Origin of the sequence: Motiliproteus sp. MSK22-1, from assembly GCF_001968815.1 — a bacterium.
In the GTDB taxonomy this organism is placed as follows: Bacteria; Pseudomonadota; Gammaproteobacteria; order Pseudomonadales; family Balneatricaceae; genus Motiliproteus.
Genome location: NZ_MIEQ01000096.1, coordinates 517,798 through 559,270 on the forward strand (window position 1 = coordinate 517,798; position 41,473 = coordinate 559,270).

At 46.3% G+C, this 41,473-nt stretch carries 36 protein-coding genes and 1 tRNA gene (1 of these 37 cut by a window edge); 19 read left to right on the forward strand and 18 right to left on the reverse strand.

The features are described from left to right. Positions 1-271 carry the 3' portion of a response regulator gene (locus BGP75_RS25950; protein WP_076721786.1) on the forward strand. The gene continues 257 nt to the left of window position 1, outside the view, so only the last 271 of its 528 coding nucleotides appear in the window; the start codon falls outside the window, past its left edge; the stop codon is at positions 269-271. Positions 272-410: 139 nt separating this feature from the next. On the opposite strand, the gene BGP75_RS25955 is transcribed toward BGP75_RS25950, so the two are convergent. Further along, the gene (locus BGP75_RS25955; RefSeq protein ID WP_076721787.1) at positions 411-2,126 is read right to left on the reverse strand and encodes a proline--tRNA ligase; all 1,716 of its coding nucleotides are present in this window, start codon (positions 2,124-2,126) and stop codon (positions 411-413) included. A 392-nt stretch (positions 2,127-2,518) separates the two neighbouring features. Then, entirely contained in the window at positions 2,519-3,019 is a 501-nt protein-coding gene (locus BGP75_RS25960; RefSeq protein WP_076721788.1) for a DUF523 domain-containing protein, read from the reverse strand. A 136-nt stretch (positions 3,020-3,155) separates the two neighbouring features. On the opposite strand from BGP75_RS25960, the gene BGP75_RS25965 reads away from it, so the two are divergent. Beyond that, a complete protein-coding gene (locus BGP75_RS25965) occupies positions 3,156-4,169 on the forward strand; it encodes a ChaN family lipoprotein (protein ID WP_076721789.1) in 1,014 nt (337 codons plus the stop codon). An 88-nt stretch (positions 4,170-4,257) separates the two neighbouring features. On the opposite strand, the gene ansA is transcribed toward BGP75_RS25965, so the two are convergent. Further along, positions 4,258-5,274, reverse strand: a complete 1,017-nt coding sequence (gene ansA, locus BGP75_RS25970; RefSeq protein ID WP_076721869.1) for an asparaginase — start codon at positions 5,272-5,274, stop codon at positions 4,258-4,260. Positions 5,275-5,582: 308 nt separating this feature from the next. Between ansA and BGP75_RS25975 the strand changes: the two genes are divergently transcribed. Beyond that, positions 5,583-6,398: a helix-turn-helix transcriptional regulator gene (locus tag BGP75_RS25975; RefSeq protein WP_076721790.1), complete on the forward strand. Its 816-nt coding sequence runs from the start codon at positions 5,583-5,585 to the stop codon at positions 6,396-6,398. Positions 6,399-6,906: 508 nt separating this feature from the next. On the opposite strand, the gene alr is transcribed toward BGP75_RS25975, so the two are convergent. Continuing rightward, positions 6,907-7,986 carry an alanine racemase gene (gene alr / locus BGP75_RS25980; RefSeq protein ID WP_076721791.1) on the reverse strand — a complete coding sequence of 360 codons (1,080 nt, stop codon included), beginning with the start codon at positions 7,984-7,986 and terminating at the stop codon, positions 6,907-6,909. A 248-nt stretch (positions 7,987-8,234) separates the two neighbouring features. Here alr and BGP75_RS25985 point away from each other — a divergent pair, with 248 nt between their 5' ends. After that, positions 8,235-8,726, forward strand: a complete 492-nt coding sequence (locus BGP75_RS25985) for an Lrp/AsnC ligand binding domain-containing protein (protein ID WP_076721792.1) — start codon at positions 8,235-8,237, stop codon at positions 8,724-8,726. Between the two features lie 25 nt (positions 8,727-8,751). Here BGP75_RS25985 and BGP75_RS25990 read toward each other — a convergent pair whose 3' ends face one another. Then, positions 8,752-9,840 carry a thioredoxin domain-containing protein gene (locus tag BGP75_RS25990; protein WP_076721793.1) on the reverse strand — a complete coding sequence of 363 codons (1,089 nt, stop codon included), beginning with the start codon at positions 9,838-9,840 and terminating at the stop codon, positions 8,752-8,754. A 322-nt stretch (positions 9,841-10,162) separates the two neighbouring features. Here BGP75_RS25990 and BGP75_RS25995 point away from each other — a divergent pair, with 322 nt between their 5' ends. After that, positions 10,163-11,113, forward strand: a complete 951-nt coding sequence (locus BGP75_RS25995) for a DUF3179 domain-containing protein (protein ID WP_083705072.1) — start codon at positions 10,163-10,165, stop codon at positions 11,111-11,113. Between the two features lie 213 nt (positions 11,114-11,326). Continuing rightward, positions 11,327-11,695, forward strand: coding sequence for a hypothetical protein (locus BGP75_RS26000; protein WP_076721794.1), 369 nt, complete (start codon positions 11,327-11,329; stop codon positions 11,693-11,695). Between the two features lie 82 nt (positions 11,696-11,777). On the opposite strand, the gene BGP75_RS26005 is transcribed toward BGP75_RS26000, so the two are convergent. Further along, on the reverse strand, positions 11,778-13,166 hold the full coding sequence (locus BGP75_RS26005; RefSeq protein WP_076721795.1) for a PLP-dependent aminotransferase family protein: 1,389 nt from the start codon (positions 13,164-13,166) through the stop codon (positions 11,778-11,780). Positions 13,167-13,301: 135 nt separating this feature from the next. On the opposite strand from BGP75_RS26005, the gene BGP75_RS26010 reads away from it, so the two are divergent. Continuing rightward, positions 13,302-14,015: an alanyl-tRNA editing protein gene (locus BGP75_RS26010; protein WP_076721796.1), complete on the forward strand. Its 714-nt coding sequence runs from the start codon at positions 13,302-13,304 to the stop codon at positions 14,013-14,015. A 12-nt stretch (positions 14,016-14,027) separates the two neighbouring features. Here BGP75_RS26010 and BGP75_RS26015 read toward each other — a convergent pair whose 3' ends face one another. Both BGP75_RS26015 and BGP75_RS26020 read right to left on the reverse strand, forming a co-directional pair. Next, positions 14,028-14,231, reverse strand: coding sequence for a hypothetical protein (locus tag BGP75_RS26015; RefSeq protein WP_076721797.1), 204 nt, complete (start codon positions 14,229-14,231; stop codon positions 14,028-14,030). Positions 14,232-14,379: 148 nt separating this feature from the next. After that, positions 14,380-14,895, reverse strand: coding sequence for an aminoacyl-tRNA deacylase (locus BGP75_RS26020; RefSeq protein WP_076721798.1), 516 nt, complete (start codon positions 14,893-14,895; stop codon positions 14,380-14,382). A gap of 277 nt (positions 14,896-15,172) precedes the next feature. Here BGP75_RS26020 and BGP75_RS26025 point away from each other — a divergent pair, with 277 nt between their 5' ends. Beyond that, a complete protein-coding gene (locus BGP75_RS26025; RefSeq protein WP_076721799.1) occupies positions 15,173-15,829 on the forward strand; it encodes a DUF2959 domain-containing protein in 657 nt (218 codons plus the stop codon). Positions 15,830-16,011: 182 nt separating this feature from the next. Here the strand turns inward: BGP75_RS26025 and BGP75_RS26030 are convergent, their stop codons facing one another. The 4 genes from BGP75_RS26030 to BGP75_RS26045 all read right to left on the reverse strand — a co-directional run bounded on the left by BGP75_RS26030 (position 16,012) and on the right by BGP75_RS26045 (position 21,260). After that, the gene (locus tag BGP75_RS26030) at positions 16,012-17,223 is read right to left on the reverse strand and encodes a hypothetical protein (RefSeq protein ID WP_143821192.1); all 1,212 of its coding nucleotides are present in this window, start codon (positions 17,221-17,223) and stop codon (positions 16,012-16,014) included. Then, on the reverse strand, positions 17,223-18,044 hold the full coding sequence (locus BGP75_RS26035) for an outer membrane lipoprotein-sorting protein (RefSeq protein WP_076721800.1): 822 nt from the start codon (positions 18,042-18,044) through the stop codon (positions 17,223-17,225). The genes BGP75_RS26030 and BGP75_RS26035 overlap by 1 nt, the downstream gene beginning before the upstream one ends. Position 18,045: 1 nt before the next feature. Next, the gene (locus BGP75_RS26040; RefSeq protein WP_076721801.1) at positions 18,046-20,379 is read right to left on the reverse strand and encodes an RND family transporter; all 2,334 of its coding nucleotides are present in this window, start codon (positions 20,377-20,379) and stop codon (positions 18,046-18,048) included. 500 nt (positions 20,380-20,879) lie between these two features. Next, positions 20,880-21,260: a DUF3135 domain-containing protein gene (locus tag BGP75_RS26045; protein ID WP_076721802.1), complete on the reverse strand. Its 381-nt coding sequence runs from the start codon at positions 21,258-21,260 to the stop codon at positions 20,880-20,882. 228 nt (positions 21,261-21,488) lie between these two features. Between BGP75_RS26045 and BGP75_RS26050 the strand changes: the two genes are divergently transcribed. Further along, positions 21,489-22,643, forward strand: coding sequence for a DUF3524 domain-containing protein (locus tag BGP75_RS26050; protein WP_076721803.1), 1,155 nt, complete (start codon positions 21,489-21,491; stop codon positions 22,641-22,643). Between the two features lie 28 nt (positions 22,644-22,671). Here BGP75_RS26050 and BGP75_RS27130 read toward each other — a convergent pair whose 3' ends face one another. Further along, entirely contained in the window at positions 22,672-22,809 is a 138-nt protein-coding gene (locus BGP75_RS27130) for a hypothetical protein (protein WP_158070180.1), read from the reverse strand. A 589-nt stretch (positions 22,810-23,398) separates the two neighbouring features. Here BGP75_RS27130 and BGP75_RS26060 point away from each other — a divergent pair. The 3 genes from BGP75_RS26060 to BGP75_RS26070 all read left to right on the forward strand — a co-directional run bounded on the left by BGP75_RS26060 (position 23,399) and on the right by BGP75_RS26070 (position 27,336). Continuing rightward, entirely contained in the window at positions 23,399-23,914 is a 516-nt protein-coding gene (locus BGP75_RS26060) for a sigma-70 family RNA polymerase sigma factor (RefSeq protein ID WP_076721872.1), read from the forward strand. Continuing rightward, positions 23,911-24,891, forward strand: coding sequence for a FecR domain-containing protein (locus BGP75_RS26065; RefSeq protein ID WP_076721805.1), 981 nt, complete (start codon positions 23,911-23,913; stop codon positions 24,889-24,891). Before BGP75_RS26060 ends, BGP75_RS26065 begins: the two co-directional genes overlap by 4 nt. Before the next feature lie 96 nt (positions 24,892-24,987). After that, a complete protein-coding gene (locus BGP75_RS26070) occupies positions 24,988-27,336 on the forward strand; it encodes a TonB-dependent receptor (RefSeq protein ID WP_143821193.1) in 2,349 nt (782 codons plus the stop codon). Between the two features lie 85 nt (positions 27,337-27,421). Here the strand turns inward: BGP75_RS26070 and trpB are convergent, their stop codons facing one another. After that, positions 27,422-28,624 carry a tryptophan synthase subunit beta gene (gene trpB, locus BGP75_RS26075; protein WP_076721806.1) on the reverse strand — a complete coding sequence of 401 codons (1,203 nt, stop codon included), beginning with the start codon at positions 28,622-28,624 and terminating at the stop codon, positions 27,422-27,424. Positions 28,625-28,854: 230 nt separating this feature from the next. Here trpB and pdxB point away from each other — a divergent pair, with 230 nt between their 5' ends. From pdxB to BGP75_RS26090, 3 genes are all read left to right on the forward strand, one after another. Next, the gene (gene pdxB, locus BGP75_RS26080; RefSeq protein ID WP_076721807.1) at positions 28,855-30,048 is read left to right on the forward strand and encodes a 4-phosphoerythronate dehydrogenase PdxB; all 1,194 of its coding nucleotides are present in this window, start codon (positions 28,855-28,857) and stop codon (positions 30,046-30,048) included. A 171-nt stretch (positions 30,049-30,219) separates the two neighbouring features. After that, on the forward strand, positions 30,220-30,945 hold the full coding sequence (locus tag BGP75_RS26085) for a flagellar brake protein (RefSeq protein ID WP_076721808.1): 726 nt from the start codon (positions 30,220-30,222) through the stop codon (positions 30,943-30,945). Positions 30,946-31,191: 246 nt separating this feature from the next. Continuing rightward, positions 31,192-32,307 (forward strand): ATP-NAD kinase family protein, encoded by a 1,116-nt coding sequence (locus BGP75_RS26090; protein ID WP_076721809.1) that lies wholly within the window; start codon positions 31,192-31,194, stop codon positions 32,305-32,307. A gap of 143 nt (positions 32,308-32,450) precedes the next feature. Here the strand turns inward: BGP75_RS26090 and htpX are convergent, their stop codons facing one another. Beyond that, complete coding sequence (gene htpX, locus BGP75_RS26095; RefSeq protein ID WP_076721810.1) at positions 32,451-33,335, reverse strand: protease HtpX; 885 nt, start codon at positions 33,333-33,335, stop codon at positions 32,451-32,453. 135 nt (positions 33,336-33,470) lie between these two features. On the opposite strand from htpX, the gene BGP75_RS26100 reads away from it, so the two are divergent. Both BGP75_RS26100 and BGP75_RS26105 read left to right on the forward strand, forming a co-directional pair. Beyond that, positions 33,471-34,397 carry a class I SAM-dependent methyltransferase gene (locus BGP75_RS26100; protein WP_076721811.1) on the forward strand — a complete coding sequence of 309 codons (927 nt, stop codon included), beginning with the start codon at positions 33,471-33,473 and terminating at the stop codon, positions 34,395-34,397. A 382-nt stretch (positions 34,398-34,779) separates the two neighbouring features. Beyond that, positions 34,780-37,185, forward strand: a complete 2,406-nt coding sequence (locus tag BGP75_RS26105; protein ID WP_076721812.1) for an EAL domain-containing protein — start codon at positions 34,780-34,782, stop codon at positions 37,183-37,185. Between the two features lie 132 nt (positions 37,186-37,317). Here the strand turns inward: BGP75_RS26105 and BGP75_RS26110 are convergent, their stop codons facing one another. After that, positions 37,318-38,532: a pyridoxal phosphate-dependent aminotransferase gene (locus tag BGP75_RS26110; RefSeq protein ID WP_076721813.1), complete on the reverse strand. Its 1,215-nt coding sequence runs from the start codon at positions 38,530-38,532 to the stop codon at positions 37,318-37,320. Positions 38,533-38,781: 249 nt separating this feature from the next. Between BGP75_RS26110 and BGP75_RS26115 the strand changes: the two genes are divergently transcribed. Then, positions 38,782-39,450, forward strand: a complete 669-nt coding sequence (locus BGP75_RS26115; protein WP_076721814.1) for a DNA-3-methyladenine glycosylase I — start codon at positions 38,782-38,784, stop codon at positions 39,448-39,450. Positions 39,451-39,533: 83 nt separating this feature from the next. Here BGP75_RS26115 and BGP75_RS26120 read toward each other — a convergent pair whose 3' ends face one another. Together BGP75_RS26120 and syd are read right to left on the reverse strand one after the other, a co-directional pair. Then, entirely contained in the window at positions 39,534-40,103 is a 570-nt protein-coding gene (locus BGP75_RS26120) for a YajG family lipoprotein (RefSeq protein ID WP_076721815.1), read from the reverse strand. An 83-nt stretch (positions 40,104-40,186) separates the two neighbouring features. Further along, positions 40,187-40,747 (reverse strand): SecY-interacting protein, encoded by a 561-nt coding sequence (gene syd, locus BGP75_RS26125; RefSeq protein WP_076721816.1) that lies wholly within the window; start codon positions 40,745-40,747, stop codon positions 40,187-40,189. A 606-nt stretch (positions 40,748-41,353) separates the two neighbouring features. Here syd and BGP75_RS26130 point away from each other — a divergent pair. Continuing rightward, positions 41,354-41,430, forward strand: a tRNA-Asp gene (locus BGP75_RS26130). Positions 41,431-41,473 lie beyond the last annotated feature (43 nt).

Sequence of the window (41,473 nt, forward strand, 5' to 3'; positions counted from 1 at the left end):
GGCAGTTTTAAGCGCCATTAACGAAGCGGAAATCTATCGCTTTGTGACTAAACCCTGGAATAATGACGATTTAAAAATATCTATCGATACTGCGCTGAAGCATCGGGATATACTGATGGAAAATCAACGCTTAGCAGATCTGGTCAGAAAACAGCAAATCCAGCTGGATTATCAGAAAACCGAATTGGACCGTCTGGAAACAGAATGCCCTGGTATCACTCAGGTCAATTGGGATAGTGACGGCTGCATTATTCTTAATGACAAGGATTGAAGTTGTTGCTTTGCATTATTTGCATTAAACGTTTCGAATACCGAAAGCGATGCATACACCGAGGCTGGAGAGGAAACTCAGGTTTTGAGTGAGATTCCCTCCAACGGTTTCTAGGCTGCAGATAAAACAGTGCAGTCGTCTAGCATAGGCGGTTTTTCAGTAACTCAGTTACCTGTTCAATCGAAAGGTCTTGTTTTTCTGAATCGCGGCGACCCTTGTATTCAATAGTGCCATTCTCAAGTCCTCTGTCACCGATAACAACCCTGTGTGGTATGCCGATAAGCTCCATATCGGCAAACTTTGAACCAGGGCGATCTTCACGATCATCTAACAGAACATCTATTCCGGCGGTCTTCAGTTCCTGATAAAGCTGCTCGCTGGTTTCTCTGACTTTTTCTGATTTATGAGGGAAAAGTGAGACCAATACCACTTGGAAAGGAGCGATTGCTTCAGGCCAGATTATGCCCTTATCGTCATTATTCTGTTCGATAGCGGCGGCTACAACGCGGGTAATACCGATACCGTAACATCCCATTTCCATAATGGCATCTTCGCCGTTTTCATCCTGAACCGTGGCATTGAGAGCTCTGCTGTATTTATTTCCCAGTTGGAATATATGACCGACTTCAATACCCCGTTTGATCGAAAGGTTACCTTTGCCGCAAGGGCTTGGGTCGCCTTCCTTCACATTTCGAAGATCTGCGACCTGTGGTAAAGGAAGGTCTCGCTCCCAGTTAATACCAAAATAGTGCTTATCTTCAATATTGGCACCAGCACCAAAATCTGCGGAGTTAGCAACGGTACGGTCGATGATGCAAGGTATTGGTAAGTTGATGGGACCCAGGGAGCCCGGGCCTGCCCCTATCGATTTGCGCACTTCCTCTTCCGTAGCAAATCTCAGAGGACTTGCTACTTCGGAAAGTTTTTCCGCTTTGAGCTCATTCAGGTCATGATCTCCTCTGACCATCAGGGCAACAAAGTCTGCGTCTGCTTCATCTGAGGCTGCTACGATGAGAGTTTTGACGGTTTTTTCTATAGGAAGCTTGAATTGCTTGACCAGCTGATCAATGGTTTTTGCGTCAGGAGTATCTACCAGTCGTAATTCTTCGGTGGCGGCCGGACGCTCGCATTGTGGGGGCAGAGCCTCGGCCGTTTCTACGTTGGCTGCATAGTCACTGCTATCGCTAAAGGCAATATCATCTTCTCCGGATTCTGCCAGCACGTGGAACTCATGGGACCAGTTGCCGCCAATGCTGCCTGAGTCCGCTTGGACGGGGCGGAAATCCAGGCCTAAGCGTTCAAAGATCCGGGTATACGCTTCATGCATCACCTGATAGGTTTTCTGTAACGATTCCTCGGATGTATGGAATGAATAAGCGTCTTTCATGATAAATTCCCGAGATCGCATTACACCAAAACGAGGGCGGATTTCATCACGAAATTTTGTTTGAATCTGGTAAAAGTTAGCGGGTAACTGCTTGTAGCTTTGCAATTCGTTACGGATCAGATCCGTAATTACTTCTTCATGGGTAGGGCCAACGCAAAAAGGACGGTTGTGGCGGTCGTTTAAGCGGAGTAATTCTGGGCCGTATTGTTCCCAGCGTCCGGATTCTTGCCATAATTCAGCAGGCTGAATTGCAGGCATCAGCACTTCCTGGGCGTTAGCCCGATCCATTTCTTCTCGAACGATTCGTTCTACTTTACGAAGCGTGCGCAGGCCGATGGGCAACCAAGTATAAAGGCCAGAGGCCAGTTTACGGATCATTCCCGCACGCAGCATCAGCTGATGGCTGATCACAACAGCATCAGCGGGTGTCTTTTTCTGGGTAGCAATCAGATATTGGCTTGCACGCATTTTTAGTTCTGCTCTGTGTTTGGCATAACGCCTGACTAATAGTTGGCTGGCCTATGGTGAGATTGGATTTATCACTTACCAGAAGGGCCTTTTTTTGTTCACTATATCAATTTGAAGCACTGATTGTTGAAGCACTGTTTTTTTTTAAAACAACCGAAAGTGCTGCCAGAAATATTCTTCAGCTTTGCTAACTCAGATTGACCCTTTGTCACTTAACTCTTCTGATTCACAAACTTCCATAACCTACTGGTTTCAGTGTCAACTGATTCGCTTCATAACATAATCGAGCCGCCTATTGTACGAAGGCAGAAAGAGTAGAACAAGGAAATTACATAAGGGAATCCGTGAATAAGCCCATTGTGTTTTCTGTGGACTCAGGGATAGGCTGTGGATCAGCGGCTGTTTCTTTCCAGTTCTGCCAGGTAGCTTTCTGCCTGAAGTAACATCTCTTCGTCATAGACCTTTATACCATGGGATCTGAGTAATGCTGAGGTGACTCCTTGTCCTGAAACCAGTTGGCCTGAAAAATTTCCGTCGTAGGTGCTTTGTGATCCGCAGGATGGGCTTCGCGCCTTTAAAATAGCCAGCTTAATATTTTGTTTTTGGCATTTCTTCAGCGCCAGTTCTGCGCCCGCAACAAACTCTCTTGAAAAATCTTGCTGATTAGTTGATATCACTGAAGCTGAACCATTTAACACCTGTTCGCCTTGACCGCCGCTGATTTCCGCAGCGGGTCGGGGTGTTGGAAGTCCTCCACTCATCTCCGGACACAGGGGCACCAGACGTTGCTCGGCTAGCCAGCGAAGGATTAGAGGGTGTCTACTACGGGCTCCTTTACCGTCATAGCGAACAGGTTGACCCAGCAAACAGCTACTGATCAGAATTAACTCCACGGCTGCCGTTCCCTTTTTAGCATGCTTTTCTCCAACATAAGCAAAAGGCTATGATACCTTCTTCGATAATGATCAGGGGTTTGTTTCCCCATTTATCCTTAATAGTCTCCGCTTTATTCGAAAAGGTAAATAACATATGGGTTATGCCCACCAACGTTTCTCAAGATTGTTGCCAGTATTCTCCTTATTGTTGCTGTTGGGCTGTGCCGGTCCGATCAAAGAGCGTCCCAATGATCCCCTTATTGGGCGTATTTACGATACATCGAACGGGCAGGAGCTGAGTCCAGAGCAGTTTCTCCGTCGAGCTGAGTCGGCAGACGTGCTTTACCTGGGTGAAAAACATGACAATGCCGAGCATCATGCACGTCAGCTTGAAATTATCCAAAGCCTTGTCGATAGAGGGTTAACGCCTGCAATTGGATTTGAGTTCTTTGATGTTGGTGAGACGGGCTATCTGAAACAATACGTTGAAGGTACGGGGTCCAGTCTGAAGATCGCCGGCAGCAAGAGCAAAAAAAGTCAAGAGCAGTGGTTGCGTAAGCGTTTGGGTTGGCAAGATGCCAGTGAGGAATATTGGGGATTTTATTTTAGTCTGGTGGATTTGGCTAAGACTCATAAGCTAGAGGTTTTCGGAGCGGACCTTCCTTCTGGTGTTAAAAGCAGATTAAGTCGTGTGGGTTTGAAGGGGTTAAACCCTGTAGAGCTCAGTCTACTAACCCCTACCGGATTGGAGGATGATGCCTATCGCCAGTTGATGTATGAGGCGTTTCGTCAAGGGCACTGTGGATGGGGTGAAGAAGAGTTGTTAAAACGGCTCTATCAGACCTGGATCGCCAGAAATGACCGAATGGCCATGTCTATCGTACAAATTGTCGAAGATAATACCGCCCGTCCCGTTGTTGTCATACTCGGCAATGGGCATATACAGCACAGTCAGGGGGTGTTTGAACGAGTGGCGCATTTAAATCCCAGGTTGCGCCAGATTAATCTGGGGTTTAGAGAGGTCTCATCTTCCCCTCATCCATTGCCCTACTATCTGAAGACCGAGAGAGCAGGGGGAAAGGAATTTCCACCTGATCATCAGGTTATCTGGTTCAGCTCGCGGCAGGATTATGGAGACCCCTGTGCAGGAATCCCCACCCCGCAATGAATTGAGACCATGGAGTGGTGTCCTGATATATGGGAGGCTTAACGCTCAGACAGCGTAATGAACTGTACAACCAGGCTGGAGTCAGTTGCTAACAGCTTAGTTCTCCGCAGAGACTGGTTTCCATTTTTCTGGCTATAACATCTGATTTCAGCTCTAAAGCGAAAAGATGATGCATTTTTGTCAGTGCCGCTTCCAGAGTCATATCGTAACCATTAGCCACGCCTGTTCTTGCCAGTGCAGATCCTGTTGCGTAGCTCATAGGCTCCACTCTGCCATAGGTACACTGAGACAGGTTGACAACGGCAGTTCCGTTTTTAATGGCACTCTCGAGTGTTTTTAAAAATTTGGGGTCTCTATCAGGTGCATTACCGACTCCATAAGATTGCAGGATCAGACCATCAATCGGCAACTTAAGCATATGCTCCAGGAATGCTGAATCAATTCCGGGAAACAGTCTTAAAGGAGCTATTCGATGCCTGCCGTAATCAGGCAGCTGAAAGTTCTCGTTATTCTTAGCTGGCGGAAGGACTGAGCTGCTCTCAACCTCAATGTGAATGCCAACCTTGCCGAGCCATGGGTGATTAGGGCTGTCAAATGCATCAAAGCCACTGGACTTTATCTTTGTTGCCCGATTTCCTCGAAGCAGGCGTCCATTAAAATAGAGGCAGACCTCAGGAAGTGCATAATGGCTGGCCAGTATAAGGGCTGTAATCAGGTTGTCCTGAGCATCGTTCCTCAGCTCACTCAGTGGAATTTGTGAACCCGTGACGATGACCGGTTTCTGAAGACCCTGTAGCATGAAGGATAAGGATGCAGATGTGTATGCCAGGGTGTCTGTACCGTGCAACACAATAAAACCATCATAGTCCTGATAGTTTTCTTTTATTCGATTACCAATTAACTGCCAATCTGCGGGGGTTGCGTTCGTACTGTCAATTAGTTCATCCAACTCTTCCAGCACATATTCCGGCATGTTCGCTGACAGATGGATTGGGATCTTTTGAGAGATCAAATCCGCAAGCCCAGTCATTGGAACATATCCCTTAGGGGAACGCTTCATACCAATGGTGCCACCGGTATAGAGAATGTAAATTCTTTTTTTCATTATTAGATCGAACTCCAACCACATACATCAACTGCCAGCCCGAACACTCGAAACTTGGAGTCGTTGGGAACATGAACGACTAGAAGAAATGTCTAGGAACACGAATCACTGACAGAGTAGTGAGCTGGTTATCCATGGAAACAGACCTTACCAGGGACAACAATTCCGCTAGCTGATACACATTGGCGCTAGTTGGTGTTATTGTGGCTTCACTCGGCGTTATTGCTGTCTTGATGAATTGCTTCAGGTTGACGTTTGCCGATGGCTGTTTTTGGTCTGCTTATAACTAGAAAAGGTAAGGCACTGGAATGCGCGAAGACTTCTCCAAGAACCTGCGTTTGCTCTGCAGTTATTACAAATCTATTGCTGAGGTTTGTCGAAAGATCCCCATCAACCGTTCTCAGTTTAACAAATATCTTTGTGGTAGTAGCCTTCCTTCCAAATTTATATTGCGAAGGATATGCGACTTTTTTGGTGTTGAAGAATATGAGATTTTTTTACCTCATCAGCAGTTTGCTCAAATTGTACAGGTAAGGCCCAGCGACCCAGAATCCCAGGATCAGCGTGCCTATGTAGAGCACATCGACAAACTCCAGGCGCAAGCACAGGGTCGTTTTGATAAGTATCTTGGCTACTATTTTGAAATTTATTACTCGATGGCTTTCCCCGGTAAAATTCTCCGCAATCTGGTGGAAATCAGCGCCCAGGGCGATAGCGTTTATTATCAGCGCATTGAGCGATCACGAGCAGATGACGGGAGCGCAAGAATTTGCCATGGCAAGTACCTGGGCTGCGCTTTTTTCCTCAGTGACCGAATCTTTATGGTTGATTACGAGACGCTGACCGGTAATGAGATGACTCAAACAATTCTTTATCCGACATACAAAAATCGTATTAATCGATTAGCCGGGTTGAGACTTGGTGTTTCGGCAAGTGATCGCAGGGAGCCTGCTTGCGCCAGGGTGATTTATGAATACCTTGGGCAACGGGTAGATTTGCGCAAGGCTTTAAGGCTCTGCGGACTTTTTTCTGCTGATACAGACACTGTCGATAGTGGCGTCAAAGAACGTATCAGTAACAAGGTATCGGCTGATGATAAGCTCTTTTTGGCTGTGGCTCTATGAGTTGGTTATAGCGATGACAGCTAACGGAGTTCAGAAGAGCCCTCTATTGTTCTGATATAACGCTCAGCATCTCGTTGATTACGTGCAAAATAGACGACCCGGCTAAACTTGCTGGCCATCGAGTGGGCGCCTCCAGTGAATCTATGGACCCAGTAACTCTGGGGCCCCTTGGCCTCTATGTGGTGATGATGCTTTTGTCCATTATCTGAAGGAACCATAATTTACCTCGTGGCTATCATTTTTTGGCTTAGAGCAAAAATTTCTAGTTACGAGCAAAATTCTGATCACTGAAGGCATCTGTACCAGGGGTGTTATGTCTCTAATTAGCTCGATAAGTCATTGCTCTAGTGAGAGTAACATTAGGAATTATAAGCCATTACGGGACAAATTATTCTGATATGGATCAGTAAATGATAAACGTCAGTTAACCCCTGGAGTTCAATTTTTAATGACACCGGACTTGTTTTGATGAATGCGGCTGTCAGGAACGCTGCTGGTGGCCCTGTTTTTATTGCGTATATTTGAGCGGTGCTCGTCCGGTTAGGCGGGTTACCAGTTCATAAGAAATTGTATCGCAGAATTCAGCGACCTCTGCAAGTGGTAGATCCTGTCCCCAGAAAACAGCGCTGTCGCCTACGGACACGTCTTTAATAGCTGAAACATCCACTGTTAGCATATCCATCGATACACGACCAATTAAGGGGCATCTAATGCCATTGACCAACACCGGTGTACCGTTTTTGGCCTGACGCGGATAACCATCACCATAACCCATGGCTATAACAGCCACCTTTGTGGGGCCCGGGCAGCGGTAAGTTGCGCCATAGCCAATACTGTCACCGGTTTTCAGCGTTTTGACGGCAATGACCTCAGATTCCAGAGTCATCGCAGGGATTAGTTGTCGTGATGCGTCATTATCCTGATCAAGGGGAGAAGAGCCGTAGAGCATCATGCCTGGACGAATCCACTCTCCTTTGCTTTCTGGCCAGGACAATATAGCGGGTGAATTTGCCAAACTGATTGGGTTGGGTAAATCGGCTGTGGTTTTTTTGAACTGGGCTACTTGATCGAGAGTCGTGTTTGATGCGGTTTCATCTGCTCTGGAAAAATGGCTCATCAGCACCAACTCAGAAACCTTGTTGGAATTTGCCAGATGACGATAGGCCTGAAGAAATTCCTCGGAGGAAAAGCCAAGGCGATGCATACCCGTATCAAGCTTAAGCCAGACATTAATGGGATGGCCTAACTCTGAGTCGAGAAACTGTTGCAATTGGTGTTTGCTGTGAATAGTTGTATCCAGATTCAGCTCGGCTGCTTTTTGTAATTCTGAAGTGTCAAAAAAGCCTTCCAGCAACAGCAGTCGGTTGGTAATACCGGCTGCACGCAGCCTGATAGCTTCTTCTAAGCAGGCGACTCCAAATGCATCAGCTTCGGAGGCCAGATTGATAGCGACTTCAACAGCACCATGTCCATACGCATTGGCCTTGACTATCGCCATCGCCTTGGAACCAGGAAACAGTGACTTTGCGAGACGGTAATTGTGCTTGATGGCACTCAGGTTTATTTGCGCTGTTGCCGCTCTTGTCATTTCAACTCCATTCAAGATGGTCGGGTATGGCTTAAAGATTAAAGCAGCTAAGCAGTGTCCCAATCAAATGCCTTGCGTCCTTAGCTTTGTGTCTTTTCGTCGGGTATCTGTTTTGTCCAGACTGTTTTCTGGAAAAGAACCGAGTTAACATCTATTTTATGAGTAATTGGTAAGATTATATTTTTGAACATAGAAAAAATATAGGTCAAATTACCTTTAAGATTATGTTTAGCGGGAAATGACACTAAATGGTTAAAAAAACACGAGAACTTGATCGAATTGACCGAAATATCTTGCGCAAACTGCAAGAGAACGGTCGAATGTCATATGTGGAACTGGCATCTGAAGTTGGCTTAAGTACGACCCCTTGTCTTGAACGTGTTCGTCGATTGGAAAAAGACGGTGTCATTAAAGGTTATACAGCTATTCTGGAGCCAAAATTGCTGGAAGCCGCGCTGTTGGTTTTTGTTGAAATCAGTCTTACCTACAGGTCTGGGACAGTGTTTGACGACTTCAAACGAGAAGTTATGAAAATTCCACACGTTATGGAATGTCATCTGGTCTCTGGGGACTTTGATTATCTTATTAAGGCCCGAATCAGTGAAATGTCGGCCTACCGGGAACTATTGGGGGAGCTTTTGTTGGCGTTGCCTAATGTTGATAAATCCAGAAGTTACATTGTAATGGAGGAGGTTAAAGAATCCTCCGCCATTACCGTCCCTGAGTTTAGATCTCCATAAAAATACGGAAAGACTTTCTGTATTTTTAGTTGCTGACAGTTTGCTTCTGAAGGTTGGTTATTGCCTGACCCAGCTGCCTTGAAAGGTCTGCTTCAAGGTCTTTTAGCAATAGCTTTCGACCATTAATAAAGAAGCTTGGTACGCTGGTCACACCTGATTCGAGCGCTTGTTGTTCAGAGACAATGATTGTTTCAGTTGTTATTTTCGATGAAGAGCACTGTTCAAAGCGACTTAGGTCCAGTTGCAGCTTTTCGGCAAAAAATTGCGGGGATTCTTCCGTCAATGGTTGTTGATGTGTAAACGCCAACTCATGGTATTGCCAGAGTTTTTCCTGTTGACCCGCGCAAAATGCGCCCGCTGCTATCTTGCGTGAAATCTCAGTGTTGTTGAATGGGATGTTGATATATACATAGCGAATTTTGTTTAGGTAGGGTTGTAGCCGTTCGGTCAAAGCCTGATAACTGTCTCTGCAGTGTTGACATTGGTAATCTGAGAACTCAACCAATGTGATTTCTGAATCTGACTTGCCTTTGCTGGGAGCGCCTTGAGTTTCCAGTTCCGCTATTGGTGGAACAGGAGAGGGCAGGTTGATGCTGAGCTCTTTTAGCGAGGAAAGCTTTTTCAGCAGTTGCGCCTGCTTTTTTTGTTGCTCCTGAGCTATCAGCAGTGCTGTGATCTGTTCTTTTGCCTGCTCTAAGGGGACTCGAATTCGGGTTCGGTTTTGCTGATAGAAACTGTTGATCTGTGCCAACGTTGGAGCCTGAGATGGGAAGAGTCGCTTCAGGATGATTTCACGACTTTCTCCCGTATCTATGACCTGTTGTTCAACATAGGCTTGAACGGCTGCAGTTGAAATAATCTGTAGCCTTCTTCGATAGCTTTCCAGTTCTATCTGATAGAGAGGCTGGCTGTATTTGAAGGGTAAATCCTTAGCTCTGTAGTCCTTTCCACTCAGGGAAAACAGTATGGCAGACTGGTCTTCGTCCGTCGGAAGAGGCGCGGTTGGCTGAATATAAAACAGCGCCCCGGCAATCAGCGCCACGGCTACGATGATGTTCAATGGGCTAAATGGAGTACTCGATTTTTTCTCTTGTTTGTCGGGAGTTGTGCCCATCTCTGTTTTCCTTCGAGCTTATGATAATTAACGAAAAGCGATTATTGTAAACACCTTTTCAGGGTCATGGGTTGTGTCGCGTTAAAAGTAGATTGCTGTTGAGGATTGATAGCCTTTAAAGATTGATCGTCTTTAAAGGTTGATTACCTTTGCAGATTATTCGCTGTTTGGAATCGCTGTAACAACAAGATGTTCCTGGCGTCTATATTTTGCAACCTGCTCTACTTAGGGAACCGGTGAATAAGTCCATTGTATTCTCTGTGGTCTCTGGAATGGTTATTTACAATGATCGGCTGTCTATATTACGCAGAGGATTCTGCTTATGGTATCTATTTGTTTTAACCGGATTCTAATACTTGTTTCGTTGTTGTCCTTTGTCTGGATTGGAAAGGTCTACGGGGCGCCTTATAACGGTTTCGATGTGACGGGATCGCTCATACCAGTGGAAAAGATTATGCAGGGCGGCCCTCCCAGGGATGGTATTCCAGCCATTGATTCGCCAGTGTTTGTCAGCATCGATAGCGCAAATCATCTGGCTGCAGACAGTCTCCTGTTGGGCCTTGAGGTTAACGGCGTATCCAAGGCTTATCCCTTATCAATACTCAATTGGCATGAAGTGGTTAATGACCGGTTCAATGAGACCGCCGTCGTTGTGACCTTTTGCCCGCTTTGTGGTACGGGGGTTGCGTATCGGGCAGAAAACAAAGGGCGTGACCTTAGCTTTGGCGTTTCAGGTTTGCTATATAACAGCGACGTTCTCCTTTATGACCGACAGACTGAATCGCTTTGGTCTCAGTTGAAGAATCAGTCAGTAACCGGGCCTATGAAAGGCCAGCGGCTGGAAATGTTACCTGCGCTTTTGACCACTTGGGACGCATGGAAAAAAATACATCCTGATACCTTAGTATTATCAACTGATACGGGTTATCGACGGGATTACAGCCGCGATCCATATTTCGGCTATGACAACAGCCCCAGATTGTTTTTTCCGGTCGAATTTCTTAGTCGAGCTTATCATCCGAAAGAACGAGTGTTAGGGCTGGAATACAAAGGGCAGTTTAAGGCCTATCCTTTTGCGGAACTTTCAAAAATGGGTGAACAGGGAGTGTTGAAAGATAATGTGGCTGGGGAGTGGCTTACTGTTGAATATGATGCCAGTCGTCGAAGCGGGCGGGTTTATGATAGCAAGGGGTCTGAAATAGCGGTCGTCAATGCGTTTTGGTTTGCCTGGTTTACGTTTAATCCTGAAACCGATGTTTATACTTCGCCTTAATACAACTCCGGGCCCAGAGGGGCTTCGGGGAGTTTCTGCCAGTCTTGATGAAGTTCTTGATCTGGTTATTTGAATTTATAACTTTTCTACTTCATGCTTGGCACTAAGTTCACTAGCTTGGGTTTATCTGGCTGTAAACAGAGGTTTAACCTTGTTTTACTGGTACTGATACCCGAACATAGTTATACATTAGGCAGAAAATGGGGCTAATCAGTGGCAAAGGCGCAGCAGGGCAAAGACATTGCATCAAAGATATTGATTTGGGTACCGCTAGTAATCATCTTGCTTTCCATGATTATTGGTATCCTGTTGAGGTCCAGTGTTGATGAGGTTGCTGAAGACAGTACTGAGATCGTCAACACGACAAACTATGTTGATAGTGCCGCTAGCCTTAAAACAATTATTGTCACCCTCAATAATCAGTACGTAAAAGCAGAAAATAACTGGTCCCAGGTGCTGAGTATCGTGCTTTTTCTGTTGTTTGTGGTTTCTGTTATTGCGGTGATTCAATGGGTGCGGTTGTACCAGATAGACCGTTTACAGCAGAAAAAAAATAGTAAATCCGCAACAAAAGATTCATAGCTGACCAGGAGCTGTATCGCTCGACGAAATCTCCACATGAGATCTGTCGAGCATTAGTTGGAGCTGATTTTGAGTGGTAATTCTAAAAAGCTGTTTGCTCCACTGGCGGATCCTGTTCTAAAAGAGAGCGTATTCTTTCCAGGCCTTCGCGCAGCGTATCTTGAGTAGCGGGGCTGCTTAGCGATATTCGAACAGCCTGTGGTGAAGGATATCGACCGACCGCAAATGATTCCGCACTGAGTATTTTTACTTCCTGTTCAGCACAACATTGCACAAATTGGCTTGCTCGCCATTTCTCGGGGAGATTCAGCCAGAGGTTAAAACCGGCATCCTGATATTGAAAACTTTGATCCGCCAGGATTGTTTTGGCTATAAGTGCGCGGGCCTTAATCTCTTCGTTCTGCCAGTGCGATAATGTTGATGCCTGACCCTCTTCAAGCCAGCAGGTTACTAATTCAGCCATTAATGAGGGTGTGGTCAGAACGCTTGCCTGCAGTGCTCGGACTGTGGCAGTAACTCGTTCAGCCGGGCAGAATAGAAATCCGACTCGTAATCCCCCGGCTAATGCTTTAGAGCAGCTATCGATATGGAATGTCCGCTCTGGGGCCAGTTCTACATAGGCCCGAAGATCGCTTTGTAGTTGAGTGGGTTGTACATCATCCTCAATAATTGAAACATCATGCCTGCGGCAGATTTCCACAATTTCCAGGCGGCGCTCCAGAGGGGTACAAACTGTAGTGGGGTTGTGCATGTTTGGGGTGCAATACAGAACACGAGGACTGTATTGCTGGCAGAATGCCTCCAGTTGTTGCGGGATTATACCCTGATCATCAAAAGGAATTCCCACATGCCTCAGATGAAGTTGACGGGTTGCTCCGAGGAGACCTGGAAAGCACAAACCTTCAGAAAAGATCAGGTCACCGGGATGAGTCAGCGCCTGCAAGCTGATACTGAGAGCGTGCTGTCCTCCATTGCAGACTATTATTTGCTCTACTGTTGCCGCTATCCCTGAGAGCATTAGCCACTGTACGCCCGTTTGGCGATGGCGTAGCAGTCCTGCCTCCGGGGTATAGTTCAACATTTCAGAGAGTCTTTCGTTGTTTTTATAGATTCTTTCCAGCCCCTGTTTTAATAATCTGTCACGGCGGCAGGGAACAGGAAGGCTGAGGCTTAGGTCTATCATGCCGTTACTCTGTTCGTCGACTAATGAAAAATCGGTCGGGTCGGACTTGCTACGCACATAGGTACCACTCCCGACCCTTGCCGTAACAAGATCTCTGCGTTCAGCTTCGGCGTATCCTCGGGTCACCGTGCCGACAGTGACACCAAGAACATCGGCAAGTGCCCGGTGAGTAGGAAGCTTGGTTTTAGGGCTGAGTTGCCCGGACACTATTGCTTCAGCTATGGCATCTGCGAGTGCTTTGTAGCGCGGTCCAGGATACTGATCTAAATGCGGGGTCCAGATTGTCATGGTTACAATAAATTGATTGACGTTAAGTAGTGGTTGAATAGTATGGGTTTTATCGTGTTTTGGCTACACATAATATCTTTGTAGTTAAATTGTAGCCATACAAAAAGATTCGTCTAATGGGTATAGGAATTGACCATGACAAATGCAATTTTTAATCAGGATCCGTATCTCAAACACCTTAAGTCCCGGATCAAATCCATCGACGGGGATTGGGTTGAATTGGACGAGACTATCTTTTATCCGAATGGAGGCGGCCAGCCCGGTGACAGAGGAGAGATACTATGTAATGGCAACAAACTGGCTATTATCGACACCCGTAAAGGATCATCTGCGGGTGTTATTCTGCACCAGCTTGAAACAGAAAATCATGATCTGCGCATTGGTAATGAAGCTTCCCTTTATTTGGATTGGCCGCGGCGTTACAGGCATATGAGAATGCATACCAGCCTGCATTTGCTCTGCTCTCTGATTCCAAAAGGTGTTACTGGTGGTTCAGTCGGTGAATTGAAAAGCCGTCTGGATTTCGATCTGGGTGATCATACTGTTGATAAAGAAGGTCTGACAGATGCAATAAATAAACTGGTTGAGCAAAATTTAAATGTTTCGACGGAGTGGATTACAGACCAGCAGCTTGAGAGTAATCCGGAACTGGTCAGGACAATGTCGGTGCAGCCACCACGAGGCTTGGGGAGAGTTCGTATGGTCAGGGTCGATGGTGTCGATTATCAACCTTGCGGAGGCACCCATGTTGGCAATACAGGTGAAATCGGTCGATTAAAAATCGGCAAAATAGAGAATAAGGGCAAACGAAACCGCAGAATACACCTTTTGCTGGACGACCAAGCTTAGATAGCTGCCTTATTAGGGGTCGATTTGCTCTGGTGGGGGGGATTCAGGATTTTGGATCGGAGGTTCCGGTGCTTCCCAGACTTCTGATCCGTATTGTACTTTGATTACGCCCTTGAAGCGTTTGGTCAGCTCTGAAACAGCGCATTCCAGTGTGTCATCATCACACAGCATGGTGCCGCCTCTGCCATCATTGGTGAAGAACTGATAGGACTTCATTACTTTTTTTGGGCTCCTCCGTTTTAAAGGTGGCTATTGTGTCTTACTACAACGGTGTTGAAAAGAGCTTGAGCGCTAAAAGATCTGGTCTGAAAATAAACCCAAACCACCCCTCCAGATTAATTCTTGGCTACGCGGCCGCAGTCGTTCAGTGAAAATGCAGTCCCTGGCGATGCATTTTGGGTGGTGTTGCCCCAATAGGATAAGCTCCGTGTTTGATCAGGATCGGTTGAACCAAGCGGACAAAGTCTGCATAGGACATCTGTATCAGCTCTGAATGAGTGCCGCTGCAGAAGGTTATTTCCGGTTCACTGGAAAGTGTCTCAGCGACATAAACATCCATTCCGTAGAGATTACCAAAAGGTGGTAAGGCTCCTGGCTCACAACTCGGGAAGAGATCCTTGAATTGTTGTTCGGTACAGATTTCGAGTTTACATACCTGTATGGAGCGCTTCAGTGAATCTATATCAACACGATAGCTTGCAGGCAGTACAAACATGGCCAGACTGTTATCAATATCAAGAATAACGGTCTTGGCAAGACGATGACCTCTAACGTGAGCAGATTCTGCGACTTCTTGTGCGGTAAATGCGGGTGAGTGCTCTAAAGTCAGGTATCGAATACTGTGGTTGTCCAGGTATTCGACCAGTTTTTTAGCAGGCATGGGATCCTCCTGTGTCTTTTTTGTGACTTCACTCGTTTAAGTCTCACGCCCTTTGAAGGGCCAAGGCTTAATATTAGTTTAGATGTTGTTACCCGAGTGGGTGATGAAAAAATGTCCAATATCCCCTGGCAGTAAGTAATCGAGCTCAGTTTCGTTGAGGCATCCCCATTATTCAGTTAACCTTGCCAGCGACAGTACATGAACTGATCAATGGGTTTTCATACGCTTATAGTATTCAGAGTGATTGAAGGCTTGTTAATATTTAAGGAACGATTTGATGATAAAAACACTGCGACAGAATTGGGTTAAAAGTCTGTTTTTGATGGGATTTTTTTTGTCACTGTTAGGCTGTCAGAGTGCCTATTACAATACCATGGAGAAAATGGGATACGCCAAGCGGGATATACTGGTTGACAGAGTGGAAGACGCAACTGAAACCCAGGCGGAAGTAAAGGAACAGTTCCAATCGGCATATCAGGCGTTTAACGCATTGTTGAAGCTAGAAACCAGTGATCTTGAAACTCGCTACGAGACGCTTAATGAGAGCTATCAGGATAGTTTGGCAAAAGCTGAAGAACTCGAAGATCGGGTTGAAGCAATTGAGTCAGTTGCTGATGCCCTGTTTGATGAGTGGGAGCAAGAATTAAGTGAATATAAAAGTGCCTCCCTGAAAACTTCCAGCGCCAAAAAGCTAAAAATTACCAAGACTCGTTACAATAACTATTTAAAATCCCTAAAGCGGGCTGAGGCGAAAGTTCAACCAGTACTGGAAGTGCTGAACGATCAGGTCCTTTTTTTGAAGCATAATCTTAATGCTGAGAAAGTCAGCGCGCTAAAAGGAGAAATCCGCCGGTTTGATTCTGATGTTCAGGTCCTGATTAAAGAGATGGATCGTTCTATCCGGGACGCGAAACAATTTATAAAAGGGCTGTAGGTATAAAGGACTCCGTAAAATAAAAAAGCCGTAAAATAACACAGCTACGGAAAAACAGGGCTTTTAGAGATAAGGAGCAGAGTTAAAGGAGTAATAGAAATCTCAGCGTCAGGATGAAGGGGGGGACCTCTGAAGGATTGTACCATCGGGACCTGACGCTGATTATTTATAGATAAGATAACCTAGAAATAGTAAGCCAGGCTTAGCAATGCATGGTCGTCGTTAACAATACCTATCAAAGGATCTGAACTACTTAAATTGTCATAAAACCGGGCTTCTAAAGTTACTTTCAAACGGGCACCTACCCTCGTACTGGCTTCAACAAAGCCTATTTTTCCAGAGGTTCCATTGTCGAGAATGACTCCCGCGAGAAATTCCGTAGATTCAGCATCATTCAGCGTTAATCGAAGACCCAGGAAAGTATCATCCTGAAAAGGAGTGGTTGCATCGGATTTTCGGTCGTCAAAGTGGTATTCCATCAATAGCCCCAGATCCATTTGGGTTTCGGCGATTCCTACAAGCGTGTATTCAAAGCCGCCCACAGCGGCATTATAGGTATCTCCCTGACCACTTCGGTGAATAGCTTCGAATTTCCATAACCAGTCACCTTTAACCAGTGACAACTCCAGCCCCGTTTGATCTATCTGCTCATAGTGAGGGGCGAGAATAATATTGCCGCTGCTGTCGTTGGCAACAATTAACCTGGGTTCCCGGCTGGTGCCATGAAAATGGGATACGGCTAAATCCAGGTCACCCAGAGTATGACTCCAGCGGGCAGCAAAGTCTTGATGAGCCTGCTCTGCACCGGATTCATAGGTGCTGTAGTCGGAATCGATCCGGGGGTGGGCTCGGAGCCGTCCCTGTTCTCCGGGAAACGTTCTCTCCCGGAAATAGGGGAGCCAGAATAAAGACAAATCCCCCCAGTCCCTGCTTAGCATAAAGTTGACCATAGGCTGGCCAAGTTTATCTTCTCCATCAGCACCCTCAACACCATCGGTCTGATTGATAATATCAACCAGGTGTTGAGACTCAGTAACTCCCCAGAATACTTTGGCCAGACCGGTCCGTACTTCCCAGCCTTCATCAATATGCAGCCAGTTAGCTTCTCTGAAGTCTACGTGATTCCGTTTGCTGTCATGCTCACTAAGCCGGATAAAGGGTTTGACCGTCAGTGTATCCGAGCCATCATTCCATTCCGTATAGACTTCAACCTCAGAACCAACAGCAAAGTAACTATCCCGTTGATCAGTATCCGAGGCTGTTTCAGAAAAGTATCGCCACTCTGCGTCAACATAGCCGGATATTTCCAGTTCGTTGGCAGGAATAACTGTTGGCGACATTAGCAGTACGGCCAGTGCTGTGCGGATCATAGCCGGTGATCGAGCATTTGACATTATTTAGCCCGTTTTAAGCTGTTCTTGTTAAAGTCTCGGTCACTCATTCCGGTTTTGAGCTGATAATTGCTCCAAATAAGATGAGTGCTTTTACCGGTCTGGTGGTTCTCCATATACATGTTTTCCGGGCGCCAGAATTTTCCAAGGTACTGATGATACTCGGTGAATCTCAATGTCTTCAATAAAGAATTCTTTCGATCATAGTACTCGATTTTCTGGGCTCTGTATTCTTCCTTATCGAACCAGGTAATTAGTCGAGTATAGCCGGAGTTTTTATCCTTTGGGAAACTCTCAACTACGTAGCAATCAATGCCATCGATTGTTTCATCCCTTAAATACTTGTAAGAATACTTTTCCACTTCAAAAGAAGACATATCCTCAAAGGCGAATTCACTCCCCATAAACGGGCCTGATTTGTTTTTTGAAGAAATTCGCTTGACCCGCTTAAGGGCCGGTAGAAAGAGCCACTGGTCATCAGGTTCTGTTGCGTGCGAAAACGTTAGAAATGCGGTTCCCTTCACATCCAGTGGTTTGTCAAAAATGGTCAGGCCCTTATCACCATCGTTTTCCATTTCCAGCGCCTTGCTGCGAATTGACCGGATGCTTTCATCCCCCTGTTTGTTGCGAAGAATCATTACCATGTCGGCCTCGGAGCTTTCCCAACCGGTATCTCGTCGATCAGATTCTTGGACAATTTCAAGACCGCGTTCTTCAGGCGTACTTGAAAACGCCACTGGAGCGATTGTGCTCATCCCAATTAAAACACTTAAGGATGCCAGCGTTAGTCCCTGTTTTATGGCGCATATATTGGAGAGTTTCATTTTAGATCGTATCCTTTTCAGTAGTCCCTGGGATTGCATTCTGAGCTGCTTCAGACTGCTTGTTTCCTTCGAGCTTTAACAGCAGGGCAGGTAACAGCAGGAAGTCCATAATGAGAGCTATAACTATGGTGACAGCGGTGAGAAGCCCCATCTCGGCATTAACTTTGAAACTGGATTGGGCCAGAACACTGAAGCCGGCGGCTAACACCAGGGTCGTTATCCAAAGGGCTTTGCCTACGCTATTAAAAGCATAGCGAATAGCCGCCTCACAATCATCCCCTCTTTGACGGCGGGCATGTAGGTATTTGCTCAGAAAATGAACCGTGTCATCCACAACGATGCCTAAGGTCATGCCGGTGACCACTGAAAGAGCCAGACCGACTTCACCTACCAGCATGCCCCAGATTCCAAAGGCAATACCAGCCGGAACCAGGTTTGGAATCAAACTCAGCACCCCAAATTTGACAGAGCGTAATGCGATGCCCAATAAAGCGGATATCAGTACAAGGGCTGCCAGGGTACCTACCAGCATGCTTTTTATGTTTCTGGTACCTATATGAGAGAACATCAACGACGGGCTTGTATTGGCTGTTTTCAGTGATGGAGCATTGCTTGCCAGCCAGTTATTTGTGCGTTGTTCCAGCTCCAGCATTTGGTTGCTGGTTAAGTTGTGGTAAGTCGCGACGACACGTATTGCCGATTTCTGTACATTGATTTGGTTGTTGAGGTCCAGTCCATAGGGCAGCGACATTTCATACAAAAGCAGGTACTGGGCAGAAAGCTCACGAGATTCAGGGAGTCGATAATATTCTGGATCATCCCCGTGCATATTCTTATTAAGTCGAAGCATTGTATCTGTTAAAGAGTCTACGTGTATGGTTTCAGGCTGTTGGCGAAGCCAGTTGACAAAAGCTTCAGCTTCTTTCAAAAACTGAGGATTGTTGATCCCGCTGGCTTCCTGGCTATCCAGTTCAAACTCCATTACGGACATGCCAGTCAGATTCTTGTCACTGAAATCTGCGGCAACCCGGAAAGGGACTGAGTGATCGAAGTATTCTACAAAGTTATCGTTCAGCTCATTACGCGGTATTTGACTGACAGAAATGACAACAATAGCCAGGCAGCCCCAGAGTAGAGGTCTGTAGTGAGAAATAACGAATCTGGAAAACTGATCCATTATTCCTCGGTGAGACTCTTTATGTACTGTCGCTTTTAATGGAAGAATAAGCAGGATGGCCGGGAATAATGTCAGTGAAAACACGCAGGCAAGCATTACACCTGTTGCAACGATATTACCCAGATCTGCAAAAGGCGGAGAATCACTGAAATTCATACTTAGAAAGCCAATCGCAGTGGTTACGCTGGTAAGAACGACCGGCTGAAAGTTGATTCTCAGGCTGTCCATGAGTGCTTTGCGTTTTTCTACTCCGAGGCGCATCTCGTGATAAAGGGTGGCCAGTATGTGAACGCAGTCCGCAACAGCCAGAGTTAAAATCACGGTAGGAGCTGATGCAGATGGTCCGGTAAGGTAGAGCCCTGACCAACCTGCCAGGCCCATGGCTCCGGCGATACTGGCAATTACAATAATCAGTGTTGCAAAGGTGCCGGAAAAGGTCCGTATCAGCAGACCGATTGATACAATGACGACAAGGAACATCAGCGGGATCAGAGTAGCACTGTCGTTGAGTGCCGATTCTGAAAAAGTGTTGTTCATGATCACCATACCGCTGAGGTAGATGGTGAGGTCTGGATTGAGCTCCAGAATACGATCACGCAAGGCTCTGGCCGCAATGGCCACTTCTGGAATTTCCTCGACCAGATTTATACCCGGTAAGGTAATCGATACATTTACGGCTGCAACATGACCGCTGGGAGAAACTAATCGATTGACCAGTAAGGGTTCATTAAGGGCTATCTGCCGGATTTTGCTAATCTGATCATCACTTAAATCAGCAGCATCCATCGCCAGGTCTTCAACAATCATGTCGTCTTCGACAGCATATGTGTGTTGAAAATTGCTGATTGAATCGACTCGGGTCGAGTAGGGGAGCTGCCAGGATTCAGTCGTCAGGGTTTCAAGAGTGGCCAGGTTCTCGGCGGTGAAAATATCACCATTGCTGGGAGCCAGCAGAAAAAGCACGTTATCGCTTTTGGCAAAGGTTTTCTGCATCCGTTCAAATGCTTGTAACTGGGGGTTATCTTCACCAAAAAATACCCTGTAGTCACTTTTGAATACCAAAAAACGAGCCCCGGATGCAGCAAGCAAAACGGCGACCAGAGATATGAGTATAACAAGAATCTTTCGCTGTAAGATCCAATCAAAGGCAGTGTTCATAGGGCTTTCCGTTCCTTTTTCCTGTGTCAGTCGTATGACGGGGCTGCTATCTGCACGTAATCCATTTAGTTATTCTAGATTAAGTTATAGGGATTCTTGTTACTAACAGTTGCCTAATTGTGTCAATGTGTTACAGGGTTTGTGCGATCAGAGTTGGACAGCCCTCTGATATGAATCTATTTAACGTCACAGCAAAGATAGCACATATGATTTCTGCATGTAGAGTGGCTTCTGCCGGCAGATCTGTGCAGAGTTTAGTCCTGGCAGGATTGGTTTAAAGTGGTTTGCACGTCTGTTTCTGGTAGGTCTGAAGATCCCGAAAGCGGATGAAATCGAAGATCCTGATTGTAAGCAGAATGAGTCTATGGGCTTTTATTGGAACTCGTTGGGTTGCTTCCGGTTCTATTACGACTACAAACATCGCCCAGCGGAGACTGGCATCACCAGTGCACTAATGATGATTACGTTATCTGGGCACGTCCTTGAACTAGGAGCCGAGATCAGCGGCTGCTGTCATCCTGGGAGGTACTGTCCTGGGTACGGGTAGTCCACTCAGAAATATCCACTATATTTGCGGGCTTATCTGTCGGTGGATTGTAATCCGGATCTGATACCAGATTGGTAAACTGACTGAGTTTTCGACTCATGCGATAGAAGCTGTCGTGCATCATAGCAGATACTTTGACTAACCCGGCCATAGGTGTTTTAGCGTTGCGTATTTCGTAATCGACTCTAAACTGAACCGCTCTCAACCTTTTCTGGTGAGGGGTAGGGATTGTTTCGATATAATCGAGACAAGATTGCTGGCGAAATTCTTCAAAAGCTTCAGGGTCCTGATCGGCCAGTTCTTTAAGCGTTTCAAAGCACGGGAGTTGATTCATTGCAAACCCTCCTGCAATGGGGATACTACACACTATTTTTGCTGTTCGCCCTCTTGCTTGCTAACGCTTCAAATTGGCGGCCAACAAAAAACAGCGCTCCACAAAAGCCTCCAAATGTTAGACCGCGACCTGATACAAAAATTCGCCAAGTCTAGCTGGAGCAATGATAAGGGGTTTTGAAGTCCCTCTTTAAAAGTAGACTATTTCGCTGGTTCACGGGGAATATTAATGAAGGTTCTGTTGCTCAGCGCCTATGATGGAGCGAGTCATCGCTATTGGCGGCAAGGGTTGGAAAGTGCGTTTCCAGAGTATTCCTGGACGGTTCTGACGTTACCTGGATATTATTTCAGCTGGCGAATTCGCGGTAATCCTTTATCTTGGCTGCACGCGGAAAATGACGCTCTCAGATGTAATTATGATCTTATTGTTGCCACATCAATGGTGGATCTGGCAACGTTAAAAGGACTTTACCCTAATCTGGCTGTGACTCCTTCAGTCTGCTATTTCCACGAGAATCAGTTTGAGTATCCATCTCGGAATCAAGGGGGGAAAACGCTGGAACCGTCAATGGTTAATCTATACTCAGCGTTGGCTTCCAACCGTATCCTGTTTAATTCCCGGCACAATCGCGACAGTTTCTTTCAGGGGGCTGACAAGCTGATGAAGCAGCTTCCAGACTATCGTCCCCGTCCTGTGTCCGCCTTAATGACTGAGAAGAGCTCAATCGTACCGGTACCGCTTGCTGATGAGCTAAAAGAGTACCAAGCGATCAATCAATCTGAATCGTTTACGGTAGACTGGAATCACCGTTGGCAATGCATTGGTAATGGGACACCAATAAAAATTGCCTGGGCTGCGCGATGGGAGCATGATAAAGGACCGGACCGGCTCCTTGCTGTTATGCGCGAATTAGAGCACCGGCGCGTTGAATATCGAATCTGCGTATTGGGTGAGGAGTTTCGAGATTCCCCTTCAGAATTTCAGACGATCAAGGATGATTTCAGGCACAGATTGGTGCAAGCCGGTTTTGTTGAGTCTAAGGAAGAGTATTACCATTGGCTGGCGTCCGCCGATTTATTCCTTTCCACGTCCATTCATGAATTCCAGGGACTCTCGGCATTAGAGGGAATAGCTCTTGGCTGTGTACCTGTCTTGCCTGACCGCCTGTCGTACCTGGAGCTTGTATCTTCTGAGTATTTATATGAGAGCTGTATGGAGGACATTATCGAGGAAGCTCATTCAGCTGCCGGTTTAATTGAAAGCTTTGTGGATAGGCCGCTAAGAGCCCCCAAGGTTGATCATCTATTCTGGAGACCCATGAAAGCTAAGTACCAGAGAGAATTCAAGGAGTGTGCAGAGGTGTCGAATACACCATTGCCTTGACCATGTTTTAGCGGCGATCTGTTTCTGGCTATTTCTTGGGTTGCTCTGTGTTGTTTTTTGCTGCTTCAGCTTCTTCGGCCGAAATGACTTTTACCTGAAGCACATTTTCAGCGTATTGTTTCCAGACTGCCGCTGCCTTCTCAGCAGATTCCTTGTGTTTGGTCATGGCGGAATTCTGTTTGTTTACGAACGTTTCGAGGCATGATCTGTAGTCATTTACTTTTTCGTCGAACTTTTGCTTATCCAGTTCTGTAACGAACTGAAGTGGCTTCTTTGGAGGGCGGCAATTATTATTCTCCGCGAAAAAATGGGCATTTGCCTGAGCAGAGGCTATTAGCAGAGTGACTGAGATCAGCGCTGATGAGAAGGGCTTTAAGAGCAGTGTGCCCGGCTTGTATGATCTTTGTTGGTCGGTTTTTTTCCGCTTAGGTGTTTCGCACAAAATCATAGATGTTCCCTCACTTGGCCTGTGAAACCAGGGGTGTTGAATTCAATGTCGCTTGTAATCGCCGGGTGCTGTTTGGAATCTAACTCTGTTGGGTAATCTTTCTACCAAGCGGCCAGACTCCTTAATCATCCTTTTGAATTGTCTTTATGACAAATACTGCTCAGTATGGCAAATGCAGGTTTCTATTATTTAGCTCCCTTGGGTATTTTTATCATAATAGTGTGGAAGCCAAAACGAGACTTTCTTGCGAATCTAAATGATAATAATTAAGATTAATGATCAATATTGTAGTATTTGGTCATTAATCATGACATTGGTTATCAATGATTGCCCCGCTGAAAAATTGTTTATAGAGCATAACTCCTGGTTACGTTGTTGGCTGCTATCTCGCCTTGAATGTAGTTATCAGGCTGAGGATCTGGTGCAGGATACTTTTGTCCGAGTTATCAGAAGGCGCGAGCAGTTGCGCCATGCGCCGCTTTACGAGCCCAAAGCCTATCTGGTGACTATTGCGCGAGGATTACTGACAGACCATTGGCGTAGAAAAGAATTAGAACAGGCCTGGAAAGAAACGCTGGCCCATTTACCGGAAGAGGCTGTTCCATCGCCGGAAATCCGATTGGCTCTGTTCGAAGTGCTTACCGAAATAGATGAGATTCTTGACACGCTAAAACCATCTGTCCGCAGAGCATTTATATGGTCGCAGCTTGAGGGGTATAGCTGCCGCAGGATAGCTGAAGAACTTGATGTATCACTATCTACTGCAGAGCGTTATGTGGCCAAAGCATTGCGCAGGTGCTATGACCTGCGGTTTTGTCTATGAGTCTGAGACAAGCTCCGCTACCTGATTCGATTGTTGATGAAGCGATAGATTGGTTGATTCGCTTGGAGTTGAGCGATCACTCTGAAGGCGCTCACCCGGCATTTGAACGTTGGTTACAGCAAACACCACAGCACCAGCTTGCCTGGGCGCGAATTACAGGCATTCGTCGTCACTTTTCCTCAATACCTTCAAAGCCACTTACTCAAACGCTCTCCAACATCAATCAACAAAAAACTCAGTCTGGTGCCAGCCGCAGACAGGTTTTAAAGATCTTGTCTATGTCCGGGTTAATGCTTGGTAGTGGTTGGTTTTCTAAAGAATATACGCCCTGGCAACGGTTACTGGCTGACTACAGCACCCGTATTGGCGAACAGAACAGCTTTATGCTGACGGATAACAGCAACGTTATTCTAAACACTGATAGTGCTATATCTGTAGATTTTGCGGCCGATACTCGGCAAATTCATTTGCGGCGGGGGGAGATGCAGCTTACGACTGGTTCTGATGATGGCTATCGTCCCAGACGTTCAATGCTTATCAAAACGCCTTTCGGGCAAATTTCTGCTTTGAATACGCGTTTGACGATACGATTAAAGCACGATCAGGCCAGGGTAAGTGTTCATGAAGGTCTGGCTGATCTGACTAATAGCAAAGGACCAGAAAGACTTATCCGTTCCGGTGAAAGTTTATGGTTTTCAGCTGGGAGAGTATTGCCTGCGATAAACTCTTCTATTTCTCCTGATGCTTGGGTATCAGGGGCTATCACAGGGCAGCATATTCCGCTGGGAGAGTTGTTGGATGAACTCGGTCGCTATCGTGTCGGGATTATCGACTGTGCGCCTGAATTAAAAGATCAACAAGTATCTGGGAGTTTTCAGCTTAGGGATACTGATAAGACCCTGAGGTTTCTGGCTCAGGTTCAACCCGTTCGAGTGGAATTTCGAACTGCTTATTGGGTTGTTGTGCGTCCGGTGTAGCTTTTTAATTAATTTTGACGGGATTTTGGTTTTGGTTCGGCCCATTAGGTAAGAACGCCAGGTTAATGGCGAGAAATCACTAATGAAGGAGCCCCAATGAACTTTCCCGTCACCACCGGTCGACCAATACGTCTATTCATGCACCCTTTAACCCTTACGATACGCTCTGTGGTGCTGGGATTGGCTTTGAACATTGCATCGCCTGCTATTGTCTCTGCTGAGACGGTTACTTCTGTTGTTGATGTGCAGCTTTATGAAATTCCTGCAGGTGCCTTGAAAAAAGCATTAGAGCAATTCGCACGGACCGCAAGGTCAAATTTAAATTATGTACCGGACCAGCTCAAAGGTAAGCGAAGTTCAGGATTAAGTGGTCATTATGATAGTCATGAAGCCTTAGATCGACTTTTGCTGGGTAGCGGTATCCAGGCGGTAGCAAATGCCGACGGGTTTGACTTAAGACTTGAGCAGGTTGCGCCGCATCAGCTCAATCCAATCAACGTCTATGGCCGCCTGAGAAATGACAGTCTCTTCAATGTTCCTCAAAGCGTCTCCGTGCGTGGTCGAGAGTATTTTGAAGCAGGTACGGCGGATAGTGTTGGGGATGTTATTGAATCTGTTCCTGGGGCAAGTCGTATCGGCTCTTCGATGGATATGTTCTCTGATGATTATCTGATCCGCGGCTTTAATGCTGAACAGTCAACTAATGGCTTAGGTTTTAGACGTAATGATCATCCTACAGATCTTGCTAATGTTGAGCGTATTGAGGTACTGAAAGGGCCGTCGTCGGTGCTGTTTGGTCAAATGGAACCGGGTGGGACGGTTAATGTTGTGACCAAACAACCGCTGGATTATTTCCAGGCAGATACTTCGGTTGAATATGGTAATCACAATCGCGTCAGGACTGCACTGGATGTAACGGGACCGTTGAATGATACTGTCAGAGCCCGTCTTAACATGGCCTATCAGGACGGTGACGGATCAGTTGATAATCTTAGCTACCAGAGATTATTTATTGCGCCTAATCTGGAAATGGACCTTACAGAGTCAACCTCCCTGACCATTGAGGGTAGTTATTCTGCGAATACATGGCACGGCATTCACGGTGGTGCGCCGCTAGAAGGTTCAATACAAGCTAATCCAAACGGTCGGTACGCGAAGTCTTTTAATCCTGGCGGAGATGACAGTACCACCGAACGTGATTCAAAAATGATCAATATACGTTTGACTGAAGCAGTTACGGACCGTGTTGATGCCCGGTTCAGCTATACCTATACCCGTAATGATGCTGATTGGAATGAGTATGTTCCTTTTGGACTGGATGAGACTGATCACCGGACTCTTGATCGATTGGTGTTTGTTGGTAAGGATACTTATAAGAAAGATCATGAACTGGTCGTTGATCTGAGTGGCGAGTTAGAGGTTGGTGGATTAAGTCACACTTTTATCCTGGGCTTTAACTATCAGGATTCCAGTTTATTTCGGCCTACTAGACTGCATATGGCCGATTCCATTGATCTGTATAACCCCCAATACAAGGCTGCGATTCTGAGTGAAGCGCCTTTGATTCGTGACAGGGGCTTTGTCCAGGATACGGAGGTGATGGCAGCTTTCTTCCAGGACCGAATAACATTCAAAGATAGCTTCCACCTTATCGGTGGTTTACGTTATACCGATTCAGAACAGTCTCAGGTTAGCGTTGATCATTTGAACAACAGTGAATCGCAGGATGCATTGAACCAATCAGACTGGACCACTCAAATAGGTGTAATTTACGACCTTAGTGATGATGCTTCGGTTTACGTTAATCGCAGTGAGTCCTTTGTGCCTCAAGGAGGAACAACATCCGGGAAAAAACCGTTAGAAGCAGAAGAAAGCACACAATATGAAGTAGGAATGCGTTTTGATCTGGAGGATATGGAGATTAATCTGGCAGGCTTTGTGATCAGGAAAGAGAACATTGCTATAGAAGATCCTCTTGATGGCAATTTTGAAGTTGCGCAGGGAACAGCACAGTCTAGAGGTTTTGAGCTGTCAATTGGTGGGCATCTGACGCCTGACTGGTATCTGAATGCGGCCTATGGTTATACCGATACCGAAATTTTGTACAGTGATGATAAGGCGTTGGAAGGGAATCGTTTTGCCAACGTACCTTTACACACCGCCTCTTTGCAGACGGGTTATCAGATTAACGCAATTCCCGGGCTTAGCATCGGTGGCGCAATTATCTATGTTGGGAGTCGTCCCGGAAATGATGACAACAGCTTTGAGTTGCCGGGGCATACCCGCGTTGATCTGGCGGCTTACTATGCCCTTAATGATCAGTTACAACTGGATCTACTGGTTGATAATGTATTGGATGAGGAGGTTTTCTCACCAGGAGCCTTTAATGGCGTTGTCCGAGAACCCTCGCGAACCTTTGCAGCTCGCTTGAAGTATCAATTCTGATTTGATTTAAAGGGAAGGATTAGTCTTCTTGCGACCAGTTATCAATCAGCAAATAAAGTCTAATCCTTCACGCTTGTTTCAGCGCTTAGAGTCCCAATTTGTTCGCAACGTAGTCGGCGTCCTTGTCACCCCGTCCGCTGAGGTTTACCAGAATAGTCTGGTCTTTGGGAAGTGTGGCCGCCAGTTTCATGGCGTGGGCGACTGCGTGGGAGCTTTCCAATGCGGGGATAATTCCTTCAACTCGTGATAGCGTCATAAATGCATCCAGGCATTCGTCATCGGTAATGGAGACGTAGTTTACCCGTTCAATATCCTTCAGGTAGCAATGTTGTGGGCCTACACCCGGGTAGTCCAGGCCGGAAGCGATTGAGTGAACGGGTAAGGGTTCTCCGTCATTATCCTGAAGCAGATAGCATTTAAAACCATGGATAGCGCCAGGCGAGCCCTTGGTTAAAGTGGCGGAATGGTCAGGGGTATCAAGGCCCTTTCCTGCGGGTTCTATCCCGGTGATATTGACGCTTTTATCTTCAAGGAATGCTGTGAACAGCCCCATGGCGTTGCTGCCGCCGCCAACACAAGCCATGATGTGATCGGGTAGCCCTCCCTCCTGTTCTTGAAACTGAGCTTTGGCTTCCTTACCAATAATGCTCTGGAAGTCTCTCACCATCATAGGGAATGGGTGGGGGCCTACAACCGACCCGATTGCGTAGAAATAATTTACCGGATCCTTAAGATACTCTACAAAGGCGCTGTCTACGGCATCCTTCAGAGTCGCGGTTCCCATGGTTACGGGAACTACTTTGCAGCCGAGTATTTTCATTTTGGTAACGTTGGGATGTTCTTTCTCGATATCTACCTGACCCATGTGGATTTCGCACTCAATACCGACCAGCGCACAGGCGGTTGCCAGGGCAACGCCGTGCTGCCCTGCGCCGGTCTCAGCAAGGACTTTGGTCTTCCCCATGTGTTTGGCTAACAGAGCTTCACCCAGGCAGTGGTTTATTTTATGGGCACCGGTGTGATTAAGGTCTTCACGCTTAAGGTATATTTTTGCGCCGCCACACTTTTCGGTCAGTCTTCTGGCAAAATAAAGAGGGCTTGGGCGGCCAACATAATATTTGTATAGATCAAGGAGTTCATTTTGATAACCTTCGCTGTCCTTTATTTCGAGGTATGACTGCGCGATTTGATCCATGATTTCCTTTAGCTGGGGTGGGATCTCCTGACCACCATATTCACCGAAGAAACCTTGTGCATCTGGCATGGGAGCAAATTCGTTTGTATTCATCTGACTGGATTATCCTCTTTTAAAAAGCGTCGCCGGTGACAGCCATTTTTTGTATCTTTAAATCATTGTATCTTTACAAAACTGATAGAAGCCGGTCGGGGCCATCTATACACAACCGTATATTAGCAATAATTTAACTGCAAGCGGAATGTGGTTAACGGTATTGACCCCGGGTGTGGCCATAAAGTACAAGTGAGCCTGGCAAAAAAACAGGGGCAATCGAGAAGTATATGCAAATTGTTGCGGACGAAAATATTCCTTTAGTCGATGAGTTCTTTTCCCATCTAGGAAGGGTGGTCAAATACCCCGGGCGCCAGCTATCAGCAGATCAGGTAAAGGATGCTGACATCCTGCTGGTTCGGTCCGTTACCCCGGTGAATAAATCGTTGCTGGACAACAGTGCTGTCAAGTTTGTCGCCAGTGCCACAATTGGAACCGACCATGTTGATATTGACTACCTCCGGCAAAGGGGAATCGGCTTTGCCAATGCCCCCGGTTGTAATGCAGAGTCTGTGGTGAATTATGTTCTGTCTTCTTTGTTTCATCTTGAGGCCAAAACCGGCCGCGCTTTAACAGCTAGGAAAATCGGCATTATTGGCGCCGGTAATGTTGGCAGTCTGTTGCAAGAGCGGTTGTTATCGATGGGGCTAAGTGTCGTTATTAACGACCCGCCAAGAGCTGAGCGAGAAGGGAATAAGGGTGAAAATAACGCCGGTAACGATGCTGGTCAGCCATTTCACAGCTTGGATCAATTGCTGACTGACTGTGATACTTTTTGTTTACATACGCCGTTGACGACAACAGGACCTTATCCGAGCTATCACCTGTTGGATCAATCGGAGCTTCAAAAGCTGAACCCCGGCTCTTGGTTAATCAATGCTGGGCGTGGGGGAGCCATTAATAATCGTGCATTATCTGTGATCTTAGCAGAAAGGTCTGATCTGAGTGTCATTCTGGATGTGTGGGAAAATGAACCTTCCGTAGATGTTTCCCTGGCCCAGCAGGTGGATATAGGAACTCCTCATATTGCTGGTTATAGTCTTGAAGGACGAATGAAAGGGACGGAAATGATCTATCAGGCCGCTTGCGATTACCTTGATGTGGCTGCTGTCCGAGTGTTGGATGAGCTAATTCCTCCTCCTGTACTTGATACTGTGGCGTTAAGTGAAAGCTTGGCTGAGCAAGAATCTCAGGGCCTGCAAAGAAGACTGGTGAACCTGTGCTATGACCCTAGAGAGGATCATCAAAGGCTCATGAGGACGTTACATCTTGATCCTATGGCAAGAGCCCGTGAGTTTGACCGATTACGTAAAGAGTATCCCATGCGAAGGGAGTTCGGAAGTCTGAAAATAACAGGCATAACACCTGGACATAAACTCTATGATGCGCTCCATGCGACAGGCTTTAAGCTGATGGGGGGGTGAGCCACTGCCGTACAATTAGGATGCGGCCTGGACTTAAACACAGTATCCTTGATGGTCCGATATGGAATTTTGCTCAGGCAGATTTATCAGCATTATACAGCGGTGTAAGGCTGGGTTTTGTATCAACCAGAAAATTATTCAGCAACAGATAGAGTGTAACTATTCTCCACAATGCTACATCCCACCAAACCATCATCATTGTTACAACAGGGCGATAAAGAACAGCTGCGATTTGATGAGCTACGATTTCCGGTAGGAGAACGGGTCAAGTTGGAAGTTCGTTCGCCTAAGGCACGTTATACCGTGTTTTATGTCGGGCATTTTCGTGAGCGGTCGTTACTTTTATCAGTACCGCAAAAAAATGGTAGCGCGCAGCTGCTGCCTGAGGGGACTTTGGTTACTGTTCGAATGATTGCTTCCAACCGGGCTTGTGCCTTTTCTTCTCGAGTACAAAAGAGTCAGATGACACCTTTTCCGATGCTTTATATCGATTATCCCGGGTTAGTTGAGGCCGTAATGGTGCGAAAAGCGCCTCGTGTCAGTTCCCGTTTGATCGTTTCACTTGATGAAGTTGAGGAAGGGGCTATTGGCGGAGGTTGGCCCCGGCAGGCGATGTGTTCTGATATCAGCCTGCATGGGGCTCGCATTGAAGCCAGCGACATGCTTGGAGAAGTTGGCGAAGAAATATTTATGACGGCAAGAATGAAAGTCGGAGAAGTTGATCAGCTATTGCTGACAAAATGTACTCTGCGCAATCTGGAAGACCTGGAAGACCCCTACACTGGCGATTACAGAGTCATACATGGTGTTGAGTTTGTTGACTTGGATGAAGAGACGCAATTGACCCTGACCGGGTTTGTTTTTCAGCAGATGCTCAAAGAGAAAGGTGTTCTTTAATTAATCAGATTCTTTAATAAAAACGTTCAATAAGAGTTCCAATAAGAACTCTAATAAAAAAACCACTGATGAAAGAGTTATCTAAGGAGCCTATGAACAAGCCCCGAAGGACCCACAGAGAACACAATGGACTTATTTACAGGTCCCTTAGTTAAAGCTGGTACTACCTGGTTCGGCAACAGGTAAATATTTTTACCCTGTTCAAGTCGGCAGGCAGAAATGCATGTAAGTTGAGATGAGGCTGGAATGTTCAAACTGGGATTGATAATCAATCCACTGGCTGGTGTCGGTGGCAGTGTTGCACTCAAAGGCAGCGATGGCGAAGAAACGGCGCGTAAAGCGTTGGCTATGGGGGCGGTTCCCATGGCTGCGGTTCGAACGGCCCAGGCGCTGGAACCTTTAAAAAAGCTTGAGCTTGAATTGATAACAGCTCCTGCAGAGATGGGAGCGGATGTAGCCCGCTCGTCAGGCTTTGCCCCCTCTGTTGTCGGTGACATTCAAAGTGGCAATACCCGTGCTGAAGATACCTGTAAAATTGCTCGTGCCATGGCTGCTTTAGGTGCTGATCTGATTCTGTTTGCCGGTGGAGATGGCACTGCCCGGGATATATGCAGAGAGCTCTCTGATTCCATTCCAGTATTAGGCATTCCGGCTGGCGTAAAAATTCACTCAGGCGTGTATGCAGTAACGCCAAAAGCAGCGGGTGAGATAGTCTCAATGCTGGTTAAAGGAGATCTGGTCACCCTGAAAGATCAGGAAGTCAGGGATATTGATGAAGAGGCCTTCAGGCAAGGGGTCGTTCGGGCAAAATATTATGGAGAACTATTGGTTCCGGAAGAAGGGAGATATCTGCAACACGTTAAAAATGGCAGCGGTAAAGAAGATGAGCAGCTTGTGCTGGAGGATATTGCTGCCGAAGTCATTGAGACGATGGAAGATGATGTATTTTACATTATGGGTTCCGGTAGTACGGTAAAGGCGGTCATGGATGGGCTGGGGCTGCCTAATACATTGCTGGGTGTCGACGTGGTGCGCAATCGTGAATTGATAGCCAGCGATCTTACCGCTCAGCAGTTACTTGAGGTCATTGGTGACCATGATGCGCGTATCGTCATCACCGTTATAGGTGGGCAGGGGCATATTATTGGGCGCGGCAATCAGCAACTGAGTGCTGAGTTGTTGCGTAAAGTAGGTCGCGAGCATTTGATCGTTATTGCAACCAAGAGCAAGTTGAAGACTTTGGAGGGGCGGCCGCTTATTGTTGATTCAGGAGATTCGGATCTTAATCATCAGCTCGCTGGACTAATCAGGGTTATTACTGGATATAAAGATGCAGTTTTATACCGGGTAGCGGATTATTAATACGAATGACTTAAAACCTTAGTCGTTCAGTTCAGGTTCTGAGTTTTTTGTTTTAGTGCGAAGATCGGATAAGGTTTAAAAAAGAGGGGGGAGCAGAATATGCTCCCCCTTTTTATCTGGTAACCGTTATCAGTTTATTTCCCCTATATCTGGTGGCGCAGGCGGTCAATACGATCATCCAGTGGGGGGTGGCTGGCAAACAGTTGCGCCAAGCCTTGCTTGAGGCCGCCGTTAATACCGAAGGCTACCAGTTGGTCGGGCATTTGCGAAGGGATTTCCTGTTCTGCTTTCAATCGTTGTAATGCTCCGATCATTGCATGGTTGCTGGCGAGACGAGCACCCATTTCATCGGCTCGATATTCACGTTTGCGAGAGAACCAGGCAACGATGATTGAGGCCAGAATACCAAGCACAACTTCTGCAAAGATCGTTGTAAGAAAGTAGCCGATTCCATGTCCTTCTTCATTCTTGAGGATTACTCTGTCTACCGTGTGTCCTATTATGCGGGCAAAGAACATCACAAAGGCGTTAACTACACCCTGAATCAGCGCAAGTGTGACCATGTCGCCATTAGCCACATGACCAATTTCGTGGGCAAGCACCGCTCGAATCTCTTCAGGCCGAAATCTGCTTAATAACCCTTGACTGACAGCAACAAGGGCGTCGTTTTTGTTCCATCCTGTTGCGAAGGCATTTGACTGGCTGGAAGGAAAAATTCCCACTTCCGGCATTTTTATGCCGGCCTCTCGGGAAAGTTCATCTACAGTATCTAGTAGCCATTTTTCGTCAGCAGTTCGGGGAGTTTCTATTATTTGCGTCCCCGTGCTTCTTTTAGCCATCCATTTTGATATGAATAGCGAAATCAGAGAGCCGGTCATGCCAAAGACACCGCAAATAACCAACAGATTGCCCAGATCAAGATCTATACCGTTGGCCTGAAGGGTTGAGCCTACGCCGAGTAGGCTTAGCGTTATACTGGCAACAATCATAATTGCCAGGTTTGTAGCCAGGAATAACAATATTCGCATTTGATGCTTCCTTCGTTACAGCAGTAAATTGAATGCAAAAATATAAACTTGCTGGTTAGATGGGGTCCACTGAATAAAGTTTCAAGACTTTTGTTAAGGTATAATTAATTTCATTTAGGGAGTTAAGGATGGTCGATGCAACCGATATTTGACGCTATTTATAGCGGTCTGAATGAGTCCAGTGTAGATGCTAAACGACTATTTCATGGTCGTGGGCACTGTTATGACGGATTAGAATTTATAAATGTTGATCTGTTGCCGCCTGTTGTTTTTATCACTTTATACAACGAAATTGATCTTGCTCAGTTGAAGGTATTGGTTGATTTTACTGCCCGACACCAGCAGGTCGAAGGCGTGTTGGTACAGCACCGGTATAAAAAAGGGGCGCCTTCTGAAGTTTTTTATGGGAATGTTCCTGATTCCCTGGATATTGTCGAGGCTGGGTTGATTTATCAGATTTGCCCCGGACAGAAACTAAACAGCGGCTTTTTTCTGGATATGTCTGAGGGGCGTCAATGGGTTCGGTTAAACAGTCGTAACACTAAAGTGCTTAATTTATTTGCTTATACCTGCGGATTTTCGGTTGCCGCCATGGCTGGCGGAGCAGCGCAGGTAGTGAATCTGGATATGAGCCGTGGGGCTTTAGAGCGTGGGCGTGAAAATCATCGGCTTAATAATCAGGATATGTCGAGAGTTCGGTTTCTTCCTTACGAGCTTTTTCGCTCTTGGGGCCGCTTGAAAAAGATGGGGCCGTTTGAACGGATTATTATTGATCCTCCATCGTTCCAAAAGGGCAGCTTTGTTGCTTCGAAAGATTATCAACGGGTGCTAAAACGATTACCTGAACTCTTATCATCCCCGGCGCAGGTTTTACTTTGTCTTAACGACCCTGCAACCGGTCCGGAATTTTTGATCGATTTGATGAAAGAGCACTGTCCAGATGCCCGTTACTTTAAGCGACTTTCAAATCCTGAGACTTTCCCCGAGCGATACGATGACAGAGGATTGAAAGTATTGGTATTTAACTATCAGAAGTCAGAGGTATCTGCTGATCAACCTTAGAGTCAGAAAGCTGGCGAGTAGCATCTTTGGTGAGGCTTGCGTGGTTCAGGAGGGATTGACTACATGCTCTGCTTAGACGAATGGGACGAGAGGGAGCTGTCGCCAGATTTTCTGAGCATTTATGGATTAATGTGCTCTGTCGTGATATTTCAATAGCTTTAAGGCTGAGCCATAACGTTGACATGGGATACATCCCCCTCCGTGCTTCATTGAGGATCTTGCAGTAACTGATTATCATCAATTTGTTATAACGTAAAAGAAAGTTTACTCTTTGATTTTGGTAAGGTTATAAAGGTTTACAGTCTACTGAAAAGTAAGTAAAAGGTTAGTTGTCTATCCTGATGTTTTTCCAATCATAGAAGCATAAAAAAATGGGACAGTATTGAAAATTCCCTTACGGCAGCGGCTTTCATATCGCCAGGCCAAATATACATTGATTATTGTTGTGCTACTTGGCCTGGTTGCCAGCGGTGTGCAAATTGCCTTTGATTGGTATCGGGAAAGCTCGGGACTTAAGCTACGAATCGATGAATTTGTAAAGCCTCTGGAATCTTCTGCTTTACAGGCCGCTTATGAGTTAGATGAAGTTCTCGCACTTCGAATTATTCAAGGGCTGAATCAGATTGAGCCGCTGTATTCGGCCGTGTTGCAGGATGAGCTGGGTAATGTCATTGCGGAACGTCACCGGGAACTGGGTGATGTGCCCGGCCAGAGCATAGTGACGTTGCTTGATATTCGATCAAAAAAGTTTAACTTTCCGCTGGTTTTGGTTGATGGTGCGAAAGTAGGTGATTTAATAGTCACTGTTGATACGGCTGTTCTCTATCAGGATTTCTTTGATCGAAGCTGGCGTTTGCTGATCTTTGGTATCTTTAGAAACCTGGTTATTGGTGTGGTGCTGCTTGTGCTTTATTACCTGATGGTAACTAAGCCGATGGTCAGGCTGAGCAACAGTATGAGCCGACTTCAGGAAGGTCATAATAAACAGGATCGCTTGGTTATCCCTGAATTTCACCAAAAAGATGAGTTGGGGTTGATTGTCAATACCTTCAACGAACTTTGGAGTGGCAGAAACAGTGCTGAGAAAGCTCTGGAAAAAAGTGAATCCTATTTCAGAATGGTGATGGAGCAAGCCGGCGAGGGGCTTTATCTGTTTAACACCAGCGGCCGGATTCTTGATGTTAACCCTCAGGCTTGCAACTCTTTAGGCTTTAGTCGGGAAGAGCTGTTGAGTATGAGTTTAATCGATATTGATCCAACGCTTACATACGAACGACTTAAGGATATTATCTCGTCAATGTCTGTTGGAAAACAGGTTTCCATTGAAAGCAGTCATCGGAGTAAAGACGGACGAGAGTACCCCATTGATGTTCGAATGACCCTGGTTGATCTCAACGGTGTCACGCGTCTATTGGCATCAGTGAGGGATATTACTGAACGTAAGCGAGCTGAGGAGAGAATTAAACACCTGGCTTATTATGATGCTTTGACAGGTTTACCCAACCGCAGTCTGTTGCAGGATCGGCTTAAGCAGGCGTTGGCTTCTGCCGTGCGTCATAATCACACCGGCGCGTTGATGTTCCTGGATCTGGATCGTTTTAAAACGATCAATGATTCGCTAGGGCATGATGTTGGGGATCGATTGCTGAAGGCTGTGGCTCAGCGCCTTAACGGGTGTTTACGGGATGAGGATACAGCGTCTCGTATCGGTGGAGACGAGTTCGTGATATTGGCCCCCGACTTGTCCCAAAATGCAGATAAAGCAGCAACACAAGCCAAAGAACTGGCCGAGAAGCTGCTGGAGCAGTTTCGGCGTCCGTTTCAGATTGGCGAAGAGGAATTGTTTGTTTCCGGTAGTGTTGGGATTAGTTTGTTTCCCAATGAGGAGACCGATAGCACGGGTTTACTGCGACAAGCAGATACTGCCATGTATCGTGCTAAGGCTTCCTCCAATGGCTTCCATTTTTATCAACCGCAGATGCAAATAAGCATCAATGAGCGCCTGAGTCTTGAGAAGGACCTTAACAGGGCGTTGGATCGAAACGAGTTTTTGCTGTTTTATCAGCCTCAGGTGAACTCTAAAGGGCAGGTTGTCGGGGCTGAAGCGTTGCTGCGTTGGATGCATCCTGAAAAGGGTCTGGTGCCTCCGGACAAGTTTATCCCTATTGCTGAAGAGACCGGCCTGATTATACCGATTGGTGATTGGGTGCTTGAAAAAGCATGCGAGCAATTGGATCTATGGCGGCAAAAATGTTTACCAGCAAGCTTTCATCGTCTCGCTGTCAACATAAGCCCCAAGCAGTTTGGCCGTGAAGAATTTGTTCGACGACTTGAAGAGTTGATAAAACAGTATCCAGAAGCATCGGCGTACCTGGAATTAGAACTAACAGAAAACATGCTCGTTGATCAGGTGGAGCAGACCAGTAGTCAAATGCAGCAGCTGAAATCATGGGGAATGCGATTTTCTATTGATGATTTTGGCACTGGCTATTCCTCACTTCGCTATCTAAAGCATTTACCGTTGGATCAGCTTAAAATTGACCAGTCATTTGTCAGGGATATTTGTGTGGATGACAATAGCCTGGCTATTGTTGATACGATAGTCGCCATGGCGAGGCATCTTAAGTTGAGTATTATCGCCGAGGGTGTGGAAACAGAGGAGGAGCTTGCGGCTCTGAAGCGCCTGGGCTGTACCTGTTATCAGGGATACTACTTTTCCAAACCCGTTGCAGTGGATGAGTTTGAGGAGTACATGGGAAAAGTACAGTCAGCCGCTGTTACGATCTAGCAGGCTTCAACCCGATCTTCGTAAGCAGTGATTTATGAACGGGAGCTGACAGGAGATACCAAACGACGCCTTCAGGCTCTTCAGACTGGTGCCGTTTGAGCGATATCTACTGTAGCTTCCGAGGTTTGAGTATTACTGCTCGTAAGATTTGAGGAAGCTGGCTATTCGGCCAATGGCATCTTCCAGTTCATCAAAGTGGGGTAAAAATACCAACCGGAAGTGTTGTGTGTCAGGCAGGTTAAAGCCGGAGCCCTGAACAATCAGTACTTTTTGCTGAGTCAGTAAATCCAATGCCATTTTTTCGTCGTTGTGTATCGGATAGACACCGGGATCCAGCTTTGGAAACAAGTACATGGCACCCATAGGTTTAGTGCAGGAAACTCCCGGAATCTCATTTAACAGTTTCCAGGCTATTTCTCGCTGATCGTACAGGCGTCCGCCGGGTACAATCAGCTCATTAATGCTCTGATATCCGCCAAGGGCCGTCTGAATGGCATTCTGAGCAGGTACGTTAGCGCACAGGCGCATATTGGAGAGCATGTCCAGGCCCTCGATGTAGTCGCGAGCCCTATGCTTGGGGCCGCTTACAATCATCCATCCCGCTCTGAAGCCAGCAGAGCGGTAGGCTTTTGATAAACCGTTAAAGCTAATAAATAACACGTCTTCAGCCAATGATGCCATCGGTATGTGTAGCGCATTATCGTATATGATCTTGTCGTATATTTCGTCAGCAAAAATAATGAGCTTATGCTCTCTGGCAAGTTCGACAATTTGCAATAAAACTTCTTTGGAATAGACAGCACCGGTCGGGTTGTTAGGGTTAATAACGACGATCCCGCGTGTCCGATCAGTAATTTTACTGCGAATGTCTTCTATACTTGGAGTCCAGTCAGCTGACTCATCGCAAAGGTAATGTACGGGAGTGCCTCCTGCCAAACTGACTGCGGCTGTCCAGAGAGGGTAGTCAGGGGATGGTATCAGCATCTCGTCGGTGTCATTAATGAGCGCCTGCATCGACATCATTATTAATTCACTGACGCCATTGCCCAGATAGATATCATCAATAGTGACGTTTTCTATTTGCCGACGTTGACACTCATGCATAACTGCCTTACGGGCAGAGAACAGTCCTTTTGAGTCGCAATATCCCTGGGCTGAGGGGAGGTTGTGAATTACGTCCTGGACGATTTCCTCTGGTGCGTCGAATCCAAAAGGAGCAGGGTTACCTATATTAAGTTTTATGATGCGCTGGCCTTCTTCCTCCAGGCGCTTTGCTTCTTCCAGAACTGGTCCACGTATGTCGTAACATACGTTGATCAATTTGTTTGATTTTCTGACAACACCCATGCTCATACTCTAACTATTAACAAATAGACCTGGTCGGACAGCTATAATACGCGGCTAAGGATCATGCGAACAAGCCCCTGGTGCTTCAGAGGGCTCGCTGAGAACATAATGGACTTATTCGAAGGTTCCCTGATCAAGAGATGCAAAGGGTCAGCGATTAGATACAGCGGCTGATATTCAGGTTCATTTTTGTTAGAAAAGTTTGTAGGTTAGTGTTTTCTTTTACAGTTGCGCGAATAGAAGGTCTGGATGAAGGATTTTAAATGGATATCAGAGCATGCTTATGCTCATAAAGGTGCGGATTTTATAGAGAGTTGTCTGCCTGAAATCAAAAGTGCTGATGAATTGCTTAAGGTGCCAGATGATCGTTACCTCTCTGATATGTCCCGGCGTATATTCCAGGCCGGGTTAAAGCACTCTCTGGTGGATAGCAAGTGGCCGGAATTTGAGAAAGCGTTTTATGGCTTCGACCCAGAGAAAATATGCCTGATGAGTGATCAGCAGTTGGAAAATCAAATGCAAAATAAGCTGATTATTCGTCACTGGGCAAAGATTAAATCAATCAGAACTAATGCTTTGATGATCAGGGATATAGAAAAATCTCAGGGTTCTTTTGCCAGCTTGATAGCGGCTTGGCCATGTACCGAAATTGTTGACTTATGGGGGCTGTTAAAAAAACAGGGGGCTCAACTGGGAGGCTTGTCAGCTGCATCGTTTCTCCGAATGGCCGGAAAGGATACCTTCAAACTGACGCCGGATGTGGTTGCAGCACTGATGTCCCAGGCGATTGTTGACAAGACGCCGACAAGTAAGCGAGATCTTCAAGCAGTGCAGAACGCTTTCAATCAATGGCATAAGGAAAGCAATCGACCGTTCAGCCATATAAGCATGATGCTAGCGTTTACCGTTGGATGGTGATACGCCGGCGGACTGTTTTGCGTGCGCCCGCCGAGCCTGGGTCTGGAAGCCACAGAGAACACAATGGGCCTTTGACGGGTTCCCTAATGTTTTATGAAATCAACAAGCTTTTGATCGTTAAATAGTCGGGTAAGAGTTTCAGATAAGATATCGTTAATGATTTTCTGATTTTCTTCCTCGCTTGGCAGCTTTATATAGCTGTGGGTTTTGCTGGAGTTGAACTGACCGTTATGTTCTCTCGATGCTTTTAATACGTTTGCCCTGATGCGAGTTTTCAGTGTTACTTTTTTTGGTACCGAGCTGTCGTCAGCGGTATAGCTGAGCTCATCGATGATGATATTGACCAGAATGGGACTCGGGCTCATTCCTGTAGTCTGCAACCCAAGGTTTTCAAGGGCTTTTAGCGCAGTTGGGCGCAGGCTTTCTTCTATAGGGCGGGCGGGGTAGATGTAGCTGCTTTCTGCGTAGACGCCACCTCTAGTCCCCAGTTGATTTTGTGAGCGTCGGTCCTCGATGTTGAGTTTCACCACATGCGAGACAGGAATGCTATTGGTAACTGTTACCGTTGGGTTGAGCTCTACATTTTGCGGACTGAGAGCGCAGCCAGTAAGTGCGATCGATAACAAGGCGAGTAAAGAAGTCTTTAAGAGCATGGTATCTAATTCCTGAGTATGTTTTTTTGTGACGGGTTTTGTTTTTGATTTCTATACTGTGATGAGCCTTTATTTATGAGTATTTATTGTCCTCGCCTGGGTTTTAACTGGCTGAGAAAAACGTCCAGTGAAGGCGCGATTTCTCTGATCGGCGGTTTCCCGGGCTCCTCCAGGAGAATTCGGCCGCTATCGTTTTCAATACTTAAAATCAGCTCATCCGGTTCTGTACAGGCGAAGAAAAAGGTCGGTGGGGACTTGGCTTTCCGTTTAGACAGGCAATGACCAATCAGATTGCCTCTGAGTCTCTCGTAATCGCTGTCATTCCAAACAAATAGCAAACTGAGGTGATCGCCATTAAAACTGGCGGGTATGGAGTCTGACCAGTACCGACTATAGTACTGCTTAATATCGGTATGAATTTTAAATTCAAGGGCATCCTCGAGTCTTTCAAACAGGTCGGTTGGCTTGTCTTGCAGTATTGGCTTCCAAGGTGAGTTACTTTCGACGTCCGGGCTTTCCTGATAGCAGGCAGACGGCCAGTCTTCGTCATATGCTATGACCGGAAGTGCTGTTTCGTCGTTTTGATACTGATCAAGATAAAGGTTGATCAGCTGATCTAAGGCTTGTTCTACTGCTGATGGCATCTATAGTTATTCCAGTTTTGTGGTTATCCGACGGTTGTCACCGTTTTACTGGGTCAAAGCAGGACTGTTTATGCAGCCTGATTACGGCGGTTTGATCGTCCCATTCTTGCGAGTCCGTGTTTTCTAATGAGGGATTTGATTCCGCCAGTTTGAAACTATCACTCTATTTGCTGACTTTTATTCTGATATAAACAAAGTAGTTATTTTGTTCACCTTTTGCTGTTTGTTCAACCGATGCGGGTAAAGAAACTTTCTATGGTGTTAGCAGGTGCTTAGGGTTACCCCTTAACAACAGGAGGGCGGGCTATCAGAGAAGTGGTTTAGCATCTGAGTGGGGGCTGTCTGATTGGGAGGCAGAGGGCGCTCAATCCTTTCCCGAGCTGTTTAATGATCCTTTGTAATCAATCGCTTTGCTCTGTTTATCAACAATATAAATACTGTTTTTCCAGTGGATAGGTTGCCAATCAGATAATCGATACGGAGAGTCAAAAAACCTGTTTTCTTTTACAAGAAGGGTTTGACAAGTATCCGAAAAAGCGTAGAATTCGCAGCTCCTGATTTGGGCGGTACGGAAACTTGTTTCCTCTGCCAGATAAAGGGGATTGCGGAGCGGTAGTTCAGCTGGTTAGAATACCGGCCTGTCACGCCGGGGGTCGCGGGTTCGAATCCCGTCCGTTCCGCCACTTTGATTGAGCTGATCGATAAGGTCAGCGTTAATCGGAAGAA

Coding starts and splice junctions, on each gene's coding strand:
- BGP75_RS25955 (WP_076721787.1), bottom strand. CDS start 2,126: ATGCGTGCAAGCCAATATCTGATTGCTACCCAGAAAAAGACACCCGCT.
- BGP75_RS25965 (WP_076721789.1), top strand. CDS start 3,156: ATGGGTTATGCCCACCAACGTTTCTCAAGATTGTTGCCAGTATTCTCC.
- ansA (WP_076721869.1), bottom strand. CDS start 5,274: ATGAAAAAAAGAATTTACATTCTCTATACCGGTGGCACCATTGGTATG.
- BGP75_RS25975 (WP_076721790.1), top strand. CDS start 5,583: ATGCGCGAAGACTTCTCCAAGAACCTGCGTTTGCTCTGCAGTTATTAC.
- alr (WP_076721791.1), bottom strand. CDS start 7,986: ATGACAAGAGCGGCAACAGCGCAAATAAACCTGAGTGCCATCAAGCAC.
- BGP75_RS25985 (WP_076721792.1), top strand. CDS start 8,235: ATGGTTAAAAAAACACGAGAACTTGATCGAATTGACCGAAATATCTTG.
- BGP75_RS25990 (WP_076721793.1), bottom strand. CDS start 9,840: ATGGGCACAACTCCCGACAAACAAGAGAAAAAATCGAGTACTCCATTT.
- BGP75_RS25995 (WP_083705072.1), top strand. CDS start 10,163: ATGGTATCTATTTGTTTTAACCGGATTCTAATACTTGTTTCGTTGTTG.
- BGP75_RS26005 (WP_076721795.1), bottom strand. CDS start 13,166: ATGACAATCTGGACCCCGCATTTAGATCAGTATCCTGGACCGCGCTAC.
- BGP75_RS26010 (WP_076721796.1), top strand. CDS start 13,302: ATGACAAATGCAATTTTTAATCAGGATCCGTATCTCAAACACCTTAAG.
- BGP75_RS26015 (WP_076721797.1), bottom strand. CDS start 14,231: ATGAAGTCCTATCAGTTCTTCACCAATGATGGCAGAGGCGGCACCATG.
- BGP75_RS26020 (WP_076721798.1), bottom strand. CDS start 14,895: ATGCCTGCTAAAAAACTGGTCGAATACCTGGACAACCACAGTATTCGA.
- BGP75_RS26025 (WP_076721799.1), top strand. CDS start 15,173: ATGATAAAAACACTGCGACAGAATTGGGTTAAAAGTCTGTTTTTGATG.
- BGP75_RS26030 (WP_143821192.1), bottom strand. CDS start 17,223: ATGTCAAATGCTCGATCACCGGCTATGATCCGCACAGCACTGGCCGTA.
- BGP75_RS26035 (WP_076721800.1), bottom strand. CDS start 18,044: ATGAAACTCTCCAATATATGCGCCATAAAACAGGGACTAACGCTGGCA.
- BGP75_RS26040 (WP_076721801.1), bottom strand. CDS start 20,379: ATGAACACTGCCTTTGATTGGATCTTACAGCGAAAGATTCTTGTTATA.
- BGP75_RS26045 (WP_076721802.1), bottom strand. CDS start 21,260: ATGAATCAACTCCCGTGCTTTGAAACGCTTAAAGAACTGGCCGATCAG.
- BGP75_RS26050 (WP_076721803.1), top strand. CDS start 21,489: ATGAAGGTTCTGTTGCTCAGCGCCTATGATGGAGCGAGTCATCGCTAT.
- BGP75_RS27130 (WP_158070180.1), bottom strand. CDS start 22,809: ATGACCAAACACAAGGAATCTGCTGAGAAGGCAGCGGCAGTCTGGAAA.
- BGP75_RS26060 (WP_076721872.1), top strand. CDS start 23,399: ATGACATTGGTTATCAATGATTGCCCCGCTGAAAAATTGTTTATAGAG.
- BGP75_RS26065 (WP_076721805.1), top strand. CDS start 23,911: ATGAGTCTGAGACAAGCTCCGCTACCTGATTCGATTGTTGATGAAGCG.
- BGP75_RS26070 (WP_143821193.1), top strand. CDS start 24,988: ATGAACTTTCCCGTCACCACCGGTCGACCAATACGTCTATTCATGCAC.
- trpB (WP_076721806.1), bottom strand. CDS start 28,624: ATGAATACAAACGAATTTGCTCCCATGCCAGATGCACAAGGTTTCTTC.
- pdxB (WP_076721807.1), top strand. CDS start 28,855: ATGCAAATTGTTGCGGACGAAAATATTCCTTTAGTCGATGAGTTCTTT.
- BGP75_RS26085 (WP_076721808.1), top strand. CDS start 30,220: ATGCTACATCCCACCAAACCATCATCATTGTTACAACAGGGCGATAAA.
- BGP75_RS26090 (WP_076721809.1), top strand. CDS start 31,192: ATGTTCAAACTGGGATTGATAATCAATCCACTGGCTGGTGTCGGTGGC.
- htpX (WP_076721810.1), bottom strand. CDS start 33,335: ATGCGAATATTGTTATTCCTGGCTACAAACCTGGCAATTATGATTGTT.
- BGP75_RS26100 (WP_076721811.1), top strand. CDS start 33,471: ATGCAACCGATATTTGACGCTATTTATAGCGGTCTGAATGAGTCCAGT.
- BGP75_RS26110 (WP_076721813.1), bottom strand. CDS start 38,532: ATGGGTGTTGTCAGAAAATCAAACAAATTGATCAACGTATGTTACGAC.
- BGP75_RS26115 (WP_076721814.1), top strand. CDS start 38,782: ATGAAGGATTTTAAATGGATATCAGAGCATGCTTATGCTCATAAAGGT.
- BGP75_RS26120 (WP_076721815.1), bottom strand. CDS start 40,103: ATGCTCTTAAAGACTTCTTTACTCGCCTTGTTATCGATCGCACTTACT.
- syd (WP_076721816.1), bottom strand. CDS start 40,747: ATGCCATCAGCAGTAGAACAAGCCTTAGATCAGCTGATCAACCTTTAT.